Origin of the sequence: Micromonospora ureilytica, assembly GCF_015751765.1 — a bacterium.
In the GTDB taxonomy this organism is placed as follows: domain Bacteria; phylum Actinomycetota; class Actinomycetes; order Mycobacteriales; family Micromonosporaceae; genus Micromonospora; species Micromonospora ureilytica.
Genome location: NZ_JADOTX010000001.1, coordinates 2631208 through 2688298 on the forward strand (window position 1 = coordinate 2631208; position 57091 = coordinate 2688298).

52 protein-coding genes and 2 riboswitches (1 of these 54 cut by a window edge) are annotated in these 57091 nt (G+C 71.2%); of the genes, 28 read left to right on the forward strand and 24 right to left on the reverse strand.

Going from position 1 to position 57091, the window contains the following annotated elements; translation table 11 throughout:
• Positions 1 to 33: 33 nt before the first annotated feature.
• Complete coding sequence (locus tag IW248_RS11790; RefSeq protein WP_030336385.1) at positions 34 to 525, reverse strand: type II toxin-antitoxin system PemK/MazF family toxin; 492 nt, start codon at positions 523 to 525, stop codon at positions 34 to 36.
• Between the two features lie 50 nt (positions 526 to 575).
• Between IW248_RS11790 and IW248_RS11795 the strand changes: the two genes are divergently transcribed.
• Together IW248_RS11795 and IW248_RS11800 are read left to right on the forward strand one after the other, a co-directional pair.
• Complete coding sequence (locus IW248_RS11795; protein ID WP_196927006.1) at positions 576 to 1091, forward strand: NUDIX hydrolase; 516 nt, start codon at positions 576 to 578, stop codon at positions 1089 to 1091.
• Between the two features lie 26 nt (positions 1092 to 1117).
• A complete protein-coding gene (locus IW248_RS11800) occupies positions 1118 to 2356 on the forward strand; it encodes a hypothetical protein (RefSeq protein WP_196927007.1) in 1239 nt (412 codons plus the stop codon).
• A gap of 44 nt (positions 2357 to 2400) precedes the next feature.
• On the opposite strand, the gene IW248_RS11805 is transcribed toward IW248_RS11800, so the two are convergent.
• From IW248_RS11805 to IW248_RS11825, 5 genes are all read right to left on the reverse strand, one after another.
• The gene (locus IW248_RS11805) at positions 2401 to 2874 is read right to left on the reverse strand and encodes a DUF2267 domain-containing protein (protein WP_196927009.1); all 474 of its coding nucleotides are present in this window, start codon (positions 2872 to 2874) and stop codon (positions 2401 to 2403) included.
• Positions 2875 to 2914: 40 nt separating this feature from the next.
• Complete coding sequence (locus IW248_RS11810) at positions 2915 to 3313, reverse strand: NUDIX hydrolase (protein ID WP_124821991.1); 399 nt, start codon at positions 3311 to 3313, stop codon at positions 2915 to 2917.
• Positions 3314 to 3364: 51 nt separating this feature from the next.
• Positions 3365 to 4651 carry an MGH1-like glycoside hydrolase domain-containing protein gene (locus IW248_RS11815; RefSeq protein WP_196930146.1) on the reverse strand — a complete coding sequence of 429 codons (1287 nt, stop codon included), beginning with the start codon at positions 4649 to 4651 and terminating at the stop codon, positions 3365 to 3367.
• 116 nt (positions 4652 to 4767) lie between these two features.
• Complete coding sequence (locus tag IW248_RS11820; RefSeq protein WP_196927011.1) at positions 4768 to 5589, reverse strand: sugar phosphate isomerase/epimerase family protein; 822 nt, start codon at positions 5587 to 5589, stop codon at positions 4768 to 4770.
• Positions 5589 to 6626 (reverse strand): zinc-dependent alcohol dehydrogenase, encoded by a 1038-nt coding sequence (locus IW248_RS11825; RefSeq protein ID WP_196927012.1) that lies wholly within the window; start codon positions 6624 to 6626, stop codon positions 5589 to 5591. Before IW248_RS11825 ends, IW248_RS11820 begins: the two co-directional genes overlap by 1 nt.
• Before the next feature lie 115 nt (positions 6627 to 6741).
• Here IW248_RS11825 and IW248_RS11830 point away from each other — a divergent pair, with 115 nt between their 5' ends.
• From IW248_RS11830 to IW248_RS11845, 4 genes are read left to right on the forward strand one after another with little or no spacing between them, the layout of a single operon-like run.
• Positions 6742 to 8136, forward strand: coding sequence for an ABC transporter substrate-binding protein (locus tag IW248_RS11830; protein ID WP_196927014.1), 1395 nt, complete (start codon positions 6742 to 6744; stop codon positions 8134 to 8136).
• Positions 8133 to 9089: a carbohydrate ABC transporter permease gene (locus tag IW248_RS11835; RefSeq protein WP_091406737.1), complete on the forward strand. Its 957-nt coding sequence runs from the start codon at positions 8133 to 8135 to the stop codon at positions 9087 to 9089. The genes IW248_RS11830 and IW248_RS11835 overlap by 4 nt, the downstream gene beginning before the upstream one ends.
• Positions 9089 to 9955, forward strand: coding sequence for a carbohydrate ABC transporter permease (locus IW248_RS11840; RefSeq protein ID WP_196927015.1), 867 nt, complete (start codon positions 9089 to 9091; stop codon positions 9953 to 9955). The genes IW248_RS11835 and IW248_RS11840 overlap by 1 nt, the downstream gene beginning before the upstream one ends.
• 54 nt (positions 9956 to 10009) lie before the next feature.
• Positions 10010 to 10615 carry a class I SAM-dependent methyltransferase gene (locus IW248_RS11845; RefSeq protein ID WP_124821996.1) on the forward strand — a complete coding sequence of 202 codons (606 nt, stop codon included), beginning with the start codon at positions 10010 to 10012 and terminating at the stop codon, positions 10613 to 10615.
• A 22-nt stretch (positions 10616 to 10637) separates the two neighbouring features.
• On the opposite strand, the gene eccB is transcribed toward IW248_RS11845, so the two are convergent.
• Positions 10638 to 12023, reverse strand: a complete 1386-nt coding sequence (gene eccB, locus IW248_RS11850; protein WP_196927016.1) for a type VII secretion protein EccB — start codon at positions 12021 to 12023, stop codon at positions 10638 to 10640.
• Between the two features lie 129 nt (positions 12024 to 12152).
• Here eccB and IW248_RS11855 point away from each other — a divergent pair, with 129 nt between their 5' ends.
• Both IW248_RS11855 and IW248_RS11860 read left to right on the forward strand, forming a co-directional pair.
• Positions 12153 to 12872: a polyamine aminopropyltransferase gene (locus IW248_RS11855; protein ID WP_196927017.1), complete on the forward strand. Its 720-nt coding sequence runs from the start codon at positions 12153 to 12155 to the stop codon at positions 12870 to 12872.
• Positions 12873 to 12969: 97 nt separating this feature from the next.
• Positions 12970 to 13146, forward strand: a complete 177-nt coding sequence (locus IW248_RS11860; protein WP_167493133.1) for a hypothetical protein — start codon at positions 12970 to 12972, stop codon at positions 13144 to 13146.
• Positions 13147 to 13159: 13 nt separating this feature from the next.
• Here the strand turns inward: IW248_RS11860 and IW248_RS11865 are convergent, their stop codons facing one another.
• Positions 13160 to 14962 carry an acyl-CoA dehydrogenase gene (locus tag IW248_RS11865; RefSeq protein WP_196927018.1) on the reverse strand — a complete coding sequence of 601 codons (1803 nt, stop codon included), beginning with the start codon at positions 14960 to 14962 and terminating at the stop codon, positions 13160 to 13162.
• Positions 14963 to 15267: 305 nt separating this feature from the next.
• Here IW248_RS11865 and IW248_RS11870 point away from each other — a divergent pair, with 305 nt between their 5' ends.
• From IW248_RS11870 to IW248_RS11890, 5 genes are all read left to right on the forward strand, one after another.
• Positions 15268 to 16470, forward strand: a complete 1203-nt coding sequence (locus IW248_RS11870; RefSeq protein WP_196927019.1) for an RNA-guided endonuclease InsQ/TnpB family protein — start codon at positions 15268 to 15270, stop codon at positions 16468 to 16470.
• A gap of 258 nt (positions 16471 to 16728) precedes the next feature.
• Complete coding sequence (locus tag IW248_RS11875) at positions 16729 to 17766, forward strand: SMP-30/gluconolactonase/LRE family protein (protein WP_124822001.1); 1038 nt, start codon at positions 16729 to 16731, stop codon at positions 17764 to 17766.
• Between the two features lie 100 nt (positions 17767 to 17866).
• On the forward strand, positions 17867 to 18466 hold the full coding sequence (locus tag IW248_RS11880) for a DUF4291 domain-containing protein (protein WP_196927020.1): 600 nt from the start codon (positions 17867 to 17869) through the stop codon (positions 18464 to 18466).
• Positions 18467 to 18542: 76 nt separating this feature from the next.
• Complete coding sequence (locus tag IW248_RS11885; protein WP_196927021.1) at positions 18543 to 18923, forward strand: VOC family protein; 381 nt, start codon at positions 18543 to 18545, stop codon at positions 18921 to 18923.
• Between the two features lie 39 nt (positions 18924 to 18962).
• Positions 18963 to 19658, forward strand: a complete 696-nt coding sequence (locus IW248_RS11890) for an alpha/beta fold hydrolase (protein ID WP_196927022.1) — start codon at positions 18963 to 18965, stop codon at positions 19656 to 19658.
• Positions 19659 to 19708: 50 nt separating this feature from the next.
• On the opposite strand, the gene IW248_RS11895 is transcribed toward IW248_RS11890, so the two are convergent.
• From IW248_RS11895 to IW248_RS11905, 3 genes are all read right to left on the reverse strand, one after another.
• Positions 19709 to 20977: an MFS transporter gene (locus IW248_RS11895; RefSeq protein WP_196927023.1), complete on the reverse strand. Its 1269-nt coding sequence runs from the start codon at positions 20975 to 20977 to the stop codon at positions 19709 to 19711.
• Complete coding sequence (locus IW248_RS11900; RefSeq protein ID WP_196927024.1) at positions 20974 to 21570, reverse strand: ArsR/SmtB family transcription factor; 597 nt, start codon at positions 21568 to 21570, stop codon at positions 20974 to 20976. Before IW248_RS11900 ends, IW248_RS11895 begins: the two co-directional genes overlap by 4 nt.
• 62 nt (positions 21571 to 21632) lie before the next feature.
• Positions 21633 to 23234, reverse strand: coding sequence for an LLM class flavin-dependent oxidoreductase (locus IW248_RS11905; RefSeq protein WP_196927025.1), 1602 nt, complete (start codon positions 23232 to 23234; stop codon positions 21633 to 21635).
• A gap of 114 nt (positions 23235 to 23348) precedes the next feature.
• Between IW248_RS11905 and IW248_RS11910 the strand changes: the two genes are divergently transcribed.
• On the forward strand, positions 23349 to 23945 hold the full coding sequence (locus IW248_RS11910; protein WP_196927026.1) for a MarR family winged helix-turn-helix transcriptional regulator: 597 nt from the start codon (positions 23349 to 23351) through the stop codon (positions 23943 to 23945).
• Positions 23946 to 24026: 81 nt separating this feature from the next.
• On the opposite strand, the gene IW248_RS11915 is transcribed toward IW248_RS11910, so the two are convergent.
• On the reverse strand, positions 24027 to 25538 hold the full coding sequence (locus tag IW248_RS11915) for a CehA/McbA family metallohydrolase domain-containing protein (RefSeq protein ID WP_196927027.1): 1512 nt from the start codon (positions 25536 to 25538) through the stop codon (positions 24027 to 24029).
• A gap of 251 nt (positions 25539 to 25789) precedes the next feature.
• Positions 25790 to 26452: a hypothetical protein gene (locus IW248_RS33030; protein ID WP_231396284.1), complete on the reverse strand. Its 663-nt coding sequence runs from the start codon at positions 26450 to 26452 to the stop codon at positions 25790 to 25792.
• A gap of 422 nt (positions 26453 to 26874) precedes the next feature.
• On the opposite strand from IW248_RS33030, the gene IW248_RS11925 reads away from it, so the two are divergent.
• Positions 26875 to 27837 carry a helix-turn-helix transcriptional regulator gene (locus IW248_RS11925; RefSeq protein WP_196927028.1) on the forward strand — a complete coding sequence of 321 codons (963 nt, stop codon included), beginning with the start codon at positions 26875 to 26877 and terminating at the stop codon, positions 27835 to 27837.
• A 72-nt stretch (positions 27838 to 27909) separates the two neighbouring features.
• On the opposite strand, the gene IW248_RS11930 is transcribed toward IW248_RS11925, so the two are convergent.
• The gene (locus IW248_RS11930; protein WP_196930147.1) at positions 27910 to 28305 is read right to left on the reverse strand and encodes a winged helix-turn-helix transcriptional regulator; all 396 of its coding nucleotides are present in this window, start codon (positions 28303 to 28305) and stop codon (positions 27910 to 27912) included.
• A gap of 96 nt (positions 28306 to 28401) precedes the next feature.
• Between IW248_RS11930 and IW248_RS11935 the strand changes: the two genes are divergently transcribed.
• The 7 genes from IW248_RS11935 (at position 28402) to IW248_RS11965 (ending at position 34690) form a co-directional block, all read left to right on the forward strand.
• Positions 28402 to 29259, forward strand: a complete 858-nt coding sequence (locus IW248_RS11935) for an SDR family oxidoreductase (RefSeq protein WP_196927029.1) — start codon at positions 28402 to 28404, stop codon at positions 29257 to 29259.
• Between the two features lie 160 nt (positions 29260 to 29419).
• Positions 29420 to 29884, forward strand: a complete 465-nt coding sequence (locus tag IW248_RS11940; protein WP_196927030.1) for a GNAT family N-acetyltransferase — start codon at positions 29420 to 29422, stop codon at positions 29882 to 29884.
• A 182-nt stretch (positions 29885 to 30066) separates the two neighbouring features.
• On the forward strand, positions 30067 to 31014 hold the full coding sequence (locus IW248_RS11945) for an ion transporter (RefSeq protein WP_196927031.1): 948 nt from the start codon (positions 30067 to 30069) through the stop codon (positions 31012 to 31014).
• Positions 31015 to 31090: 76 nt separating this feature from the next.
• Positions 31091 to 32260 (forward strand): acyl-CoA dehydrogenase family protein, encoded by a 1170-nt coding sequence (locus tag IW248_RS11950; protein ID WP_196927032.1) that lies wholly within the window; start codon positions 31091 to 31093, stop codon positions 32258 to 32260.
• The gene (locus IW248_RS11955; RefSeq protein WP_196927033.1) at positions 32260 to 33105 is read left to right on the forward strand and encodes a phosphate/phosphite/phosphonate ABC transporter substrate-binding protein; all 846 of its coding nucleotides are present in this window, start codon (positions 32260 to 32262) and stop codon (positions 33103 to 33105) included. Before IW248_RS11950 ends, IW248_RS11955 begins: the two co-directional genes overlap by 1 nt.
• Positions 33102 to 34313, forward strand: a complete 1212-nt coding sequence (locus IW248_RS11960) for a ferritin-like domain-containing protein (RefSeq protein ID WP_196927034.1) — start codon at positions 33102 to 33104, stop codon at positions 34311 to 34313. Before IW248_RS11955 ends, IW248_RS11960 begins: the two co-directional genes overlap by 4 nt.
• A gap of 23 nt (positions 34314 to 34336) precedes the next feature.
• Positions 34337 to 34690 carry a TraR/DksA family transcriptional regulator gene (locus tag IW248_RS11965; RefSeq protein WP_196927035.1) on the forward strand — a complete coding sequence of 118 codons (354 nt, stop codon included), beginning with the start codon at positions 34337 to 34339 and terminating at the stop codon, positions 34688 to 34690.
• Between the two features lie 357 nt (positions 34691 to 35047).
• Here IW248_RS11965 and eno read toward each other — a convergent pair whose 3' ends face one another.
• Positions 35048 to 36313 carry a phosphopyruvate hydratase gene (eno, locus tag IW248_RS11970; protein WP_196927036.1) on the reverse strand — a complete coding sequence of 422 codons (1266 nt, stop codon included), beginning with the start codon at positions 36311 to 36313 and terminating at the stop codon, positions 35048 to 35050.
• A 118-nt stretch (positions 36314 to 36431) separates the two neighbouring features.
• Here eno and IW248_RS11975 point away from each other — a divergent pair, with 118 nt between their 5' ends.
• A complete protein-coding gene (locus tag IW248_RS11975) occupies positions 36432 to 37346 on the forward strand; it encodes a MerR family transcriptional regulator (protein ID WP_196927037.1) in 915 nt (304 codons plus the stop codon).
• On the opposite strand, the gene IW248_RS11980 is transcribed toward IW248_RS11975, so the two are convergent.
• Together IW248_RS11980 and IW248_RS11985 are read right to left on the reverse strand one after the other, a co-directional pair.
• Positions 37343 to 38338, reverse strand: a complete 996-nt coding sequence (locus IW248_RS11980) for a ribonucleotide-diphosphate reductase subunit beta (protein WP_196930148.1) — start codon at positions 38336 to 38338, stop codon at positions 37343 to 37345. The two genes, IW248_RS11975 and IW248_RS11980, sit on opposite strands and share 4 nt — an antisense overlap.
• A gap of 62 nt (positions 38339 to 38400) precedes the next feature.
• Entirely contained in the window at positions 38401 to 40719 is a 2319-nt protein-coding gene (locus IW248_RS11985) for a ribonucleoside-diphosphate reductase subunit alpha (RefSeq protein ID WP_231397107.1), read from the reverse strand.
• A gap of 192 nt (positions 40720 to 40911) precedes the next feature.
• A riboswitch (cobalamin riboswitch) is annotated at positions 40912 to 41128 on the reverse strand.
• 279 nt (positions 41129 to 41407) lie between these two features.
• Here IW248_RS11985 and IW248_RS11990 point away from each other — a divergent pair.
• Entirely contained in the window at positions 41408 to 42805 is a 1398-nt protein-coding gene (locus IW248_RS11990; protein ID WP_196927038.1) for an enolase C-terminal domain-like protein, read from the forward strand.
• Between the two features lie 7 nt (positions 42806 to 42812).
• Positions 42813 to 43535, forward strand: coding sequence for a FadR/GntR family transcriptional regulator (locus IW248_RS11995; RefSeq protein WP_196927039.1), 723 nt, complete (start codon positions 42813 to 42815; stop codon positions 43533 to 43535).
• Between the two features lie 10 nt (positions 43536 to 43545).
• Here the strand turns inward: IW248_RS11995 and IW248_RS12000 are convergent, their stop codons facing one another.
• The 5 genes from IW248_RS12000 to IW248_RS12020 form a co-directional block, all read right to left on the reverse strand.
• The gene (locus IW248_RS12000; protein WP_307787915.1) at positions 43546 to 44565 is read right to left on the reverse strand and encodes an aldo/keto reductase; all 1020 of its coding nucleotides are present in this window, start codon (positions 44563 to 44565) and stop codon (positions 43546 to 43548) included.
• Complete coding sequence (locus IW248_RS12005) at positions 44562 to 45380, reverse strand: ATP-binding cassette domain-containing protein (RefSeq protein WP_231396285.1); 819 nt, start codon at positions 45378 to 45380, stop codon at positions 44562 to 44564. Before IW248_RS12005 ends, IW248_RS12000 begins: the two co-directional genes overlap by 4 nt.
• Positions 45380 to 46432: an ABC transporter substrate-binding protein gene (locus IW248_RS12010; RefSeq protein WP_196927040.1), complete on the reverse strand. Its 1053-nt coding sequence runs from the start codon at positions 46430 to 46432 to the stop codon at positions 45380 to 45382. The genes IW248_RS12005 and IW248_RS12010 overlap by 1 nt, the downstream gene beginning before the upstream one ends.
• A gap of 40 nt (positions 46433 to 46472) precedes the next feature.
• A complete protein-coding gene (locus IW248_RS12015; RefSeq protein ID WP_124822024.1) occupies positions 46473 to 47480 on the reverse strand; it encodes an ABC transporter permease in 1008 nt (335 codons plus the stop codon).
• 319 nt (positions 47481 to 47799) lie between these two features.
• Positions 47800 to 48678, reverse strand: a complete 879-nt coding sequence (locus tag IW248_RS12020; RefSeq protein ID WP_196927041.1) for an amidohydrolase family protein — start codon at positions 48676 to 48678, stop codon at positions 47800 to 47802.
• A 275-nt stretch (positions 48679 to 48953) separates the two neighbouring features.
• A riboswitch (cobalamin riboswitch) is annotated at positions 48954 to 49099 on the forward strand.
• A gap of 35 nt (positions 49100 to 49134) precedes the next feature.
• Between IW248_RS12020 and IW248_RS12025 the strand changes: the two genes are divergently transcribed.
• From IW248_RS12025 to IW248_RS12035, 3 genes are read left to right on the forward strand one after another with little or no spacing between them, the layout of a single operon-like run.
• Complete coding sequence (locus tag IW248_RS12025; protein ID WP_124822026.1) at positions 49135 to 49338, forward strand: CbtB domain-containing protein; 204 nt, start codon at positions 49135 to 49137, stop codon at positions 49336 to 49338.
• Positions 49329 to 50102: a CbtA family protein gene (locus IW248_RS12030; RefSeq protein WP_196927042.1), complete on the forward strand. Its 774-nt coding sequence runs from the start codon at positions 49329 to 49331 to the stop codon at positions 50100 to 50102. Before IW248_RS12025 ends, IW248_RS12030 begins: the two co-directional genes overlap by 10 nt.
• The gene (locus IW248_RS12035; RefSeq protein ID WP_196927043.1) at positions 50099 to 50686 is read left to right on the forward strand and encodes a histidine phosphatase family protein; all 588 of its coding nucleotides are present in this window, start codon (positions 50099 to 50101) and stop codon (positions 50684 to 50686) included. Before IW248_RS12030 ends, IW248_RS12035 begins: the two co-directional genes overlap by 4 nt.
• A 109-nt stretch (positions 50687 to 50795) precedes the next feature.
• Here the strand turns inward: IW248_RS12035 and IW248_RS12040 are convergent, their stop codons facing one another.
• Together IW248_RS12040 and IW248_RS12045 are read right to left on the reverse strand one after the other, a co-directional pair.
• Positions 50796 to 56411: a GH92 family glycosyl hydrolase gene (locus IW248_RS12040; RefSeq protein ID WP_196927044.1), complete on the reverse strand. Its 5616-nt coding sequence runs from the start codon at positions 56409 to 56411 to the stop codon at positions 50796 to 50798.
• Positions 56412 to 56688: 277 nt separating this feature from the next.
• Positions 56689 to 57091, reverse strand: the 3' portion of a protein-coding gene (locus IW248_RS12045) for a glycoside hydrolase family 19 protein (protein WP_196927045.1). The gene runs 677 nt beyond the window's last position; only the last 403 of its 1080 coding nucleotides appear in the window; its start codon lies off the right edge, out of view; it ends in the stop codon at positions 56689 to 56691.

Here is a 57091-nt window from a genome sequence, read left to right on the forward strand (position 1 = left end):
CGGCCACCATGCCAGCGCCCGTGGCCGGCGCGGTCAGCGCCAGCCGTAGCCGGCGCGCAACGCCTGCCCGACCCGGTCGAACCGGGGCCGATCCAACACGGCGCCCTCCCGGCGGATGCTGTCCTCGCGCATGGTGAGCACCCGGTCCAGCCGGACCCAGCTCGGCCGGTTGTCGCGGTCCCACTCACCCGGCCCGAGCGCGAACCAGTGCCGCTGCCCGTCCCGCTCGCTCTGGCTGGACAGCATCAACCCGAACAGGGTCCGGCTGTGCCGCCCGACGACCAGCACCGGTCGGTCCTTGCCCTGGCGCGGGTCGTCCTCGTACGGCACCCACGTCCAGACGATCTCGCCCGGGTCGGCCTGACCGTCCCGCTCCGGAGCGTAGGTCAGCTCCCGACGCTGCAACGCGCTCACCTGACGGCGGCGGGCCACCTGCGCGGGCGCCGGCCCGGTACGCCGGGGCGACGGGATCACCGCACCGACCCGAGAGATACGCGCCGCGACATTCCTCAACAGACCAGCCACGGCGGGCAGCCTACCCGCCGCCGAAGCGGGCGGTGCGACAGACTGGCCCGATGAACGAGCTGCCCCACGACCTGCCGATCCTGGAGCGACGCGCGGTGCGGGTGGTGGTCACCGACGGCACCGACCGGGTGTTGTTGTTTCACACCCACGACCCGGACCACCCCCGGCTGGGCACCTGGTGGGAGCTGCCGGGCGGCGGCATGGACCCCGGTGAGACCTACCGCGACACGGCGGTGCGGGAGCTACGGGAGGAGACCGGCATCGTGGTCACCGCCGACCAGGTGGGCGCGCCGACCTGGCGACGGCGGGCGAGCTTCCTGCACCGCCAGCTGCGACACGTCCAGGACGAGGTTGTCGTCGCCGTACGACTGGCGGGGCCCGGACCGGACGTGGACGAGGCGCACCGGCTCGACTACGAGCGGGAGGACTACTTCGGCTTCCGCTGGTGGCCGTTGGCCGAGGTGGTGGCCAGTCGGGAGCGGTTCTACCCCGGGCAGCTCCCCCGACTGATCACCCCGCTTCTCGCCGGCACGGAAATCGACGAGCCGTTCGAGCTGTGGTCGTGAGCCGGGCCGGCGGGCAGAGTGGGGGCATGAGGACCGATCTGCACGGGCCGCTCTCCGCGTACGCCGCACGGCTGCACGCCACGGCCGGCGACGTCCACCACGTCGCCTCCCCGCTCGGCGCCTGGCTGCTGCTCGCTGTCACTGCCACGACGGCCGACAGCGATCCGGCGGTAGCCGACAGTGCCGCCGCGGAGCTTGCGCAGGCGCTGGGCACCGACCTGCCGAGCGCGGCCGAGATCGCCCGAACGCTGTTGGACGCGCCGCACCCGCTGGTCGGGGCCGCCACAGCTCTCTGGCACCGATCGGGGCAGGGCGACGACGGGCCCGCAACGTGGCGGGCCGCGCTGCCCGGCACGACCGAGGTCGGCGCACTGCCCGATCAGGCCGGGTTGGACGCCTGGGCGCGCGAGCACACCCTCGGCCTGATCGAGACGTTTCCCCTGACTGTCGAATCGGACGTGGTGTTCATCCTGGCCAGCGCGTTGGCCACCCGGGTGTCCTGGGCGACCCCGTTCGACGTCGCCGACGCACGCGCGCTCGGCGCCGACAGCCCGTGGGCCGGCCTACTACGGCGGGCACTGCGCAGCCCGAGCCGGGGCCACCGCTGCGCCATCGTGTCCACCGCGCGGGCCGGTGACGTGATCGTGCACACCGCACCCGCCCAGACGACCGACGGCGCGGGGCTGGTGGTCCTCTCGGTGGCCGCCGCGCCGCAGGTGCCACCGGCCGAGGCGCTGGCAATCGCGTACGACCTCAGCGCCGGCGCGGCCGACGGCGCGCAACCGACTGGCAACCGCTCGCTGTTCGACCTGCCGCTCGGTGAGGCTCCGCTGTGGACGCTGGCCGAGGAACGGGTACACACCTGGGCCCGCGACGGCCGCGAAGAGCGGCACACCGCCGTCCTCCCCTGCTGGTCCGCTCGCAACGACCATGACCTGACCGACCCGGCGCTCGGCTTCCCCGCCGCGGTGACCACGCTCGCGACGGCGCTGGCGCTGCCGGAGGACGGCTTCGAGGCACGGCAGACGGCGGTGGCCCGGTTCGACAGGTACGGCTTCGAGGCGGCGGCGGTGACCGGCATGGCCGGGATCACCAGCATGCCGCCGGAGGGCGTGGCCCGCACCGCCGAGCTGCGCTTCGGCCACCCGTACGCGGTGGTGGCCGTCGCCACCGACGCCGGGGCCGACGGCGTCACCGGCCCGTGGCACGGGGTGCCGGTCTTCTCCGCCTGGGTCGCCGAGCCCGAGGAGGTCTCTGAGGCATGAGCCACGACGTCACCAGGGCACTCCTGGGCTGACCCCGGGCCGGGTCAGAACCCGCCGTCGCGCGGCAGTCGCGCCACCATCTCCCGGAACTCCCGCACCGTCATCGCCGTCCGCAGCGTGGCGAAGACGGCGCCGGTCCCGGCCCGGGCGGTGGCCGGGTCCACCCCGGCACGCTGTTCCACGCGACGAAGGAACTCCGTCGGGCCGGCGTCCATCGGGGTCGCGGCGGAACCGCCGACCTCCAGGCCCACCCCGCTGGTCAACCCATCAGCGCCGGCACCCGAATCGGGGGCCGGGGCCGGGGCCGGACCGGAGGCCGGGTCCGGGGCCGGACCGGTCAGGTAGCCGCCGACCTCGTTGGGGAGGTGCCCGACGAGGTCGCCGGGCGCGTCGCCGGTCACCCGCTCGGCCAACGTCTGGAGCACGGCGCGGGCGAGCACGCCGGCCTCCTCGGCCGGCAGGCCGGACCGTTGGGACACCGCGTCGATGAAGTACGGGAACCCGTCGCCGTCGGTCACGCTCGGGCGGTTACCCCTGGCCCGCCGGGACAAACTGCCGCTAGCGAAGCAGACCCTCGGCCAGCAGGTGGTCGAAGATGATCTGGTCGACCGGTGAGGTGCGGTGCTGGTCCGCGTACCCGAGCCAGGCCATCTCGGCGATCTCGCTGGCCGGCCGCAGCTGGCCCTGATAGCCGGCCCGGTAGCAGGTCATCCGCACGGTGACGCCGGCCGCGTGGCTGTGCGCCTGAGCGGTGAAGGTGCCCAGGTGTACGGCATCGCGCACGTCGACCTCGACGCTCAACTCCTCGTCGATCTCCCGGCGCAGGGTCTCCAGGTCGGTCTCGCCCGGCTCGCGCTTTCCACCCGGCAGGTACCAGACGTCCTTGCCGGCCGACCGGGTGCTCAGCACCCGACCGTCCTCGATGAGGATCCAGGCCACCTTGTCGATCTCGCGCACGATGCTCCCTCCAGCCGCCGGGACCGGGGACGCTACCACCCGGCACCGCGCTCATTCGGCCAGCAGGTCGAGCAGCAACGCGGCGGTCCAGCTGAACGCCGGCGAGCCCAGCCCGACGCCGGTGTCCGGGTGGAAGTACTCGTGGCAGCCGGCCCCGGCGACCAGACCGATCATCGAGCGGCGCAGCCCGGCGGCCAGCTCCGGGTGCCCGTGCGCGAGCAGCCCGCGCCGGACCAGCCAGCCGATGTTGAGCCAGCTCGGCCCGCGCCAGTAGCGCAGCGGCTCGAAGTCGGGTGCGGTGCGGTCGTAGGTGGGTAGCGGCCGGTCCATCCGCCGGGCCACCCCGAAGCGCGCCGACCGGGCCTCGACGACCAGCGCGTCGGCCTGCCGGGTCGGCAGGTCGGGAAGGATCAGCGGGGTCAACCCGAGCACGGTACGGGCGCTCACCAGGCGGTCGGTTCGCAGGTCACGAGGCTGGAACGTGCCGGCGCCCCTGTCGTGCAGCCGCCGAAGGAGCGCTTCGGTGATCCGGGCCGCGCGGGCCCGGTGCGGCCCGGGGTCGGCGCCGACGAGCGCGGCGATCTCGGCGAGGGCGTGTTCGGCGGCCCCGAACGCCGCGTTGAACAGCGGGCACTCCACCAGGAACGGGTGACCGGCGGCCAGGTCCCGGTCGGAGTAACCCTGGTCGCGGTAGGCGGCGACGATCGCCAGGTAACGCGCGTAGTCCAGGTCCGTGGGGCGGTGCGCGGCGTCGGCGTGCGCGGTGTCGTGTCGACGGTACGCGGACATGACGGCCGCCTCGGCCGGCACCGCGGCCATCGGCTCGTCCCACGCCGGGCTGTTGTCCAACCCGGACTCCCACGGGTGCACGATGCAGACCAGCCCGTCGCCGGCCACGTCCCGCCGGTCGGCCAGGTAGCGCTGTTGGGCGACAAACGCGGGGTATAGCCGGCGCAGCGCCGCCAGGCCGGTGGGGTCGGGCGCCCGCCGGTACGCCAGCAACGCGGCGAGCGCGTGCACCGGCGGCTGGACCAGGCCGGAGGTGGCCACCGTCGGTGCTCCCGGCACGTCGGCCGAGCGCCACATCTCCGGCCCCGGGAAGTACGCGCCGACCCGCAGCGCCGGGTTGAACACGATGTGCGGCACCCGTCCGTCGGCCCACTGCGCCCGGAACAGGCTCGTCAGCTCCCGCCAGGCGCGGTCGGGGCGGACCTGGGCCAACCCGATGGCGATGAACGCGGAGTCCCAGCTCCACTGGTGCGGGTAGAGCGTGCGCGAGGGCACCGTGTGGTCGTGCTCCCAGTTGGCGTCGAGCGTGTCGACAGCGAGTCGACGCAGCCCGGTCGCGTCGGTCGGGCCACCCGTGCCGGCGACGTCGGCGCGCGTCGGTCCGGTGTCAGCGATCGCGTCGACACCGGCGGTCGCGTCGACACTTGTCGGCCCGGCGTCGGCGGTCACGCGGCGGCCCGCCGGGGCAACGCGTGCCGCAGCACCGTGGCGGCCTGTTGCAGGGCCCGGACCGGGTCGCCGCGGAGCCGGCACTCCAGGGCCAGCCAGCCCCGGTAGTCCAGCTCCAGCAGCGTACGCACCAGCGCCGGCCAGTCCAGGTGCCCGGCGCCGGGCTGGTACCGGTTGGAGTCGCTGACCTGCACGTGCCCGAGGTACGGCGCGGCGGCGCGCAGCGCGCGGTGCACGTCGTCCTCCTCGATGTTCATGTGGAAGGTATCGGCGACCACCCGGACCGACGGCAGCCCGAGTGCGGCGCAGAGCGCCACCGCCTCGTCGAGACGGTTGACCATGTGGTCCTCGTACCGGTTGAGGGGTTCCAGGAAGAGGCTGACCCCCTCGGCCCGGGCGTGCTCGCCCAGCTCGCCGAGGGCGTCGAGGAGCACCTGCCGGTCTCCGCCCGGCGGCCGGGGCGGCTCGAACGGCGGCAGTCGCCGGGAGAACATTCCCCAGGCGGCCGGGGTCATCGCCCCGACGCCGCCCAACTCGGCGATCACCGAGAGCTGGGAGCGCAGGTTACGGACGGCGTCGGCGGACCGGGCGGGGTCGAAGTCGCCGATGAAGTGGTCCATCTCGACGCAGACGGTGGGCATCACCACCCCGGCGGCGCGGGCCCGGCGCAGCTCGGGCAGCCGGCGGGCGAACGCGAGGTCGCCGCGGCCGCGTAGCTCGATGCCCTGGTAGCCGAGGGCGGCCGCGAGGGCGTACTTCTGGATCAGGTTGGTGCCCGGCAGGAGTTGTTCCTGACAGGCCAGCGCGATGGTGGTCATCAGAACCTCAGCACGACTTGGAGGACGTCACCGGCGCCGCGGTCGAGCAGCGCGAGGGCGTCGGCGACCGCGCTGGCGTCGACGATGTGGCTGACCAGCGGCAGCGGGTCGACGCTGCGGTCGGCCACCAGGTCCATGAAGGTCTGCGCGACCCGGTCACCGGTCCACCGTCCGGCCATGCTCGGCGCGGGGGTGGGCCCGGAGACCTGGGCGGCCACCAACTGGATGCGGTTGTGGTGGAACTCCTCGCCAAGGCCGAGCGCGTCGGCCTGGCCCTGGTAGAAGCCGGCGGCCACGACCCGGCCGGCGTGGGCGGTGGAGCGGATCGCCTCGTGCAGCGCCGGGTACGCGCCGGACAACTCCAGGCAGACGTCGGCCCCCCGGCCGTCGGTGGCCTGGCGCAGCACGGCGGCGGCGGACGTGACAGTGGCGTCCACGATGGATCGCGCGCCGTACCGGGCGGCGTGCTCCAGCCGGTCGGGCACCGGGTCGACGGCCACCACCCGGGCCCCGGAGAGCACGGCGAGCCGGGTGGCGAGCAGCCCGATGACGCCCTGCCCGAAGACACCGACCCAGTCGCCGAGGTGCAGGTCGCCGGCGAGCACGGCGGTCAGCGCGATGGCGCCGGGGCGGGCGAAGACCGCGACGAGCGGGTCCAGCCCGGAGGGGAGCGCACGGACCGCGTCGGCGGCGAGCACGGCCTCGGCCCGGTGCCCCCAGATGCCCCAGACGAGCTGCCCCGGATGCCGGTCGGTGACCTCCGGTGCGACCTCGATGACCTCGCCGACCTCTTCGTAGCCGAAGCCGATCAACGGGTAGGGCACCGGGGTCTGTCGGGGGACGAACATCCGGGCGACGTCGTCCCAGTCCTTGCTGAGCCGGGGATTGCTGCCCCGGTAGAGGGTCAGCTCGGTGCCGGCGGAGATGCCCGAGTAGCAGGTGCGGACTCGGACCTGGCCGGGGCCGAGCGGATCCGGTGGGCAGGGCTCGAGGCTGATGCGTCGAGGCCCGGCGAGAGAGACCACCCAGTTGCCCATGTGTCACATCCCGGTAGCACTGGGCTCCAGGATAGCAAAAAATCGCGATATGTCTTGCTATTGATCAATCGAAGGTGTTGGATCCGTCATGTACCCTTCGAGAGGAGTGCCACCGATGTCAGCACCTCCGAGGCGGATACTCGCCACCACCCTGATCCTGGCACTTACCACGTCCACCCTGCTGGCCTGCGGCGACGACGGATCGGACAGCAACAGCAAGAAGATCACCGTCTGGAGCCTGGAAGACGTGGCCGACCGGGTCACCGCCACCAAGGCGATCATCGCCGACTTCACCGCCAAGACCGGGATCCAGGTCGATCTCGTGACCGTCAACGAGGACCAGTTCCCCTCCCTGATCGCCGCCAACGCCGCCGCCGGTGACCTGCCCGACGTGGTCGGGTCGGTCTCCCTCGCCGGCATCCGTACGCTCGCCGGCAACGAGCTGCTGCACGCCTCGGCGAACGCCGAGGTCATCGACAAGCTCGGCAGGCAGACGTTCTCCCCCCGAGCGCTGGAGCTCACCTCCGACGACGGCAAACAGCTCTCCGTACCCAGCGACGGGTGGGGGCAGCTGCTCGTCTACCGCAAGGACCTGTTCGCCGCGGCCAGCCTGCCCGCCCCCGACACGTACGAGCGGATAACCGCCGCCGCGGCGCGGCTGAACACCGGCGGCGTCGCCGGGATCACCGCGGCGACCGCCCCCAGCGACGTGTTCACCCAGCAGACCTTCGAGCACCTGGCGCTTGCCAACGGCTGTCAGCTCACCGACGACTCGGGCAAGGTCACACTGGATTCGCCCCAGTGCGTCGAGGCGTTCCGCTTCTACGGTGACCTGATCCGCACCAGCTCCGTGAAGGGCGCGCAGGACGTGGACACCACCCGGGCCACCTACTTCGCGGGCAAAGCGGCCATGGTGGTCTGGTCACCGTTCATCCTCGACGAGCTGGCCGGGCTGCGCAACGACGCCAAGCCGACCTGCCCCCAGTGCCAGGCCGACCCGGCGTTCCTCGCCAAGAACAGCGGGTTCGTCACCGCGATCAAGGGCCCGAACGGCAGCGAGCCGGCCCAGTACGGCGAGATCAGCTCCTGGGCCGTGCTGGACGGCGCGGCGGCCGACCCGGCGAAGTCCTTCGTGGAGTACATGCTCGGCGACGGCTACCCGCGCTGGTTCGGCATGTCCCCGGAGGGCCGCTTCCCGGTGCGCAAGGGCACCCCGGCCGAGCCGGAGGCGTACCTCACCGCCTGGAACACCAGCCAGGCGGGCGTGGACGCGAAGAAGCCCCTCGCCGACGTGTACGGCGACGAGGTGCTGGCCACGCTGCGCCGCAGCCCGGACACCTTCGGGCGGTGGGGTCTCAGCCAGGGGCAGGGCAAGCTCGTCGGTGCCATGCTCGGTGAGTTGCCGGTGCCCAAGGTGTTGGGCGACCTCATCGCGGGCAAGTCCGACGCCGCGGCCACCGCCAACCGCGCCAAGAAGGACGTCGACGCCATCAAGGCCGGCGTCAATTGACCACCACCGCGCCCGGCCCCGGCCGCTCCCCCACCCGGGAGCGGCCGGCGCCACCCCGGCGCCGACCACTGACCCTGCGCCGCCGCGAATCCCGGGCCGGGCTGGCGCTTGTCGCACCGACCCTGCTCGTCACCATCGCGGTCATCGGAATCCCGATCGTGTGGACCGTGGTGCTCGCCTTTCAGCGGGTCCGCCTCGCCACCCTGCGCAAGACCGGGCTGTTCGGCGAGTTCACCATGGACAACATCGACCGGGTCCTGCACACCCCGGGCTTCGCCGAGACGCTGTGGGTCACGCTGATCTACAGCATCGGTGGCACCGTCGGGTCGATCCTGCTCGGTCTGGTGGCCGCCCTGGTCGTCCGCCGGCCGTTCCGGGGCCGCACCCTGGTCCGGGCGTCCATGCTGCTGCCGTACGTGGCGCCGGTGGTCGCTGTGACGTTCGTCTGGCAGGTGATGCTCGACCCGCAGCTCGGCATCGTCAACGCGTGGGGCCAACGCCTGCTCGGTTGGGATGCCCCGGTGCCGTTCCTGACCCAGGAGTCGACGGCGCTGGCCACGGTGATCGTCTTCGAGGCGTGGCGGTACTTCCCGTTCGCGTTCCTGTTCCTGCTGGCCCGGCTCCAGGCGGTGCCCGGTGAGTTGGAGGAGGCCGCCCGTGTCGACGGCGCCACGCCCACCCAGCGGTTCCGACACATCCTGCTACCGCAACTGCTGCCGGTGATCGCCCTGCTGGGCGTGCTGCGCTTCATCATGACGTTCAACAAGTTCGACGACGTCTACCTGCTCACCGGCGGTGCGGCCGGCACCGAGGTGGTCAGCGTGCGGGTGTACGAGTTCCTCACCGCCCGGACCGACATCGGGGCCGCGGCCGCGCAGGCGGTCGTGTTGGCAGTGGTGCTGATCGTGTTCGTGCTGATCTATCTGCGCTTCTTCGGACGGAGGGTGAGCTGATGGACCGGGACGTCGTCGAGACGGTGAGCCTGCGTTGGCTGCGCCGCCTGGTGATCGCCGTGTTCCTGGTGATCACCGTCTTCCCCTTCTACTACATGCTGGTGCTCTCGGTGCGTCCCATCGAGCGGTTGCTGCTCGACCCCGGCGCGCTGGTGGTCGGCTTCGGTGAGCTGACCGTCGCCACGTACGCCGAGGTGCTCAAGGCCACCGACGACGGCGGCCAGGGTTTTCTCACCTTCATCCGCAACAGCGGAATGGTCGCCGTCGCGGCGACAGTGCTCACCCTCCTGGTCGCGATCCCCGGCGCGTACGCGGTGGCCCGGCTGCGGTTCTTCGGCCGGCGGCAGGTGGACTTCCTGTTCCTGGCGGTCTACCTGTTCCCGTCGATCGTCATCGCGATCCCGCTGTTCGTGGTGTTCACGCGGGCCGGGCTGCGCGGCTCGCTGTTCGGTCTGGTGCTGGTCTACATCTCGCAGACGTTGCCGGTGTCGGTCTACATGCTGAAGAACTACTTCGAGACCATCCCGGTCAGTCTGGAGGAGTCCGCCGCCATCGACGGCGCCGGTCGGCTCGGCATCATCCGGCGCGTCAGCCTGCCCCTCGCCATGCCGTCGATCATGGCGGTCGCGCTCTACGACTTCATGATCGCCTGGAACGAGTTCCTCTTCGCCCTGCTGTTCCTGGTCGACAAACCCAACAGGTGGACGGTGTCGCTGGGGTTGTCCCTGCTCGCCGACGGGGTGGAGGTGCCCAAGACAGTGCTGATGGCCGGGTCGGTCGTCCTCACCCTGCCCATCGTGATCCTCTTCTTCGCCAGCGAGCGGCTGCTCACCGAAGGGCTGACCAGCGGCGCGGAGAAGGGATGATCGTCTCGTCCGGGTCGCCCGCCCGGCCCCCACCGGCCCGGATACGGTGGCCTCATGGCCAATCCGACCCGCTGGGCGACCGACACCGGTCCCGAGCACTCACAGTGGTATATCGACCGGTTCCGCAAGCTCGTGGCCGAGGGTGCGGACCTGGCCGGCGAGGCCCGGCTGGTGGACGCCCTCGTCGCGCCCGGCTCCCGGATTCTCGACGCCGGCAGCGGCACCGGCCGCGTCGGTGCCGCGCTGGCCGAGCGGGGGCACACGGTGGTCGGGGTGGACGCCGACCCCACGCTTGTGGATGCCGCCCGCGCCGACTATCCCGGCCCGACGTGGCTGGTCGCCGACCTCGCCGAACTGGATCTGCCGGCGCTGGGTGAGGCAGAGCCGTTCGACGCGGCAGTGCTGGCCGGCAACGTGCTCGCCTTCGTCGCCGTCGGCACCGAACCGGAGGTACTGCGCCGGGTGGCCGCACACCTGCGACCCGATGGCGTGCTGACAGTGGGCTTCGGCACCGAGCGCGGCTACCCGCTGACCGCGTTCGACGCCGACGCGGTGGCCGCCGGGCTGCGGGTGGAGCAGCGCTTCGCCACCTGGGACCTGCGCCCCTGGCGCGACGACGCCCCGTTCGCGGTCACCGTCCTGCGCCGCCCGGCCGACTGACACCGACGGGGCCACCTCACCCTCAGTCCGGGGCGGCGACGGCGCGGGCGGCGGCCGGGTCGAGGGTGGCACCGGCGGGCACCAGGCTGACCAGCCCGGCCGGCAGCCGCACCGGTCGCACGTCGCGGTAGCCGAGCATCGGGAGCACCTCCCGGTCGGCCAGCACGTACCGTCGGCCCAGGTCGGTGACCACAGAGACCGCGCCACCGGTCGCGCCGGGCGCCGCCGCGGCCTCGACCACCGCGCCGCGGCCCGGCTCGACCACCACGTGGTCGGCCAGCACCGCGCCACCGGTCGGCGCAGTGCGGGGCACGGCCATCAGGTCCCGCAGCGGTACGCCAGAGCGCACCGCACCAACCCCGCCGTCGTCGCCGATGCGGGTGCAGAGCGCGCCGCCCTCGTTGGCCGCGAGCCGGGGCGGAACCGGTGGCGGGGCATTCGGGCCGGTCGGGGCGAGATCGGGCACCGTGGGCAACGCGGCGAACCGGCCCAACGTCATCGACGCCGGCGCGACCTGCCCGGTGCGGGCCAGCAACAGCCCCGCCTGCAACTCGGTGATGCCGGCCAGGCCGCCGTCGAGCGCCACCGCGTACTGCCGGCCGCCGCCGGAGTTGCTCACCAGGTAGACCGTGCCGACCGTGGCACCCGCCACCCGGGTGGCGGGCCGACCCAGCGCGGGCAGGTCGAGCGGGGCGAGGTCGGCACCGGCGGGCAGCGAGTTGAGCAGGGCCGGCGCCACCGGGACCGCCTGGGCCCGGGTGGTGGCGAGCGCCGCCAGCACCCGGCTGGGATCACGGACGAGATAGCGCCGCTGGTGCCAGACCAGGTGCAGCCCACCGTCGGGATGGCGCAGCAACAGCGCGTCGTCGCCCAACGGCCGACCGCCGTCGGGCTCGGTGCCGATCAGCACCGCGGAGCGGGGCGCCTCGACGCCCGCGCCGGCCGGGCCCGTCGAGCAGACCGTCCACGCCGTGGCGGCCAGCCGGCCCGGGGCGGGCAGCGAGTCGGGTGCGTCGGCGATGCCCAACGGCAGCCCGCGCGGGACACCATCGATCGTGCGGCGGGACACCAGGACGGTCTTCGACCGGTCCGCGCCGACGATGAGCAGCGCCGAGGCGTAGTTGAGCACCGGGTGCAACTTCTGCTCGCGATAGACGAACCGGGCGCCGGACTCCTTCTCCACGATCACCGCGCCCGGGTCGCGCCACCCCTTGCCGCCGCCGGCGAACAGGCCGTAGAGGGCGAAACCACCGAGCAGGATCGCCGCGACCAGGACGCTTGCCAGGCCGGCGCCGGCCAGCCGCCGAAACGGCGACTGCACGGGGTCGGTCTCCCGCATGACCAGGGCGGCGACTGCCCGCTGGACGCTGAACTGGTAGGAGTGCAGCTGGTCCTGCCGCGACGGCATGGGTCCCCTCCGGTGGATCGGCCGGGCACAGGATATGCGCTGCGTCGACGTCCCGTGGACCCTGCGTGGCCGCCCGTCGCGGGGCAACCGCTACCATCCGTGGACGAATCCGGCGGCGAGAGGGCACCCGTGGGCGCGCGTTTCGAAGAGCTGGCCTGGCGGGAGACTCCGATCGGCGCGATCAGTCTGCGCCGACGGCGGGACCCGGCACTCCAGGTCGAGGTGTACGAGGTCAAGCTCGACGACGAGTACCTGATGTCCAGCCTCTTCCCGGTCGCGGAGATCGAGCTGGCCCGGTTGGGTCTCGCCGAGGTGGCCGGTGACTCCCTCGACGTGGTGGTGGGCGGTCTCGGGCTGGGCTACACCGCCTGCGCGGCGCTGGGCGACCCCCGGGTGCGCTCCCTGTTCGTGGTGGAGGCGATCGAGGACGTGATCGACTGGCACCAACGAGGGTTGCTGCCGTTCGCGGCGGGGCTCGCCGAGGACCCTCGGACCCGCTTCGTGCAGGCCGACTTCTTCGCGGCGGTGGCCGGTGACACCGGTTTCGACACCGAGGTGCCCGGACGGCGGTTCGACGCCGTGCTGCTCGACGTCGACCACTCCCCGCGCAACGTCCTGCACCCGAGCCACGCGGCGTTCTACCCGCCGGCCGGGTTGCGCCGCCTGGCCGCCCTGCTACGCCCCGAGGGCGTCTTCGCGCTCTGGTCGGACGACCCGCCGGACGCCGAGTTCACCGCCGCGCTCACCGAGGTGTTCGCGAGCGTACGCGCGCACGTCGTGCCGTTCGCCAATCCGCTGACCGGCGGGGAGTCGGCCAACACCGTCTACGTGGCGCGCACCGGCAGCTGATCGACTTCGGTACGCCGCTCGCGCATGGTGTCGACCGGACGGGGAACGAGAAGCCGGGGCCGGCCGCACCAGGCGCGGCCGGTTACGGGAGGTCGACATGCGTGCACTGCTCTGGGTTGTCGGCGTGGTCGCCGGTGTGCTGATCCTGCTCGGGTTGCTCCTCGAGGCGGTCCGCTGGCTGATCATCATCGGTGTGATCGCGCTGGTGATCGTGATCGTCTGGGGTGTCGTGAAGGGGCGGCAGGCCATGAGCCACCCGTCCCGCCGACGGTGACGGGCGGCGCCGGTCAGAACCAGTCCGGGCGCATGTCGAGGGTCGTCCGATCCCGGCTGGCCAGCAGGTCGAACTGCGGGCCGGTCCGGGGCAACTCGACGGTGAAGAAGTAGCGGGCGGCCTGCCGCTTGCCGGCGTGGAACGCGTCGCCGGCCCCCTCCGGCGGCAGCGCCAGCACCTGCTCCAACCACATCCAGGCGATCACCACGTGCCCGACGGCCTCCAGGTAGGCGCTGGCGTTGGCCAGCGCGAGCACCGGGTCACCGTCGGTCCACAGTCGACGGGTGACCGCGGTGACCCGGTCCACCGCGGCGGCCAACCGGTCGGCCAGCTCGGCCGCCTCTCCCCCGGCCTTGCGGGCCCGCTCGACCGTGTCACCGATCGTCGTGGTCAGCAGGGCGAGACCAGCGCCGCCCTGCATGGTCATCTTGCGCCCCAGCAGGTCCAGTGCCTGGATGCCGTGGGTGCCCTCGTGGATCGGGTTGAGCCGGTTGTCGCGGTAGTGCTGCTCCACGTCGTGGTCGCGGGTGTAGCCGGCGCCGCCGAGCACCTGGATCGCCAGGTCGTTGGCGGCGAGGCACCACTGCGACGGCCAACTCTTGGTGATCGGGGTGAGCACGTCCAGCAACAGGTGCGCGCGCTCGCGGTCGGCCTCGGCCGGGGCGGTCTTCTGCTCGTCGAGCAACCGCGCGCAGTAGAGCACCAGCGCCAGCGACCCCTCCACGTAGCTCTTCTGCGCCAGCAGCATCCGTCGTACGTCCGGGTGGTCGATGATCGGCACCTGCGCGGCGGCCGGGTCCTTCGCGCCGACCGGGCGGCCCTGCGGCCTCTCCTTCGCGTACGCCAGGCTCTTGAGGTAGCCGGTGTAGCCCAGCGCGGTGGCACCCGCCCCGACCCCGATGCGGGCCTCGTTCATCATGTGGAACATCTGTGCCAGACCCTGGTGCGGCGCGCCGACCAGGTGTCCGACCGCTCCGGCGCGGCCCGCGGGGGTGTGCGCCCCGTCGCCGAAGCTGAGCAGGGCGTTGGTGGTGCCCCGGAACCCCATCTTGTGGTTGAGCCCGGCCAACACCACGTCGTTGCGCTCGCCGAGCGACCCGTCCGGGCCGACCAGCACCTTGGGCACGATGAACAGCGAGATGCCCTTGACCCCGGGCGGGGCGCCGGGGATGCGGGCCAGCACCAGGTGGACGATGTTCTCGGCCAACTCGTGGTCGCCGCCGGAGATCCACATTTTGGTGCCGAAGAGCCGGTACGTGCCGTCCGCCTGGGGTTCGGCGCGCGTGGTGATGTCGGCAAGTGAGCTGCCGGCGTGCGGCTCAGACAGACACATGGTGCCGAAGAACCGACCGTCCAGCATGGGCCGGACGTACGTGTCCACCTGATCGGGGCTGCCGTGCGCCAGCAACAGGTTGGCGTTGCCCAGGGTGAGGAACGGGTACGCCGAGGTGGCCACGTTGGCGGCCTGGAACCAGGTGAAGCAGGCCGCCGCAACCGCGTGCGGCAGTTGCAGGCCACCGACCGTGGCGTCCAGCCCGGCGGTGAGCAGGCCCGTCTCGGCGAAGCTGTCCAACGCCGCGCGGACCTGCGGGATCAGCCGCACCCGCTGCCCGTCGAAGGTGGGCTCGGCGAGGTCGGCGGCGCGGTTGTGCGGGGCGAACTGCTCGGTTGCCACCCGCTCGGCGAGGTCCAGGGCGTCGTCGAAGGTCTCCCGGGAGTGCTCCGCGTAGCGGGGACGCTCGACGAGTTCGGACACCCGCAGCCACTCGTGCAGCAGGAAGTCGAGGTCACGGCGGGAGAGCAGGGTGGATGGCACGGCACTCCTCAGCGGGCACAGGGGCGGGGCGGGCCGGGGCGACGGCCCACGGTCGCCCCGGCCCATCCTGGCCGATCGACCGGGCGCACACCACCGGCCGGGGTCGGGTTCGACGAGCGGAACTTGTCACACCGACCGACTAACGTCGTTGCCCGTGATCGCGCCCGGAGACGTCCCGCCCGAGGTCCTCGACCGGCTGCGGCCGATCTATCTCCTGAAGGCGCGTGAGGTACAGGACGAAAATGCGGTGTCTGCCAGTGCGAGTGTCACCTGAGTCGGCCATGAACCCATGGCAGGCTGTGGTCGTGCTGCTTCGGTACAACTACCGCGTCTATCCGACGTCTGGTCAGCAGGATGCGTTGGCGCGGGCGTTCGGGTGTGCGCGGGTGGTGTTCAACGATGGGCTGCGCGCTCGTCAGCAGGCGCGGGAGGCTGGCCTGCTGTACGTGACGGACGCCGAGCTGTCCCGGCAGGTCAAGGCGGCGAAACTCACTCCGGAGCGTGCGTGGTTGGGTGAGGTGTCGTCGGTGGTGTTGCAGCAGGCTCTCGCGGACCTGAACACCGCGTACCGCAACTTCTTCACCTCGATCAACGGTAAGCGCAAGGGCCGTAAAGTGGCTCCGCCTCGGTTCCGGTCGCTTAAGGACAACCGGCAGGCCATCCGGTTCACGGCCAACGCCCGGTTCAAGGTGCTGGACAACGGGCGGCTCAGGCTGCCGAAGGTCGGCGACGTGCAGGTGCGTTGGTCGCGGACGCTGCCCGCTGTGCCGACGTCGGTGACGGTTATCCGGGACGCGGCGGGTCGGTACTTCGCGTCGTTTGTCGTGCAGACCACGGATCAGCCGCTGCCGTCGGCCGCGTCCGAGGTGGGTATCGACCTGGGCCTGACGCATTTCGCGGTCATGTCCGACGGTACGAAGGTGACCGCGCCGAAGTTCCTGCGTCGCGCGGCACGCAAGCTGAAGCGGTTGCAGCAGGACCTGTCCCGCAAGACCAAGGGCAGCAACCGGCGTAAGAAGGCCGTGGTGAAGGTTGCCCGCGCCCATGCGCGGGTGGCCGACACCCGGCGGGACTGGCAGCACAAGCTGTCCACGGCGATCATCCGCGACAACCAAGCGGTGTACGTCGAGGACCTGTGCGTGAGCGGGCTTGGCCGCACGCGGCTGGCGAAGTCGGTGCACGACGCCGGGTGGACACAGTTCACGACCATGCTGGAATACAAGGCTGCCCGGTACGGGCGCACCTTCGCTCGGGTGGACCGGTTCTTCCCGTCCACCCGGATGTGCTCGGACTGCGGCCGGATCACCGACAAGATGACGCTGAACGTTCGTGCGTGGGTCTGCCCGTGTGGCAGTCACCACGACCGGGACGTGAACGCCGCCAGGAACATCAGGGCCGCCGGACGGGCGGACCTCAACGACCGTGGAGCGCAGGTAAGACCGGCATCCGTGCCGGCACCGCGCAGCGAAGCGGTAACCCACCGGGAGCCTGCCCCTTCGGGGGCATAGCAGACCGGAATCTCCGCCCTACAGGGCGCAGAGGACGTCAATGCGTGATGGCCCCGAAGCGGCTCGCCGCCCGGGTCGGCCCCCCGGCACCGCCGACCGGCTGAGCACCGAGGGCGCCCTTGCATCGGCTGAGCGCCGGCGGCGTCCCGCGACCGGCGGTTTCGGCCGGCACGCTCCGGGAATACCGCGCGGGATGGCCGCAGCCGCCGGTTATCCGGCTGAAGCCGAGGCGCCGCCGGGCGGGTGAGGAGCAGGTCGATGTCGTCGCTGCCCACCGAGGAGGATCACCGGTTGACGCCGGTGCTCCAGGAAGACCGGGTGTTCACGGGCGTGACCACGGTGCGCGGGCGGGTGTTCCTGAGCTACCCGTCGGCGGATCGGCCCGGCGTGCAGGTGGTGGAGGCGCTGCCGGACGGCCGTCGTCTCCCGTACCCCGACGGCGCGTGGAACCGCGCTGACCATCCGCCGAGCGGGGCGTTCGTGCACGTCAACGGGTTGCGCGTCGGCCCGGACGGCCGGTTGTGGATCGTCGACTCGGGTTCGCCGCAAGTCGGCGGCGCGCAGGTGCCGGGCGGCGCTCGGCTGATCGTTGTCGACCCGGACGACGACCACGTGAAGCGGGTCTACCACCTCGACGAGGCCGTGCACCCGGGCAGCTACATCGACGACGTCCGCTTTAACGGCCGGGTGGCGTACCTCAGTGACGCTGGAGCGGCCGGCCTCATCGTGCTCGATCTCGACTCGGGTCGGTCCCGGCGCGTGCTGGACGGGCATCCGAGCACGGCGGGCGGCCCGGTCATCGCCGACGGGCGAGCGCTATGTGACCCGGACGGCGCCGAGGTGCGCCTGCACGTCGACCAGCTGGAGGTGTCGCCGGACGGTCGCTGGCTCTACTACCAGCCGGCCTCCGGCGGGATGTCCCGGATCGCCACCCGTTGGTTGGACGACGCGTCGGTGTCCGCCGACGAGATGGCCCGGAGGGTCGAACGGTGGTGCGACACGCCCAGCACCGGCGGCACGGCCATCGACGCCACCGGCACCATCTACCTCAGCGACCTGGAACGGCGGCGCGTCCTCGTCCTCGCACCCGACCGCAGCGTGCGTACGCTCGTCGGCGACCCCCGGCTGGCCTGGGTGGACGCGATGTGGCTCGACGCCGAGGCCCGGCTGTGGATGCCGGCGGCCCAGCTGCACCTGACCGCCGGGCTCAACGGCGGGCACGCCGCTGTCGACTACCCGGTCCAGATCTTCCGGATGCCGGTCGACGTCGGGCCTCCCCCACTGGACCACGCCTGAGCGGGCACTCCCGCGCCCGCGGCTTCGCGGCGGTGATCTCCAGGCCCAGGGTCCGGAATCCCGGTGGAACGGGTGCGGTCCGATGGTTGAAGATCGCAGGGTGTCCATTCCCGCCCGTCAGATCCGTGCTCGTTACTCGGCCGACACGATCACCGTGTACCAGGCGTACCCGCCGGAGATCGCGCTTCCGGCGGTGGCCGCCGGTCGCTTCGTGGCCCCCTTCAAGCGGGAGCGGATGACCTGGATCAAGCCGTCCTTTCTGTGGATGATGTACCGCTGCGGCTGGGCCACCAAGCCCGGGCAGGAGCGCGTGCTCGCCATCGACATCACCCGGGAGGGCTTCGAGTGGGCGCTGGCGCGAGCCTGCCTGAGTCACTACGACCGGGGCCTGCACGGCGATCGGGCGACGTGGTCGCGACAACTCAGGGCCAGCCCGGTACGGGTGCAGTGGGATCCGGAAAGGACACTGCACCTGAACGCGTTGCCGCACCGGTCGTTGCAGGTCGGGCTGTCCGGCGAAGCCGTCGCCAGGTACGTCGACGACTGGCTGGTCAGCATCACCGACGTCACCTCCACCGTCCACCGGGTACGGGACCTGGTGCGGGCAGATGACGTGCCGGCGGCGACAGCTCACCTGCCGGTCGAACGAAGCTATCCACTGCCGACCGAGATCGCGGCTCACCTCGACGCCAACAGGTGACGCTTCGCCATCAACGGCCTCGGGTGTCACGCGCCGCACCGAGCGGCATGTTGCCGTCCTCGATATCCTGCCGTGCATGCACCGGAGCCGCGTGTTCGCGCTGCTGATCGACGCCCCGGAGGCCGAGGCCGCCCGGTCGGCGGAGTTCTGGTCGGCGGCGCTCGGCGTCGGCACCCGGTCCGATCCGGCCGAGCCGCAGTTCGTCGGCCTGCACGAGGCACTGCCGGGGCTGGTCACCGCGGTCCAGGCGGTCGATGACGCGCCGCGCTTCCACCTGGACATCGAGACCGACGACGTGCCAGCCGAGACCGCGCGGTTGACGGCCCTGGGCGCCACCGAGGTGTCACAGTGGCTGGAGTGCCGGGTCCTGCGGGCCCCCGGCGGCCACCTGCTCTGTGTGCTTCCGGTGGCGAGTCCACCTGAGGTGTTCGCCGCCGAGGCCCGCACCTGGTCGTGACCCGCCGACCTGTCGCAGGTCGGCGTTAGGCTCCCGGCCATGGCTGAATTCGTGTTGGTGGCGGGGGCGTGGCTGGGGTCGTCGGCATGGGACGAGGTGCTGCCGCCACTGCGGGCGGCCGGGCACGGCACCCACCCGCTGACCCTCTCCGGCCTCGCCGACAAGCGGGATGCGCCCGCCGGGCAGCAGACCCACGTGCAGGACATCGTCGACGAGATCGAGCGTCGCGACCTGCGCGACGTGGTGCTGGTCGGGCACAGCTACGCGGGCATCCCGGTGGGTCAGGCCGCCGAGCGGATCGGTGACCGGTTGACCCGGGTGGTCTTCGTCGATTCGGAGGTGCCGGTCGACGGTGAGTCGTTCGCGTCCGGATGGTGGCAGGGCCAGGCGGCCTTCGAGGCGCAGATCGCCGACAACAACGGCTACTGGGCTCCGCTCGGTGCTGCCGACTTCGACGGTCAGGGTCTCACCGATGAGCAGATCGCGCGCCTGGTCGACAGTTCCACTCCGCACCCGGGTGCCACGTTGACCGAGCCGGCCGTGTTGAGCCGGCCACTGGGTGAGCTGCCGACCACGTACGTCAAGTGCCTGCTCGACGGGCCGGAGCCCAACGACACGGTGGCCAAGCTGCTGACCAGCGAGCACTGGCGACTGGTCACGATGGCCACCGGCCACTGGCCGATGTTCTCCCAGCCCACCGAGCTGGCCCGGATGCTGTTGGCGGAGGCTGCCTGACCGGCGGTGGCCTGGGTCGCAGGCCCAGGCCAGCCGCACGCCCGTAGCCTTCAGGCCGCGTCGAGGGTTCTGATGTGGCGCACCGGCGACGCGACCAACCACAGCACGGCGAGCACGCCACCCAGGCCGGCGATGACCAAAGTGGGCCGCAGGCCGATGGTGGTGCCCAACGCACCGCCGACCAACGCGCCGAGCGGTCGGATGCCGTAGTTGACGGCGCTGTACGCGCCGGCCCGGCGTCCTCGCGCGTCGTCAGGTGTCACGGCGGTGAGGAGGGCGTTGAGGTTCACGTCCATCAGCATCACCCCGACGCTGGAGACCAGCTCGATGGCCGCCAGCATGGCCACCTTCGTCCAGGTGGGTCCGGACACCAGCGCGGTCAGCGCCAGCGGCGCGGGGAAGAGCACCACGCCGATCATGGCGGTGCGGCCCAGACCGATCGCGCGCGAGATCCGCGGAGCGAGCGCCGCGCCCGCGAACCCGCCGAGTGCTCCGAACCCGAAGGCGATGCCGATCGCGCCGGCCGACAGGTCGAGTTCGCGGCTGGCGTAGAGCACCAGCAGCGCGCTGGCGATGAAGGTGAAGAAGTTGACAGTGCTGGTGCAGCCGAGGGCGGCCCGCAAGACCGGGTGCCGCAGCACCAGCACGAGCCCTTCGCGGACCAGCCCGAGCGTGGACGTCCGACGCGGCGGGGGCGGCGGCTCGGTCACCGGGATGCGACTGAGTAGTAGCGCGGAGCCGAGGAAGCTGACCGCGTCGACGACTATCGCGACCGGCGCGCTGAGCGCCTGGACCAGCCCACCGCCGACGGCCGGGCCGGCGATGAAGGACAGCGACCGGCTCATGCTCAGCTTGCTGGTGGCGTCCACGTACGCCGATCGTGGCACCAGGGCGACGAAGAACGCCTGACGCGCCATGGCGAAGAGCACCGCTCCGAAGCCGGTGAGCAGTGCCACCAGGTAGAGCTGGGTGAGGGTGATCGCGTCGAACAGGTAGGCCACCGGCAGGCTGAGCAGCACCGCGGCGCGGATCAGGTCCGCGATGATCAGGAGTCGCCGCTTGTGGGTGCGCTGGTCCACCCAGGCGCCCAGGAACAGGCCCAGCAGGTTGGGCAGCCAGATCAAGGCGGTGAGGACGCTGACCTGCACGGGTGTGGCGGTGAGCAGGGTGACGGCGATCAGCGGCAGGGCCAGTTCGCTGATCCGATCGCCGAACTGGGAGATCGTCTCGCTGATCCAGAAAGTGCGGAAGCGCCGGTCGCGGTGCAGGGCCGGCGGGAGCCCGGTGTCGGTCTCGGTGGGGACGTCGGTGGCGGTCATGACGCGGCCGGGTCGTCGTCGCCGGGTTCGGGCAGCAGGTACCGCAGCATCCGGATGATCCGCGCGTCGGCCGGGGCCGACTCCTCCTTGCGCCGCACGTACGGGGCGATCAGCTCCTCAATGGACTCCTCCAGTTGCCGCAGTTCGTCAGCGGTGGCCACGAACCGGGTGTCGGCCATGCCGGCCAGCGCGCGCCACTCGGGGTCCAGCCGGGGCTCCTCATGCAGCAGCCACTGCTGGGGTGCGTCGGCGTTGCGGGCGAACATCTCGCCGCGCAGCTGCTGGCTGGCGGACTGCCCCTCGGTGCCCTCGGGCATCGTGAAGCGGAAGCCTCGGGCTACCGCCTGCCACCAGCGTTCCCGCTTGCTGGTGGCGCCATCCCAGTCGGTGACCAGGCCGAACGTCGCGAGGTGCCGCAGGTGCCAGCTGACCACCGACGGTGTGGCGCCCACGTGCGGTGAGAGCCCGGTGGCCGTGGCCGGACCGTGCCGCTGAAGGTGCTCCAGGATCGCCAGCCGGACCGGGTGGGCCAGCGCCCGCAGCGCCTGCGGCTCGGTGATCTCGAAATCCCCGTACGGATTCTTGAGAGACATGTTTCGAGAGTAGTCTCTCAGATCGGATCGGGGCAACCCCGAGCCGCCGCCGGGGGCTTTGATCAGGCGATGCCCAACCGCGCCAACGGCTCGACCAGTTCCCGCTCCTCGTAGCTGAGGTGCGACAGCAGGGCGTCGGTGAGCAGGTCCACCGCGGCCCGCAGCTCGGCGAGACCGTCCGGAGACCCGACGTACGCGACCAGGGCCCGGTCGACACCCTCCAACACGTCGTGGATGACGTGATGCTCCTGCTCCAGCCTGTCGACCACCGGGCCGAGTCGGGGGTCCCGCGCCCGCAACCGGGGAAAGAACGACTGGTCCTCGATCGTGTGGTGGGTGGTGACGATGCGGCAGTACGACTCGCAGTAGACACCGAGCGTCCACCGGTTCTGTCGCATGGTCATCGTGTTGATGTGGGACCGGGCCGCGCCGGCGTCGATCTCGCCGGCCGCCACCTGCTCGATGAGGTCGTGAATCTGGGCCAACTCGGCGCGCAGGCCGTCGTGGATCTGCACGAGGTGCGCGCCGGTGGCCTGCTCCTGCGGGGTGTACGTGCGCTCCGGGTCGGGCACGGGCCCGGTCGGCCGGGTCGACTCGTCCCACACTTCCTGCTCGCTTCGCCGTACACCGTCGTCGGGGGTCGGCACCACGGCGAACGCGCCGCCGGTGGCGGTGGCGCGGCTCGCCCGGACCGGCGGCGCAGCGACCGGCTCCGGCTGTGCCGGCATACGTTCCGGCTCCGGCTGTGCCGGCGTACCGGCCGCAGCCGCGCCCCGGTCACGTTCGGCCGCGACCAGCTCGCGGACGGCGGGGGCCACCTCGCCGGCGAACCGGCGCAGGTCGTCGGGGTCGTCGCTGCCGAGGATGAAAGTGCCGACGCCCTCCTCCAGAGCCAGCTCGGCCAGCTCCTCGGCCCACTGTTCGGCCGGCCCGTCCAGCGGGCCGCGGCCGACGGCCGAGAACTGGCCGCTGATGTTGAGCAGCCGACGCACGTCCTGCGGGGACCTGCCGGCCTGCTGCGCGGCATCGTCGATGATCGCGTTGCCCCTGGCCAGGTCACCGGGCTGGAGGTAGCCGAGCGAGGGCAGCCAGCCGTCGGCCCGACGACCGGTGAGCTGGAGCATCCGGGGTTTGTACGCACCCAGCCAGATCGGCGCCGCGTGGGCCGGAGCGGGCCCACGCTTGGCGCCCACCACCCGGTAGAACTCGCCGTCGACCCGCACTCCGCCGCGCGTCTCGACGTCCCAGAACTGACGGATGACCGCGATGGCCTCCTCCAGCGCTCGCACACCCTGGGCGGGGGTCAACCGCCGGCCGCCCATCGCCTCGATGGCATCCCAGAACGCTCCCGCCCCGAGGCCGAGGCCGACCCGGCCGCCGCTGAGCAGGTCCAGGCTGGCCACGCTGCGGGCGAGCACCGCCGGCGGACGCAGTGGCAGGTTCGTCACGTTCGCCGCCAGGTGCACCCGGCTGGTGCGGGCCGCCACGAAGCTCAGCAGCGTCCAGGTGTCGAGGAACGCAGGCTGGTACGGGTGATCCTGAAAGGTGACCAGATCCAGCCCGACCTGCTCGGCCAGGACGGCGACGCCGACCGTACGGTCTGGATTGCCAGCGCTTGGCGTGACGAAGGATCCGAAGACCAGGTCGTGGCCGTAGTCGCTCATCTGCGAGCCTCCCGCTTCCCCCGACGCGTCGGACGATGCGTCGTGACCTTAACCTTATGCCACACAGAACATCTGCTGCCAACAAGGTCTGGCCCACTGCGGTATTGTCGGGGGATGACGGGTGCCACTCACCGGCCGGACCGGCCCGATCCGCTCGACGACGACCTGGGCTGGATGCTCGGGATCGTCTTCCGCGGCTACGTCCGGGCGGCCGAGCACGCCCTCACCGACTTCCCCGGCGGCCCGCGCGGCTACCAGTTGCTCACCGCGGCGGCCAACGGGCCGGCTCGAAACCAGGGCGCGATCGCCGAGGAGATCGGCATCGACCGCACCGTCCTCACGTACCTGATCGATGACCTGGAGCGGCCCGGGTTCGTCGCCCGGCGCGCGGACCCGGGCGACCGACGCAACCGGCTGATCGAGGTCACCGACACCGGTCGTGCCGCCTGGGAGCAGCGGCGGTTGGCGCTGCGGCAGGTCGAATCGCATCTGCTGGGGGCGCTCACGCCGACCGAGTCGGCGACGCTGCGGTCACTGCTCCAGAAGGTCGCCTGTTCGACCCAGGCGGTGGACCCGCTGCGCGACCTCTGTGAGGTGGTGACGCAGGTGCAGGCCGACCCGGCGGCACCCGTTGCGCGCCCGACCGGCGCCGCGGCGGCGCGAAGCGGCCGAACCGCCACCCCCCGAGCCCGCCGCCGCAGCGCCGACTGACCTGCCGATACGGCAGGACGGGCCCGCCCCGCACCACCCGACGTCGTCCGTCGAGCGGTGCCGGACCGGCCCGCGACATCCCTACCGCACGTGCACGAACACCGGGTTCGAGTAGAACCACAGGTCGTCCCACGGGCTCTCCAGCCCGTCGGCGAGCGGCTCGGCCTCGTCGGTGCTGGTGCCCCGCACCCGCGCGTAGGTGTCCGCCTCGACATTGCGCAGGGTGTGCCGGATGACGTAACTGTCGCCCTGCCGCCGCCAGTCCCGCGGGCCGAACCGGGCCGCCACCTTTGTGGTGGGGTTGGTGTCGGCGTCCAGGTTGGCGCTCGGGCCGGTGATCTGGCCGACGATCAGGTCGACCCGACGGACCTCGGGCCGGTCGCCGTTCGCGTTCACCCCACCCAACGGGCGGAACGTGATCTCGATCTCGACATCGGTACGGTTCCGACGGCTCACCGTGATCGTCTCGCCCACCTCGGCGGTCCGGCCCTGGGAGGTGGCGGTGACGTCGAGGCTGCGGATCAGGTCACCGGTGGTGACCCAGATCCGGCCGTTGCGCAGGCCGTCCATGATGTCGCCGTAGTCCTGGCGGGCGTGCACGTACGTCTTGCTGTACTCGCCCGGCCAGAAGTCGGAGCCACCACGGGTCCAGTGCACGTGCGAGTCCGAGGTCGCGGTGATCCACCAGCGCCGACCCTCGCCGAGCAGCGAGTCCCACATTCCGCCGACCCGGGCGGTCATCTGGTCGAAGCCGCCGTAGGTGGGGTGGTTGCCGTAGCCGCCCCGCTTGCCACCGTTGAGCGGGCCGGCCTGGTGGCCGGGCGCGCCCTCGAAGCCGATGTAGACGTCCGGCGCGGCGTTGTTGCCGTTGCGGAACTCGCGCGGGGTGTCCTGACCGTAGACGCCGAGACCGGGCGCCGAACGGGACGTGTGGTGGGCGATCACCAGCGGCTTGTGCGGCATGCCCCGGGCGACCTTGAGGAACTCCACCATCCTGGCCTCGGTGTCGCGGGCCGGATCGGTGGGGAACGCGTCGTACTTGGCGAACCGGCTCTCCAGCTCGAAGAGCTGCTTCGCCTCGTCGTCGTGGCGCGGGATCATCAGCGTGTGGTGGTCCAGCGAGGGCGCATCGAACTCCATGCCCCAGAACTGGAGCACCTCGGGGACCAGCTTGCGCGACCGCAGCAGGTCGGGGTACGCCTGCTCGATGTTCACCTTCGAGTGGGTCGGCCCACCATGGTCGGTGCACATGGCCCAGGTCAGTCCGAAGTTCTTCGCCATGATGGCGTTGGTGACGATCGGGTAGACCGCGTCCGCGCCCTTGTGGAAGACGATCGGGGACTTCGTGGTGTCGAACTCGCCGCTGTACTCGGAGTGGATGTGGTGGTCACCCGCACGCCACGCCCGGTTCTTGGAGTTACCCCGGTCGGTCTTGTCGTCGTCACCCGGGCGGCGGTCCTCGTCGGCCCACGCCGCTCCGGCGCCGACCAGCGGGCTGGCAGCGGCCAGCGTCGCGCCGACGCCCGCGTACTTGACCAGCTTGCGCCGGGACAGCTGCGCGTGCTCGGTCTCTTCGGGATGCTTGTCTCTCACGTGAGAGCCTCTCCTCGATCAAGCGAATGCTCTTTCGATCAAGGAGCCTCGGAGAGGGCGGTGAACAGCCGCCGTACGCAGCGGGTGCCCCCGATGAACACCCTGCTCCGACCCGTAGGGAGCGCGGCCGGGGCAGCAGCGGGTCACCCCGCGACCGCGCGCAGTGCCCGATCAGGACCGAGGCCGGCCGGGTCAGGGCACCTGCCGGGTGTCCCGGGCCGTGCGGCCGGCCGACCGGGCGGCCGGCCCGGTCAGATCCGGGCACGTGGCAGCCAGCCCAGGAATCGGAGCCGGACCCGAGGCAGCGGCAGTGCCGGCAGGTCCTGGGCGGCGGCGACGAGGCAGGAGCCGAGATAGACCGCGAGGGAGGCGCGCGCTCCACCGAACTCGGCGAGCAGTTGGCTCTGCTTGGTGGCGCAGGGCCACTCGCGGCCGCACCCGGTGCAGGTCCAGCTCGGCGGGTTGGGGAGGTGCTCTGGCAGCTTGGCGCGGCGGTACCGACCGACGACGCTGTTGTCCGAGCGCACGTCGCGTCGCCGTGGCGCGGGGCCCTCGTTGCGGTGGGCCACCGGACGGGCACCGGGCAGGTAGCGCCCGACGGTGCCGAAGAGCACCCCGACGCGGATCAGGGCGTCCGGTCCGACGTGCTGGGTCAGCAACGCGGTCATCAGGTAGTGCCCCAGCAGGTCGAAGGCGTCACGGTGCAGACCCAGGTCGCGGCAGAGGTCGACGAACTCCGGCGTGGTCAGCGGCACCCGGTCGGCGAGTGCGCGGCGCAGCACCGCACGCAGCCCACCGCCGAGCCTCGCCAGCGCATCACCCTCACCCAGACCCAGGCTGTCCTCGTCGGCCACCCGGGCCAGTGCCTCGGCCACGGCCAGCCGAACGACGCGGTCAGGATCAGTAGCGTCCAACGTTTCCCCCTTCCGTGGGCCGGTCTCCCGGCAGTGACCCGGTCGCCCCCAGACGAATCATGAACAAGATTTCGCTGTCGGCCACGAGGGTGGCTAGGACAGCAGACGTAGAACCATTCGGCGCGCTAGCCGGAAAACGAAGTCGAGCTGCCGACACACCGCATTGATTCGCGGGACGGCACGTCGGTGATTGTCGTATGGTGACATTCCCATCTACAGATATTGCGCCTCAGCGTCACCGAATGGTCAGACCAGATCCGACGCCCGCACCCGGTCGCTGCCGTCCCGCTCGCGACGTTCCACTTCACCGCACCGCCGGCAACCACGTGCCGGGTCACCGCCGAGCACCCCGGCACGGCCCGACCCTGCCGCCGGCACCCGTTCCACGACCCGGCGGCACCTCCACCGGACGGAGACAGCGGATGACGTCATCGCCAGTGCAGACCCACCAGTTCGACAGCCGTGACCCGGCGGCCATCCAGGAATTCCTGTCCGCCACGTACGACCCGAAGCTGCGCATTCAGAGCAGGAACGGATACCGGCTCACCCATCAGCGCATGGACACCGGCCCCTTCGCCATCGCGACCACCCGTCAGACCGGACACCTGCAGATCGATGCCAGTACCCTCGGCGGGCTGGTCATCGGTAGTACCCGCACCGCCCGCGTCGATCGCTCCTGTGCCGGATCGGCTCACCGGTTCGGCCCCGGCGACGTCTTCCTCGTCACCAGGCCGGAGGAGCCCTGCGCCGTCCGCTGGCATCCCGGCGAGGTGGAGCTCTGCATACTGGACCTGTCGGTGCTGGCGCAGGTGGCCACCACCGCGCCGGCCCGCCGGCCCGGTCGGATCCAGTTCACCGAGCTCGGTGCCACCAGTACGGCCCTCGCCCGGCAGTGGCGCAACACCACGAGTTTCGTCCGCGACGTCGTGTTGAACAGCCCGACCGCCGGGGCGCAGTCGCTGGTGATCGGCAACGCCGCCCGGATGCTGGCCGCGGCGGCGCTCGCGGTATTCCCCAACACCGCGTTCACCGAACCGACCGCCGCGGACCGGAACGACGCCACCACCGCCACGCTGCGCCGGGCGATAGCGTTCCTGGAGGAGCACGCCGACCGGGACATCAGCGCGGTCGACATCGCCAGCGCGGCCGGCGTCTCCCTCCGGGCGGTGCAACTCGCCTTCCGCCGTCATCTCGGCACCACTCCCATGGCCCACCTGCGTCGGATCCGGCTCGTTCGGGCACACCACGACCTGGTACGCGCCGACCCACGCCAGGAGACGGTCTCGGCGATCGCCAGTCGGTGGGGGTTCGCCAGCCACAGCAGGTTCACCGCGCGATACCACGCCAGCTACGGTGTGCCGCCACGCGAGACGCTGCACACCTGAGGCACGGATGGCCCGCCTCCGCTGACCGGGCGGGTGCAGGACGCCGATCAGCGTTGACCGACGTTCGCCGGTCTAGCCCTGGTCGCGCTCGCGGCTGTCGCGGGCGGTCTGCAACTCGGGCACCGAGGCCTCCAGCAGATCGGCGAGGCCACGCAGTTGCTCGGCGACCCGGGCGCCGAGGGGGGTCAGCGAGTATTCGACGCGCGGCGGGATCGCGGTGAGCACCTCGCGGGTGAGCATTCCGTCCCGTTCGAGGGTCTGCAGGGTCTGGGAGAGCATCCGCTCGCTGACGCCGTCGATGCGGCGGCGCAGCGCGTTGAACCGGTAGCGGCCCTCGCCGAGCGCCAACAGGGCCAGCGAGGCCCACTTCGAGGTGACATCCTCGAAGGCCGCACGGGAGGTGCACCCCCGCGCGAAGACATCGCTGACGAATTCCTGGGTAGGCCCCGCCGGGTCCTGGGCCGGCATGTCGCTCACCTCACCAGCCTATCCCACGCCACTTCTTGGTTAGTACTATAGATTCGTAAGTGCTTACTGGTTTGCCACTACCCTCCGGAGGTTTCCATGCCCACCTATGCCATCACCGGCGCCACCGGCCGGCTGGGCCGCCTGGTGATCGAGCAGCTGCTCGACAGCGGCGTACCCGCCGTCGAGATCGCCGCCATCGTGCGCAGCCCGGAGAAGGCCGCCGACCTGGCCGCACGCGGGATCGAGATCCGCAAGGCCAACTACGACGACCCGTCGACGCTGCCCGGCGCCGTGGCCGGCGTACGCCGCCTGCTGCTCATCTCCGGCGACACTCCCGGTCAGCGCGTCGCGCAGCACACCGCGGTCATCGACGCCGCCAAGCTCGCCGGGGTGGAGCGCCTCGTCTACACCAGCATCCTGAAGGCCGACACCACCGCGAACCCGCTCGCTCCGGAGCACAAGGCCACCGAGGAGGTTCTCGCCGCGTCCGGTCTGGCCCACACGGTGCTGCGCAACAGCTGGTACATCGAGAACTACACCGACCAGCTGCCGCAGTACCTGGGGTCCGGCACGATCCTCGGCGCCACCGGCGGCAGCAAGATCTCCGCCGCGACCCGGGTCGACTACGCCGGGGCGGCCGTGGCCGCGCTGACCCGCGCGGAGGACGGCAACGCCGTCTACGAACTGGGCGGCACCGCGTTCACCTTCGACGAGCTGGCCGAGGCCGTCACCGAGGTGACCGGCACCACAGTCGTCCACCAGGACATGTCCGCCGCCGAGCTGGCCTCGGCCCTGGAGAACGTCGGCCTGGACGCGGGCACGGCCGGTTTCGTCGCCGCGCTCGACCACTCGATCGCCAACGGCGAGCTGGCGACCGACAGCGACGACCTCAGCCGGCTGCTCGGCCGGCCGAGCATTCCGCTGCGCGACGCCATCCGGGCCGCGCGGGCCTGACCCGGGGTCATCGCCGGAGCGGGCGACGGGGGCCCCGGTCGCCGTCGCCCGCCACGCGGTGCAGCTGGACACGTATCCTCGACGGCATGCTCAGGCACGTCGATGAACAGCTCTGCCGGCACCCCGCGCGGTCCGACCTGGACACTCCGGCGTCGGCCCGGTGAGCGACGGCGACTTCGTCGTCCGCGCCGCCGTGCCGGAGGACGACCCCGAGCGGGTCTTCGACGTGCTGTGGCAGCTCGCTCCCGACGACGCACGGCCGGACGCCACCCGGCTGGCCACCGCCTGGCCCGCCCTGCACGCGCAGGCTGGCCGGCGCCTCCTGCTGGCCGTCGCCGGGGACACCTTCGTGGGCACCGTGGACACCCTCGTCGCCCCGAACCTCACCCACGGCGCGCGACCGTACATGCTGGTGGAGAACGTGGTGGTCGCACCCGGATGGCGCCGTCGTGGGGTCGCCCGGGCCCTCATGCTCGCGGCGCTCGACGACGCGGCGGCGGCCGGCTGCTACAAGGTCCAACTGGTGTCGAACGCCGCGCGCACCGAGGCCCATCGGTTCTACGCGTCAATCGGCTTCGCGCAGTCCGCTGTCGGTTACCGCCGATATCTCACCGCCGTGCCGTGACACCGGGCGCGGGCACGCTCCAGCGCCCGGCCGACCGCTCCGCCCGGGGCGCCGGTCCGGAGGGCTGACTGAACGCCGATCTTGGCTAGGCTGATGGGCATGCCCGCACACCATCCGCACCGCCACCACGACGGCCGGAGGTGGGCCCCCGCCGCCGTGCGCCCGATCGAGCCGGCCGGCTGGTGAGTGACGCACCCGTGCCCGCCCCGCGGGGTGGGCCGTCCACACCACCGCGGCACCGCTCGGGTTGGACCGACCGTTGCGACCGACTCGCCCGGTCCCGCCCCTTCGAGATCGCCATCGTCGTGGTCATCCTCGCCAACGGCATCGTTCTCGGCCTGGAGACGTACGACGACCTGAGCCCGGCGGGCACCGCGCTGCACGGGCTGGAGCTGTTCTTCCGGGCCGTCTTCGTCGTGGAGATCGCCGTCCGGCTGGCCGCCTACGGCAGGCGCCCACAGGACTTCTTCCGACACGGCTGGAACGTCTTCGACTTCGTGGTGATCGCGGCGATCTTCATTCCGGGCCTGCACGGCGACCCGGCGCTGCTGCGGGTCGTGCGGGTCGCCCGGATGGTTCGCCTGGTGCGGTTCTCGCCGGGTCTGCGGACCATCGTCTCCGCGCTGTGGCGCAGTCTGCCGGGCGTCACCGGGTTCCTCGCTCTGGCCGTGGTGACGCTCTACGTGTACGGCATGGCCGGCTGGCTGATCTTCGGCAACAGGTATCCGGAGGAGTACGGCGACATCGGCCGATCGCTGCTGACGTTGTTCGTGCTGTTGTCGCTGGAGACGCTGCCGGACCTCATCGAGCAGGGCATGGCGATCTCGCCGTGGACGCTGCTCTACTACGTCAGCTACGTGGTCATCACCGTCAACCTGCTGCTCAACATCCTCATCGCGGTCATCGTGAACTCCATGGAGGAGGCCCGCCGGTTGGAGATGACCGAGCGACTGGCCCCCGGGTACGACGAGGACGGCGACGGCGTACCGGACGAGGTGGACCGCATCGCGCTCACCCAACGGCTGGACGACCTGCGGGCGGTCATCACCGAGCTGGAACGGGAGCTGCGCATCGACCGGGACGACGGGCACGGCCGCCCCCTCCGGGACAACGCCCGCGTCAGACGGTAATCCGACGCTCGCGCTGAGTCTTCGGATTCGGATAGTGTCGGCGGCGGTCCCATCGGCCTTCGGAAGAGGTACCGGCGTGACGACACGTGTCGACAATGCCCAGACCGCCACCGATCCCACGGACACGCTCGGCACGGTGATCGACGACGTGATCCGCCCGAGGGCGCCGATCGTCGACCGGGACGGGGCCTTCCCCCGTCCGGGTGTCGACGCTCTCGCCGCGGCCGGCCTGCTCGGCCTGGCCTCCTCGACCGAGGTCGGTGGCGGCGGCCACGGCATGCGGGCGGTCGCCGAGGTCATCGAGCGGTTGGCCGCCGAGTGCGGGTCCACCGCGATGGTGGTTCTCATGCACTACGCGGCGACCGCCGTCATCGAGGCGCACGGCCCGCGCGACGTCCGCGCGGCCATCGCCGCCGGCGATCACCTCACCACCCTGGCGTTCTCCGAGTACGGCTCGCGCAGCCACTTCTGGTCGCCGACCGGCACCGCGACTGCCGCCGACGACGAAACGGTCCGCCTCGACGCCCGTAAGAGCTGGGTCACCTCGGCCGGCGAGGCCAACAGTTACGTCTGGTCGAGCCTTCCGCTGACCCCCGATGTCGGCCCGATGACGCTGTGGCTCGTGCCGGCCGACAGCGCCGGACTGAGCGTGACCGGAGACTTCGACGGGCTGGGCCTGCGCGGCAACGGCTCTCGCCCGATGACCGCCGACGGGCTCCGGGTTCCGTCGACGGCGCGGATGGCGGCCGACGGGGCCGGGCTCGACGCCGCGCTCGGCGCGGTCCTACCCTGGTTCCTGGTGCTCAACGCCGCCTTCTGCCTCGGTCTCGCCGACAGCGCGGTGGCCGAGGCCAGCCGACATCTCACCAGGACCACGCTCACGCACACCGGCGCCGCCCTGCGCGACTCGCCCGTCACCCGACGCGACCTGGCCCGGCTGATGATCCGCACCGACGCGCTGCGCACCTTCCTGGGCGACACGCTCACCGCGCTGGAGACCGGCCGCGCCGACGCGATGCTGCGGGTGCTGCAGGTCAAGGCGCTCGCCGGCGGGACCGTCGCCGACGTGACCGATGGCGCGATGCAGCTCTGCGGCGGCAGCGCCTTCCGCAAGGAGTTGGGCCTCGATCGTCGTTTCCGGGACGCACGCGCGGCGCGGGTGATGGCACCGACCACCGACGCGCTGCACGATTTCGTCGGCCGTGTCGCCACCGGGCTGCCGCTGTTCGACGAGGCCAACCGCTGATGCCCGCGCCAACCGTTCTGCTGGGCGCGGTCGCGTACGACCCGAAGGTGGTGACCATCTGGGAGGGCTTCCGCGCCTGGCTGCGCGGGCGGGGCCTGGACTTCGACTTCGTCCTGTACTCGCACTACGAACGACAGGTCGAGGATCTCGTCGCCGGGCGGATCGACGCGGCCTGGAACTCTCCCCTGGCCTGGCTACGGGCCGAGCGTTTGGCGGCCGCCAACGGCACGGCCGTCCGCGCGCTCACCATGCGCGACACCGACCAGGACCTCACCTCGGTCGTGGTGGTTCGCGCGGACTCGCCGGTACGCCAGATCGCCGACCTCACCGGACGGGTGGTCGCCGTCGGGGCGATCGACAGTCCACAGGCGACGCTGATTCCGCTGGGCCACCTCGCGGCTGCCGGGGCCGCTGTCGACGTACGCCGCTTCGACGTGGGTGTCGGCCTGCACGGCGACCACATCGGCGGCGAGCGCGACGCGGCCCGCGCCCTGGCGGCCGGGGAGGTCGACGCCGCCTGCATGATCGACGCCAACCATCTGGCGTTCGTTCAGGAGGGCACGTTGCCGCCCGAGGGCACCCGGATCGTGGCGCAGACCGCGCGCTACGACCACTGCAACATGACGGTCCGCGCGCCGGAGTCGGACGGCGTCCGCCTCTTCGGCACGCTGCTGCTCGGCATGTCGTACGCCGATCCGCAGGTGCGTCCGCTGCTCGATCTGGAGGGGCTGACAGCCTGGCGCGAGGGTCGCACCTCGGGGTATGGCGCTCTGGCCGAGGCGGTCGACGCCAGCGGCTTCTACTCCCCCGACGGGCGGGTGACGGCCACGGACTACCGGCCGTGACCGCGGCGCCGGTCGCCGAGGTCGACCTCGGTGACCTGGGTTTCGGCCGGGGTGCGCACCTACTCGTGCAACGCGCCCTGGCCGGGCTGCCGCCCGGCGGCCGGTTGGCGGTCTCCGGCCGCGACCCGGCGCTGCGCGTACACCTTCCTGCCTGGTGTCGTCGGCGGGGTCATCGGGTCGAATGGCCGGATCGAGGCGAGGCGAGCGACCTCGTCGCGGTGGTGGTCCGGGGGTCGGCGGACGACGACCGCTGGTTCGGCGCGGAGCGGGCCGGGCCGGCTCTGCCGTCGGCGCTCAGCAGCCGTCCGCCGGCGCGGTGGGGGCTCGGCGCCCGGGGCGCGCTCCTCGAAGCCGGTGGTCCCGAAGCCCGGTTCGACCTGGACGAGCGCGACCTGGTCTGGGCCGACATCGCCCCCCACCTGTACGCGCAGGCGGCCGCGCGACAGTGGGACCCGCAGACCGCGGTGCCGTGGGACGACAAGTTCGCGCTGCCGGCCGACGTCGAGGCCGCGGTGGTACAGGTGATGACCTACCTGGTCGAGAACGAGCAGGCCGCCCTCGTCGTACCGGCCCGGTTCGTGGGGCGCATCCATCCCCACTTTCGGGAGGTGGTGCAGCTCCTCGCCGTACAGATGGCCGACGAGGCGCGGCACATGGAGGTCTTCAGCCGGCGGGCGCTGCTGCGGGGCGCCGAGATGGGAACGTCATCCGCCGGCGGCCGGCAGTCGCTGTTCACGCTCGTCGCTGAGTCGGACTTCGCATTGGCGTCGTTCCTGCTCTCCGTGCTCGGCGAGGGCAGCTTCGTCGATCTGCTCTCGTTTCTGCACGAGTTCGCCCCGGACCCGGTGACGCGGCGGATCTGTTGGCTCGCCATGCAGGACGAGCGCAGGCACGTGGTGTTCGGCATGGCACACCTGGAGCATCAGGCGCAGCTGGATCCGCTGCTGCGGGACCGACTGCGGGCCGCCATCCACCGCCGCCACGACGCGCTCGTCGACACCGCAGGACTCAACGCGGACGTCTTCGACGCGCTGGTGGTGCTCGCGGCGGGTGGTTGGCATCCGAACGACGTGTCCGCCGGCTACGACCGGGTGCAGGCTCTGCAACACGCCATGGATCAGGGCCGTCAGCGCCGACTCGTCCGCCTGGGATTCCGCCCCGACGAGGCGGCGGCGCTCTCCGCCCTGCACACCCGCAACTTCATGTAGGCGAGCAGTAAAGTAGAGCGGACATGACCAGCGACTCCAACGCGGTCCGCGAGGAACTGCTGCGGCTGCGCGAGCAGACCGAGGCTCAGGCCACCGCCCTGGAGGGCGACCTGCGGAGCCTCTTCGAGGCGTCCCGGTCGTCCAACGCCGATGACGAACACGACCCCGAGGGCAGCACGATCGCCTTCGAACGCGCACAGCTCAGCGCCGTGCTGGACGCCGCCCGCCGACGCCTGGCCGAGCTGGACGTCGCGCTGCGACGGGTCGACGACGGCAGCTACGGCGTGTGCGAACGGTGCCTGCTCCCCATTCCCGCCGAGCGGCTCGTCGCCCGCCCGTCAGCACGCACGTGTGTCGCCTGTGCCAGCCGACGGTGACGGTGCCTGCCCGGCCTTCGCGGTGGTCCGGCCGACCGCGCCCCCGGTGATAGGAAGTCCCACTTCGGGGGGACCGTCCGACTGCGCGCGCTGCCCGGCATCTCGCACTGACGAGCGGTATACCTCTGGGTCGTAAACCCCCGCGCCGATCTTGCAGTTCCGGTCGCCGAAAAGCACGGAATGCCCCTTACGTCGGGACACTAAGTGCAAGATCGCGAGTCCGCACGGTCGACCATGGAGTTATGGTGCCCGACTTGGTTTTATACGAGCGCTTTGTCGCCCACCACAACTCCATGATCGACGAGGCAGGGGTTGGTCGGCGGTGGGCACCGGGGGCACCCGACCGGAGCACAGCTCTCAGCGGACGCCGGCGTAGATGGCGCGGTCGCCGAGCTCTTCTTCGATGCGGATGAGCTGGTTGTACTTGGCCGTCCGGTCCGAGCGCGACAACGAGCCGGTCTTGATCTGCCCGCAGCCGACGCCCACGGCCAGGTCGGCGATGGTGGTGTCCTCGGTCTCCCCGGATCGGTGCGACATCACCACCCGGTAACCCGCCTTGTGGGCGGCGTCCACCGTCGCCAGGGTCTCGGTGAGCGTGCCGATCTGGTTGACCTTGACCAGGATCGCGTTGGCGTAACCACCGTCGATCCCGTCGCGCAGCCGGTCGACGTCGGTGCAGAAGACGTCGTCGCCGACCAACTGCACGCGCTCCCCCGCCACCGCCGTCAGCCGCTTCCAGCCGGCGATGTCGTCCTCGGCCATCGGGTCCTCGATCGAGCTGATCGGGTACCGGGAGACGAGATCGAGCAGGTAGTCGATGTGCTCCTCGACGGTGCGCCGACGTCCCTCACCTACGTAGTCGTAGACGCCGGCGCGGAAGAACTCCGAGCTGGCCGGGTCGAGGCAGATCAGCACGTCGGCCCCGGGCTCGTAACCGGTGTCCTCGATGGCGCGCAGCACGAACCGCAACGCCTCGTCGGCATCCGCGACGGTGGGCGCGAATCCGCCCTCGTCACCGACGTTGGTGCTGTGCCCGGCCGCGGCCAGGGACGCCTTCAGGGTGTGGAAGACCTCCGAGCCCATCCGGACCGCCTCGGCGAAGGTCTGCGCGCCGACCGGGGCGATCATGAACTCCTGGAAGTCGAGCGGATTGTCGGCGTGCGCGCCGCCGTTGATGATGTTCATCATCGGCACCGGCAGCAGGCGGGCGCCGACGCCACCGACGTAGCGGTAGAGCGGCTGCCGGTGGGCCAACGCCGCCGCCTTCGCCGCCGCCAGGGACACCGCCAGAATGGCGTTGGCACCCAGTCGACCCTTGTCCTTCGAACCGTCGAGGTCGATCATCGTCTCGTCGATCCGGGCCTGGTCCTCCGCGTCGAACCCGAGCACCGCGTCGGCGATCTCGCCGTTGACCGCGGCGACGGCCGCGCTGACCCCCTTGCCGTGAAAACGCGTCCGGTCCCCGTCGCGCAACTCGACCGCCTCGTTCGCCCCCGTCGACGCGCCCGACGGCACAGCCGCCCGGCCGGTCGACCCGTCGGCGAGGACCACGTCGGCCTCCACGGTCGGGTTGCCCCTGCTGTCGAGGATCTGCCGACCCCGCACCCGACTGATTGCCGTCATCACACACTCCCTGCTCAGGCTTCCTTTTCGCAGCCAGACTGGCAGGAAACGGCGGCCCTGACACCGCGACGATGGACACGTTGACCCGTACCCCGGGGTGCGGGTTTAGGGTCGCGGGATGCGGGTGGGTGAGTTGGCACGACGGACCGGGACCACGGTCCGGGCCTTGCGGTACTACGAGTCGGCCGGGCTGGTCGTGCCCCGACGGTTGAGCAACGGCTACCGAGAGTACGACCCGATCGCGGAGCGGCTGGTGGCCCAGATCCGCGAGCTGATGGCGCTCGGCCTCACCGTCGAGGAGACCCGCCCGTTCGTCGAGTCGATCGCCGGTGGTTCCGACGACACCGACGTGTGCGCGGCGGCGGTGGCCACGTACCGCAGCACCATCACCAATCTCCAGGAACGGATCGGCAAGTTGACGGCCCAGCGGGAGGCGCTGGACGCGCGCCTCGACGCGGCCGCGACCCAGGTCGTACCCGGCAGTCCCGCCGAAGGCGCCGACCCCGCCGCGCTGGTCGGCGTCAGGTTGCCGTCGCTGTCCTTCTACGGCACCGACGGCCGTCCGGTCGATCTCGGCGCGCTCGGCGCCGGGCGCAGCGTCATCTTCGTCTACCCACTGACCGGCCGGCCGGGCGTCGACCTGCCCAACGGGCTGCTGGAGATCCACGGCGCCCGCGGCAGCACCGAGCAGGCCGCCTGGTTCCGCGACCATCACGCGGAACTCCGCGCGGCCGGCGCGGCACGGGTGTACGGCCTGTCCGCGCAGTCGACCGGGTACCAGCGTGAGCTCGTGCACCGGCTGCGGCTGCCGTACCCGCTGATCCCCGACCCGAGGCTGACCCTGGCCGACGCGCTGCGCCTGCCGACCCGCGCCGCGGGCGACATGACGCTCTACGAGCGGTTGACGCTGATCATCGCCAACGGCGCTGTCGAACACGTCTTCCACCCGATCCCGGACCCGGCGTCGCACCCCCTGCACGTGATGCGGTGGCTCACCAAGCGACGCCAGGCTCCGGGATCGGTCGCCGCCTAGAAGTCGTCGTCGAAGGCGACGGTGCCGCTCACCCCGACCTGGTACGCCGACACCCGCCGCTCGAAGAAGTTGGACAGCTCCTGCACGTCCTGCAACTCCATGAAGCCGAACGGGTTGCTCGACCCGTAGTGCGGGGCGATGCCGAGCTGGGCGAGGCGGCGGTCGGCGACGTGCTGGAGGTACTCCCGCATGTCGGTCAACGTCAGACCGGGCACGCCGTGACCCAACAGGTCCTCGGCGAACTGCACCTCACACTCGACAGCCTCGGCGAGCATCTGGCGGACCTGGTCGGCGAGGTCGTCGTCGAAGAGGTCCGGCTCCTCGGCGCGGACGGTGTCGACGACGTCGAACGCGAACGCCATGTGCATGGACTCGTCGCGGAACACCCAGTTGGTGCCGGAGGCGAGGCCGTGCAGCAGGCCGCGGGAGCGCAGGAAGTACACGTACGCGAACGCGCCGTAGAAGAACAACCCCTCGATGCAGGCGGCGAAGCAGATCAGGTTGAGCAGGAACGTCCGCCGGTCCTCCCGGGACCGCAGCTCCCGCAGGTCGTTGAGCGAGTCGATCCAGCGGAAGCAGAACTCGGCCTTGCGACGGATCGAGGGGATGTTCTCGATGGCCGCGAAGGCCCCGAAGCGCTCGGTCTCGTCGGGCACGTACGTGTCGAGCAGGTTGAGATAGAACTGGACGTGCACGGCCTCCTCGAACAGCTGCCGGGACAGGTAGAGGCGGCCCTCGGGGCTGTTGACGTGCTGGTAGAGGTTGAGCACCAGGTTGTTCGCGACGATCGTGTCGCCGGTGGCGAAGAACGCCACCAGCCGGCTGACCAGGTGCCGTTCGGCCGGTGACAGCTTGTCCAGGTCGGCGAGGTCGGCGTGCAGGTCGACCTCCTCGACGGTCCAGGTGTTGCGGATGGCGTCGCGGAACCGGTCGAAGAAGTGCGGGTAGCGCATCGGGCGGAGAGTGAGGTCCATCCCGGGGTCGAGCAGCATGTGCGTGGTCCTCGTGTCGGTGGTGCGGGTGTCGGCGGCGGTGGCGGCGTCGGCGGTGGGGGTCACTGGCAGGCCTCGCACGACTCGGGGTTCTCCAGCGAGCAGGCCAGCGCCTCCGCGTCGACGGCGACGGGTGCCACGGCGCTGACGGTGGCCTGCTGGATCCGCGTCGCGGGGCGCGAGCGCAGGTAGTAGGTGGTCTTCAGCCCGGCCTTCCAGGCGTAGAGGTACATCGAGGAGAGCTTGCCGATGGTCGGCGCGGCCAGGAACAGGTTCAGCGACTGGGACTGGTCGATGAACGGGGCGCGGGCGGCGGCCAGGTCGATCAGCGCCCGCTGCGGCAGCTCCCACGCGGTGCGGAACAGCTCCCGTACGCCGGCCGGCAGTTCGGCGATGTCCTGCACCGACCCCTCCGCCCGCTTGATCGCCGAACGGATCCGCTCGGTCCACAGACCGCGGGCCTTCAGCTCGCGTACCAGAGCGGTGTTGACCTGGAGGAACTCCCCCGACAGGGTTTCGCGCTTGAACAGGTTGGACACCTGCGGCTCGATGCACTCGTAGCACCCCGCGATCGAGGCGATGGTCGCGGTCGGCGCGACCGCCACCAGCAGCGAGTTGCGCAGCCCGTACGCCTCGACCCGCTTGCGCAGCGCGTCCCACCGCGCGGCCTGCGTGCCCTCGACACCCCACAGGTCGGGCTGCAGCTGACCCCGGGCGGCCCGGGTCTGCGGGTACGCCGGGTGCGCTCCGAAGTCGCGTGCCAGGTCGGCGGACGTCTCCAGTGCGGTCAGGTACAGCTCCTCGCTGATCCGGGTGGACAGTTCCCGCGCCGCCGGCGAGTCGAACGGCAGCCGCAGCGCGAAGAACACGTCCTGCAGGCCCATCAGCCCGAGCCCGACCGGCCGCCAGCGGGGGTTGCTCGCCGCCGCCTGCGCGGTCGGGTAGTAGTTGATGTCGATGACCCGGTCGAGGAACGTCACAGCGGTCCGCACCGTGGCGCGCAGCCGCTCCCAGTCGATGTCGCCGTCGCTGAGGTGGGCGGCGAGGTTCACCGAGCCCAGGTTGCACACGGCGGTCTCGGCGTCACTGGACACCTCGACGATCTCGGTGCACAGGTTGGACAGGTGCACCACGTTGCCCGGCTCGGCGGTCTGGTTGCAGAGTCGGTTGGCGGCGTCCTTGAAGGTCATCCACCCGTTGCCGGTCTGGGCGAGGGTGCGCATCATCTTCCCGTACAGCTCCCGCGCCGGGACCTGCCGCACGTAGCGGCCCTGCGCCTCGGCCTCCCGGTACGCGGCGTCGAACCGCTCCCCCCACAGGTCGGGCAGTTCGGGCACCTCGTGCGGGTCGAACAGCGACCACAGCTCGTCGGCCTCGACCCGGCGCATGAACTCGTCGGGGATCCAGTTGGCCAGGTTGAGGTTGTGGGCGCGCCGGGCGTCCTCGCCGGTGTTGTCCCGCAGTTGCAGGAACTCCTCGATGTCCGGGTGCCACGGCTCCAGGTAGACGCAGGCCGCGCCCTTGCGCCGGCCGCCCTGGTTGACCGCGGCGACGCTCGCGTCCAGCGTGCGCAGCCACGGCACGATCCCGTTGGACTGTCCGTTCGTGCCCCGGATCAGCGCACCCCGGGAACGGACCCGGGAGTACGCGATGCCGATGCCACCGGCGAACTTGGACAGGTTGGCGACCTGGGCGTACCGCTGGTAGATCGAGTCCAACTCGTCGAGCGGGGAGTCGACCAGGTAGCAGGAGGACATCTGGGTGTGCCGGGTCCCGGAGTTGAACAGGGTCGGTGAGCTAGGCAGGTAGGCCAGGCTGGACATCAGTCGGTAGAAGCCGACCGCCTCGTCCGCCGTCCGGGACAGGCCGCAGGCCACCCGCAGCAGCCAGTACTGCGGGGTCTCCAGCACCAGTCGGCTGGTGGGGTGGCGCAGCAGGTAGCGGTCGTACACCGTGCGCAGGCCGAAGTACTCGAACCGGCGGTCGCCGTCCAGGTCGATGGCGTGGTCGAGCGTCGTGGCGTGCGCGGCGACGAACGCGGCGGTGTCGTCACCGATCAGGCCCTCGGCGTGGCCGACCCGGATCGCCGCGCTGAACGAGGTGATGCCCTGCCGACGCACCTCCTTGTCGACGTAGCCGGCCAGCAGCCGCGCGGCGAGGCGCGAGTACTGCGGCTCCTCGCCGATCATCTCGGCTGCGGTCTGGATCGACAGCCGGTCCAGTTCGGCAGTGGTCGCGCCGTCGTAGAGGCCGCTGATGGTGCGGGTGGCCACCCGCATCGGGTCGACGTCGGTCAGGTCGTCGGCCCACCGCTCGACCGCCCGGACGATCTTGTTCACGTCCACGGGTTCGGTGGCGCCGTCGCGCTTGCGGACCTGCATCGGCGTCCGCCGCACTGTCGCGTCGCCGCTGACCGGGACTACCTCGGTGACTGTCACCACTCGCTCCTCGGAGTTCGAGACCTGGTGGCCCGGACGCGAGGAGACAGACACCGACGGACGCCACGCCAGCCCGGCGTGGGTCAGGTGGCGTCAGCCGTCCCACGCGGCCTCGGACCGCCGCCCACCCGGGTGCGGGTACGCGGCGCGCTGGCAGGTCTTCGGACTCGCGGGCACGACCGGACTCGCCGGTCTCCTACTGGCCGTCGCTTCCCAGGCCGTTTGGTGGCCCAGTGCTGATGACGGCTGTCGTTCCCACTCACCGCTGCGGGACAGTCCCGGATTTCCACCGGGTTCCCTGTTGCCTCGACCGCACCGGATGAGCGGCCGAACCAGCTGCGTTCGACACCATATATAGGGACGCAGCCGTTGTCACACCCCACATGTCGGTCTCGGGCGTGTCGGGGACCGGCTCGGTGATCACCGTCACCACTGTGGCCGACCACGCACGCCAGGCATCTGGGACGGGCCTCCGCGCGCGTGTCGACAAGCGACATAGATTTGACCTATCGGAGCAGCAAACATCATACGTATGCGGGCCTGCGGCGATCGATATCGTTGACGTGCCGGAGCCGTCCTCCGTATACTCCCAGTGATCATCTGATCTTTAGCCTAGCTGGGCGAGGAGCGCATGCCGCAGATCACCGCCGTCACCGTCGAAGACGTCCGCTTCCCCACCTCCCTGACCGCTGACGGGTCAGACGCCATGAACAAGGACGGCGACTACTCGGCGGCCTACGTCGTCCTGCACACCGACGGCGTCGACGGAGTGGGTGCGCCACTCGCGGGGCACGGCCTGACCTTCACCATCGGTCGAGGCAACGACATCGTCGCGGCGGCGGCGGTCCACCAGGCACAACTCCTCGTGGGCCTGGACGTGGCGACGATGGCAGCGGACATGGGCGCGGTCTACCGCCTGCTGACCTCCGACTCACAGCTGCGGTGGCTCGGCCCGGAGAAGGGTGTCGTCCACCTGTCCCTCGCCGCCGTGTTGAACGCGTCGTGGGACCTGGTCGCCCGGGTCGCCGACAAGCCGCTGTGGCGGCTGCTCGTCGACATGTCCCCCGAGCAACTCGTCGACATCGCGGACCTGCGCTACCTGTCCGACGCGCTGACCCGGGACGAGGCACTGGCCATCCTGCGGGCCAAGGAGGGCACGAAGGCCGCCCGCCTCGCCGAGCTCGACCGGACCGGCTACCCCGCCTACACCACCTCGGCGGGCTGGCTCGGCTACGGCGACGACAAGCTTCGCCGACTGTGCCAGGAGGCGGTCGACACCGGCTACGGCTACGTCAAGCTCAAGGTGGGCGCCAACCTCGATGACGACATCCGCCGATGCGCGATCGCGCGGGAGATCCTCGGACCGGACCGCAACCTGATGATCGACGCCAACCAGGTGTGGGACGTCGGTCAGGCCATCGAGTGGGTCACGGCCCTCGCCCAGTTCAAGCCACTGTGGATCGAGGAGCCGACCAGCCCCGACGACATCCTGGGCCACGCGGCCGTCCGCCGTGCCGTCGCACCGATCGGCGTCGCCACCGGCGAGCACTGCCACAACCGGGTCATGTTCAAGCAGCTGTTCCAAGCCGAGGCCATCGACTTCTGCCAGCTGGACACCGGCCGGTTGGCCAGCATCAACGAGATCGTCGCCGTGCTGCTGCTCGCCGCGAAGTTCGACGTACCGGTGTGCCCACACGCCGGTGGTGTCGGCCTGTGCGAGATGGTCCAACACGTGTCGGTGCTCGACTACGTCGCGATCTCGGGGGATCTCACCAACCGTGTCACCGAGTTCGTCGATCACCTGCACGAGCACTTCACCGATCCGTGCATCATCCAGGACACCGGCTCAGGCAGCGGTTACGTCCTGCCCAGCCAGCCCGGCTACTCCACCCGGATGCGTCAGGAGTCGGTCGCGCTGTACCGCTTTCCGGACGGCCGCTACTGGGCGTCGACAGACCCGACTACCGTGTCATCTCCGGAGGCGGCGTACGTGATCGCGGGTGGGAAGGCCACCCCCGCCGGCCGCTAGGGGAGTCATGTCTCGCACTGACGAAGTGGTCAACGGCATCAAGCGGATGATCCTCGAAGGGCAGTTCAGGCCCGGGGACCGGCTGCCCATCGAGAAGGACCTCGCCGAGTCGCTCGGCGTCTCGCGAGGCTCGCTGCGCGAGGGGATGTCGGCCCTGTCGATCCTCGGCATCGTCAACATCCGCCAGGGCGACGGCACCTACGTCACCAACCTCGACGCGCCACAACTGCTGGCCCCGATGGGTTTCGTGGTGGACTTCCAGGGTCAGGGCGACCCACGGCACATCCACACCGTTCGGCGACTGCTGGAGTGCGAGGCCGCCTGCCTGGCGGCGACCAGGATCACCGACGAGGCCCTGGCCCAGGCCGGTGACCTGCTCGCCGAGGCGGCCCGGCTGGTCGGCCAGTCACCGCCGGATCACGAGCGGATCATGGAGATCGACATCGCCTTCCACCGGATCATCGCCGCGCACGCCGGAAATCCGGTGCTCGTCGGCCTGATCGAAGCCTTCGCCGGGCGGACCATCCGCGGCCGGCTCTGGCGGAGTCTGCACGAGGAGGGCGCGGACGTGCGTACCCATGACGAACACGTGGCGATCCTGAAGGCCCTCGTGGCGCGCGACCCGGAGCGGTCCCGCACCCGGATGGCCAACCACCTGATCGGCGTGGAGGAGTCGTTGCAGGGGTTACCCGACGACGCGGACGCGGGCATCGAGACGGCCCGGTCGTGACCGCCGGCCCTCACGACTGCACGTCGAGCAGCCCCTCGTCGTACAACGCCGCCCAGAGCTGATCCGGGACGTCGACGTCGGATCGGCGCAGGGTCTCGGTCACCTGGGCCCCGTCCCGCATGCCGACCACCGTCGAGACCACGGCCGGGTGCCGACGGACGAACGCCAACGCCGCCTGGGGCAACGTGACGCCGTACGTCTGACAGACCCGCGCCATCCGGCGGGCGTGGTCGATCACCTCTGCCGGCGCCTGCTGATAGTCGTAGACGGCGTCGGTCGCCGGCATGTCCCGGGCCAGCAGCCCGGAGTTGTAGACCCCGGCGACCACCACACCGACGCGGCGGGCCTGCGCGACGGGCAGCAGGTCGGTCAACGCGCCCTGCTCCAGCAGGGTGTACCGGCCGGCGCACATCACCACGTCCACGTCGGTCTCCGCCACGAAGCGGGCCAGCATCGCGGACTGGTTCATCCCGGCCCCGACCGCACCGATCACGCCCTGCTCCCGCAACTCCACCAACGCCGGGATCGCCTCGCGCGCGGCCTGCTCCCAATGCTCGTCCGGATCATGCAGATACACCACGTCGATCCGGTCCAGGCCGGTGCGCCGAAGGCTCGCCTCCAACGAACGGCGCACGCCGTCGCGGCTGAAGTCCCAGACCCGGCGATGATCGGCGGGAACGTCGTACCCCTCCGGATCCCGCCGGTGCGCCGTCTCCGGTGACGGCACGAGCAGCCGGCCGACCTTCGTCGACACCACGTACTCCTCGCGCGGGCGGGAGCGGAGGGCCGCGCCCAGGCGCGTTTCGGACAGGCCCAGCCCGTAGTGCGGTGCAGTGTCGAAGTATCGGATGCCGCCCGCCCACGCGGTGTCCACCGCGGCGGCGAACTGCTCGTCCGAAGTCGCCCGGTAGAGATTGCCACCCTGTGAGGCGCCGAAGCCCAGTGGGCCCAGCCGCAGCGGCGACCCGGCGGCGCGCCGGGTCGCCTGACGGGCGAGATCGTGCGCGACCCGGTGGGCGGCCACCGTCACCTCTCGTCCCGATCCGCGCTGGTGCTGCCGGTCATCGCTGCGACCAGGTCATCGGTGGTGACCTCGTCAGCGCGTAGTTGGGCCGCGCGTCGGCCGAGGCGCAGCACCTCGACCCGGTCGGCGATCTCGAGCACCTGCGGCATGTTGTGGCTCACCAACACCACCGACATGCCGGCGTCGCGGGCACGCCGGACGACGTCGAGCACCCGTCCGGTCTGGACCACGCCCAACGCCGCCGTGGGCTCGTCGAGGATGACCACGTTTGTCGCCCAGATGATGGCGCGGGCCACCGCGACACACTGCCGCTGCCCACCGGACAGCATCGCGATCGGGGTGGTGACCCGGGGGATGCGTACGCCCAGTTCGTCGAGGGCCGTGGCAGCGCCCTGTCGCATGGCGCGCTTGTCCAACAGCCCGAGCCGGCCGAGTGGTCCGGAGCGGAGGATCTCCCGGCCGAGATACAGGTTGGCGGCCACGCTGAGGTCGTCGGCGACGGCGAGATCCTGGTAGACGGTCTCCACCCCCGCACGCCGGGCATCGACCGGAGTGGAGAACTGGACCGGACGGCCGCCGATCCGGATCTCGCCCTCGTCCGGCGGATGCACGCCGGACAGGGTCTTGATCAGCGTGCTCTTTCCTGCACCGTTGTCACCGATCAGCGCGACGACCTCACCCCGGCGGACCATGAAGTCGGCGCCACGCAACGCCTCGACGTGCCCGAACCGCTTGACGATGCCGCGGGCTTCGAGGGCCGGCGGTTCCGCGTCGGTGGGTTGCTGATCGCTGTCGGCGGTGGCCGTTGGGATGCCGCCCATCACTGCACCGGCGGGTTGGCGCAGCTGGGCTCGAGCACCGCCTTGATCTCCGCCGAGTCGATGTTCTCCTTGGTGACGAACGTGACGCCGGTGTCGGCCGACGCCAGGGGCGCCTTGTCCCGAAGGTGCTTGACCATCTTGTCGACGCCGAAGTAGCCCATCTTGAACGGGTTCTGCACGACCAGCGCCGAGATCTGGCCGTTGCGCACTCCGGCGATCTCGTCCGGGGCCGCGTCCCAGCCGATGATGACCACCTTGCCGGACTTGCCGGCCGCCTGGATGGCCTGCGCGGCACCGAGCACGCTCGGCTCGTTGGCCGCGAAGATGCCGGCGAGCTTGGGGTTGGCGGTGAGGATGTTCTCGGTGACCCGTCGGGCCTCGTTCACATCACTGCGGCTCGGCTGCTGGCCGACCAGCTTCAGGTTGGGGTACTGGGCGAGGCCGGCCTTGAAGCCGTCGACCCGCTCGGTGTTGGTCTGCGATCCGGGCTGGAACTCGACGAGTGCCACCTCGTGGTTTCCGGGGCCGAGTTCGGTGGCGAGCAGCTTCGCCGCCTCGGTCGCCGACGCGCGGTTGTCGGTGGCGAAGAGGGGCACGGTCGACGGCTGCGGGCTGGTGCCAGAGTCGATCATGGCGACCGGGATGTTGGCGCTGAGCGCCTTGTCGGTCGCCGGTGCCAGCGCGCTGGAGTCGGTCGCCGCGTAGACGATGCCGTCGACCTTCTTGGTGACGAAGTTCTGGATCAGGTTGACCTGCCCCTCGACGTCGGTCTCGGCGGTCACCCCGTCCCACTGGACGGTGACGTCCCCCGCGCGCTGCGCGGCGCACTCCGCGCCCGCCTTGACCGTGTTCCAGTAGTCCGCCCCGACCGCCTTGGGTACGACGGCGAGCTTCAACGGGCCGCTCGCGTCCTTTGTCGCGCCGTCGCCGCCGTCCCGGACCTCGACCCCGCCGCAGGCGCTGAGCAGGGCGGTCGCGGCGGCCGCGGCCAGGATCGCCTGCGCACGCAGGAGTCGTCCTCGCGTCCGCCGGCTGGTGGTGGTGTGTGCCATGGTTTGTGTCCTTCCTCGTTCGGACTCTCGGAATGGCATGTCAACCCCGTGATTCCAGCCGCCGGCGGCGGTACTGGTCGAAGTAGACGGCGGCCCAGATGATCACGCCGACGATCACCTGCTGGTAGTGGATGCTGATGTCGAGCAGGACGGCGCCGTTGCGAACCAGGGCGATGAGGAACGCGCCGATGATGGTCCCGACGATCCGGCCCTGCCCGCCGAACAGGCTGGCCCCGCCGATGACCGCGGCGGCGATGACGTCGAGCTCCAGCGAGATCCCATAGTTGGGCTGGCCGGAGTTGACCCGGGAGGCGGCGATCATGCCGCCCAGCCCGACCAGGACGCCGGCCAGCACGTACACCCCGGTCAGGTGGCGCCCCACCCGGATGCCGGAGCGGCGGGCCGCCTCCAGGTTGGAACCCATCGCGTAGGTGTGCTGACCGAAGCGGGTCTGGGAGAGCAGGAAGGCGACCCCGACGGCGACCAGGACGGTGATCACCACGGCGAACGGAATGCCGAGGATCTCCCCGTTGCCGAGCAGTTGGAAGGACCGGGGCAGGCCGTAGACGCCGACCGCGCCGGTGATGATGAAGACGAGGCCGCGGCCCACGGACATCGTCCCCAACGTCGCGATGAACGGTGGGATCCGGGCCACCGTCACCAGCAGCCCGTTCAACAGCCCGGCCAGCGCGCCGACGCCGATCGCCACGGCCGTGGCCGCCCACAGCGAGAAGCCGAGGTCGCGCACGACCATCGCGCCCAACACGCCGGCGAGCGCGGCGACCGACCCCACTGACAGGTCGATGCCCTTCGTGATGATGACCATCGTCTGGGCCGTGGCGATGATGGCGATCACCGCCGTCTGCGCCCCGATGTTGAAGAGGTTGTCCGCGGTCAGGAAGTACGGACTCGCGAAGGTCAAGGCGATGAACAGGACGACCAACGCGGTCGCGGCCGTGAACTCGGAGACGGCGTGGGAGATCCGTTCCCGGAACCAGTCGCTGAGTTCGCCGCGCTGCGTGCCGGCGGTTGCCTCGGCGCTACTCATCGTCGGACCTGACCTCCCCAAGCGTGGCGCTGGCACCCGACGGGGACCCGCCGACGAGCCGAACGCCTGTGCGCGACCGACCCTGCTCGGATGGCAGTGCGGCAACGCGCCCGCACGACCCTCGAGATAGGTCGGATGTTTGCCCCGATCAGGCGTTACCTTCCCACGCATTCACGTATGTTGCCAAGGTCTTACGGGCGTGTTTTGCCATCGTTACCTGCACCGCCGAAGGCATACATCTGACCAAACGCCATCGGCCGCCGTCGCTAGCATGTTATCGATAACATCCTATGTCCCCAGTTCGGAACCCGCTGCCGGGTCAGAAGGGGGCCAGTTGGTACACCCGGCCGGCGGTCTCACGCCAGATCGCCGCCCGCTCGCCCTCCGACAGCGGGTCCAGCAGGTCGCCGAGGACCGTGACCCAGCGGGTGTACGAGGTGGCGAGCAGGCACACCGGCCAGTCCGAGCCGAACATCAGCCGATCCGGCCCGAACACGTCGAGGGCGTGCTCGACAGCGGGCCGCAGGTCGGCCGCCGTCCAGGACGCGCCGTCCACCTCGGTCACCAGGCCGGAGAGCTTCGCCGTCGTGTTGGGCTCGGCCGCGAACGCGCGGAGGTCGCGGCGCCAGTCAGCGAGATCGCCGCGCCCGAGCGGGGGCTTGCCGAGGTGGTCGAGGACGAACCGCACCTGGGGCAGGTCGCGGACGAGCCGGGTCGCCGCCGGCAGCTGACCGTGGCGCACCAGGAGGTCGAAGGCGAGGCCGGCGGCGCCGACCGCGGCGATGCCCCGCCGCACCTCGGGGCGGTCGAGATAGGCCGGGTCGGGCTCGGACTGGACCAGGTGGCGGATCCCGACCAGCCGTTCGCCGCCCCGCCCCTTCCGCAGTCGATTTAGACGACGGCCGACCTCCGCGGCGGTGAGGTCGACCCAGCCGACCACCCCGGCGACGAGAGGATCGTCGGCCGCGACACCGAGCAGCTCGGGCGTCTCCGACCGGACGGCGACGGACTGCACGACCACGGTCTGGGTGACCCCGGCGGCCCGGGTCGCCGGGGCGAGTTCGACAGGGGTGAAGTCGTCGTCGATCGCGGCCATGGTGTGCGGATCAATCCAGGGCTGCGGGTGCCGCGCCCGGACCCAGAGGTGATGATGCGCGTCGACGATTCCCGGCCGTCGCGCGACCTCGCCGGTCGTCATCGGACCCGTCCTGGCGTGTTCACGTTCACCCCACACCCCGCCCCGCCACCGACCGAACCCCTCCGGGTAGACCCGGAGCCACAGAGTCGATCTGGCAGGTTGACCATGTTAGCGGTAACAGGCTGTTCCCGGGCCGCGGAACGCGCGCCGGACCGGATTCCCACCGAGTCGCCTTTTGGTCAGACGAATCCGCCGGCACCGACCGCTGGTCCGGCTCGTAAGAAGCTCCGGTGCGCGGGCGCCCTGCGGGCGCGGGGCCCGGGTTGACCGCCTGAGGTGGCCCCGATACCGTCGACCCACTATCTGCGGCGACGCGAGGGAAGCCGGTGTGAATCCGGCGCGGTCGCGCCACTGTGAGCGGTTCCCCCACCTCAACTGGGGGCCGCGAGCCAGGACGCTCGGTCGTCCGCAGCCTTGCGATGGGGACGCGTCATCCCTGGGGAGGTTCGTGTATTCATGTCTAGTTCCGCTTCCAGCCAACCGGTGGTGCACCCCGCCGGCAGCGCACGTCTCCTGTGGACGGCTCTCGCGACCGTTGCCGTGCTCACCCTGCTGGCCTACCTCGTCGCCTTCGACCAGGGGGCGGTGTCGCGCAGCGGGATGTACCTGCACGAGCTGATGCACGACGGCAGGCACCTGCTGGGTGTCCCGTGCCACTGAACACCACCACCGCTCCCCCGTTCGTCGCCGTCCTCGTCCGCGGGCTGCTCGCCGGTCTGATCGCCGGCCTGCTCGCCGGGGCGTTCGCGTACGTCGCCGGCGAACCCCACGTCGAGGCGGCCATCGCCATCGAGGAGGCGGCGGCGGCACACGCCGAGCCCGCCGCCGGTGCGCACGACCACGAGGACGCCCTGGTCAGCCGGACGGGTCAGCGTGGCGGCCTGTTCCTGGCCACCGGCCTGTTCGGCGCCGCGATGGGTGGTCTGCTGGCCACGGCGTACGTCCTGCTGTCCCGTCGGCGGCGCAGCGACGACGGCGGGCGGTCGGGCCTGCTGCTGGCCGGCGCGGCGCTGCTCGGCGCGGTGATCGTGCCGTTCCTCAAGTACCCGGCGAACCCGCCGGCGGTCGGCGACCCGGCCACCATCAACCAGCGGACCGTCACCTACCTGTTGATGGTGGTGCTCGGGCTGGTGGCCGTGTGGGCCGGCTCGCTGGGCTACCGGTCGGTGGGCGGCCAGGCGCCGACGTGGCAGCGCGCCGCCGCGGCCGTGGGCGGGTTCCTGCTGGTCACGGCAGTGTCGTACGTGGTGATGCCGTCCTTCCAGGAGGTACCGGCGGACTTCCCCGCGACCCTGCTGTGGAACTTCCGGCTGGCCTCGCTCGGCACCCAGGTAGTGCTCTGGACCGGCATCGGCCTGCTGTTCGCGGCCCTGATGCACCACGAGCGGCGTCGCCGGGCCGGCACCGCACTGCCGAGCACGTGACCGGCACCAGCCTCCGGCTGGTCGCCCACGGTCACACCGCCGCTCTGCGTCGGGCCCGCTTCGGCGGCACCGACGACGGCCTGGACGAGGGTGGCCTTCGTGCCGTCCTCGCCCAGGCCCACGCGGGTTCGGACCGGCGTGGGCCCCTCGGCGTGCACGACACCTGCCTGTCCAGCCCGACGGCGGCGGCCCGACAGACCGCCGACGCCCTGGGCCTGCTGCCGACCATCGAGGCGGCGTTGGCCGACTGTGACTACGGCGACTGGTCCGGACTGTCGCTTGAGGAGATCGCCGGTACACACCCGCAGGCGCTGCACGACTGGCTGTCCGACGCGGACTCCGCGCCGCACGGCGGTGAATCGGTCACGGCCGTACGGGATCGGGTCGGTCGCTGGCTGGACGAGCACCGCGGCGCCGGTCGACGCGTCGTCGCGGTCACCCACCCGCTGGTGATCCGGGTCGCGGTCGTGCACGCCCTCGGCCTGCCGACGGCGACCTACCGGCAGGTGGACGTGGAGCCGTTGGCGATCGTCCGGCTCACCAGCCAGGGCACGCGCTGGCAGCTCCGACTGAGCGCGGCGTGAGCACGTAGCTGATGTCTCCGGGCGAGATGCCCCGGCCGGCAACGTCCCGGAGTGGGGCGGGCCGTGAACACGGCCCGCCCCACGCGGCTGCACTATCCCTGGCTTGGCGCTAGCCGGTGACGGTGAACGGCCGGGACACCTTCGTCGCCGACGTGGCGCCGTTCAGCGTGACACTTGTCGCGCCCGCCTTCGCCGCACCCGGAACGCTTACCGTCGCGCCGGAGATGACGCCGTCACCGTTCGCGCGCACGGTGCTGACCGCCAGTCCGGTCCCGAAGGCGATCGTGACCACCTCGTTCGGAGCGAACCCGGAACCGTCGAACATGATCGACGTACCGCGCGGTCCCGAGGTGGTCAACAGCGCCACCCGCGGCTGGTAGGTCCGCGCCTCCGGCTCCCCGGTCACCTGGACGGTGGCCGTGGCCGGCGTACGCGAGGACGCCCCAGTCGCGGTGACGGCGTACCGGCCGGGTTGCGCGTCACCGGAGGTCGGCACCGAGGCGCGGACCGTTCCCGTCGCGGAGGCCGCGACCTTCACGGTCCGGGCCGGGTCGGTGCCGACGCTGACGGTCACCTGCTCGCCGGCGGCGAAGCCGCTGCCGTCGACGGTGATCGCGCCACCGGTGGTGACGGTGCCGGACGCGGACAGCGCGATCGCCGGCTGCGATCCGCCCCGAGCCACGGTCACCGTGAAGGACCCGGTGCTGCTCGACAACGTGTCCCACGCGGTGACGCGCACCGTGTAGGTGCCCTCCCGTGCGTAGGCGTGCCGGCCACTCATCGCACCGGACGCGCCGATCGTCACGTCGTCCGGAACCGTGCCGTCACCCCACTGGACGCGGGCACGGTAGCCCGTCGTACCGGGAACGCCGCCGGTCACCGCTCCGAGGTTCGCCGCGAGGGCCTGCCCGGCGGTGGCCGTCTGGTCCTTCGGGGCGGCGGTCGTCAGCGCCGGGGCGGGCGTGCCGTCGTTGGCCACGGCGAACACGTGGATCCGGCCCGCCGAGCGAGGGTCACCGGTCTGCGTCGGCAGGGTCACCGACACCAGTGTCTTGCCCGCCGGGATCTGGTACGGCGCGGTGGCGAACAGGAACGGCTGGGCGCCGTCGCGGCTCGTGCCCTGCAACCGGTACGCCGTCCGCGCGACGATGATGTTGCCGTAGGACGGGGTGCCGTTGGCGTTGCCGCCCAGCGTCCAGTCGCTCAACTGGATCGGAATGCTGGCCGTGCTGCCGTCGCTGAACGTCGCCGTGCCGGTGGTGCTCTGGTTGCCCTGCGTTCCGGCGCCGATGAACGAGATGCTCTTCGCGTCCTCCGGGAGGTCGAGGACGACAGTCGCCCCGTTGCCGGTGGCGTTGTCCGGCTGCCCGGCCGGGATCACCGGCACTGTGAACCGCAGCTCGGTTCCGGGAACCTGCCGCTGCTGACCCTGGGTCACACCGCCCGCAGCGAGGGCCGCCCGCGAGTACGCCCACGACTTGGCGTCGCAGTCTGCCGCGAGTGTCCCTTCGTCACCGACGCAGACGCTGTCGAACGCGGCGGTGAGACCGGAGGCCGGGGCGTACGCCACCTCGACGCCGACCGTCGCGGAGCTCTGGCTGTCGCCGTCGGTGACCGTGACGTTCGCCTGGTGGTAGCCCGGCGTGGCGTAGGTGTGGGACCCACCGATGCGGTAGACGGCCCGCGAACTCAACGTCACGGTGCCCGCGGTGACCGGCGTGCCGTCACCCCAGTCGATGGTGGCCTGGTAGCCGCTGGCGTCGCCGCCGGTGACGGTGGCCAACGGCACCGAGACGGGTACGCCTGTCGTCGCGTGCACGCCGTCCGCGGCGGTGACCGCGATGTCGCCGCCGCCGAGGTCGAGGTCACCCCCGGCGAGCAGCTCGACCTCGGCGAGGTTGGTCTGCGCGGCGCCGACCGTCTTCGTGACGGCGAGGCGGAACTGCGCGAACCGCCCCGGCTTGTCGATCGAGTACGGGCGGGTCTGGTTGCGCCACGGGAACACCTGGCCGGTGCGGGAGTCCACTGTGGTCCAGGTGAGACCGTCGTTGGAGCCCTGCAGGCGCCAGTCCGCCGGATCGCCCACACCGGCGCCGGACGTGACCGTGTAGTACTTCGGCTTCTGCTTGCCACCACGGAAGGCCCAGGTGATCTGGGGGGTCGCCGAGGTGAAGGTCAGCTGGGTGGTCGACGAGTCGTCGAACAGCTTCGACGCGTCCTGACCGCCGGTCGCGGTCGCGGTGCCGAGACCGGGACCGGTGACGTCCTGCAACGGCTTCGGCGCCTCGTCACCCTTGGTGAGCGACGGCGGCGCGTCATTCTTGCCGGTGCCCCACGACGACGGCTTGGAGCCCATCTGGAAGTCGATGGTGCCGCCCTTGGCGAGCGCCGCCACATCCACTGACAGGCCGCGCTGCTTCTTACCGTTGACCTTGACGTCCTGCACGTAGACGTTCGCCGCGCTGTTGTTCGGCGCGTTGACGACGATGTCGCCGCTGCTGCGGTGCACTGTCATCCTGGTGAACTGCGGCGAGCCGATCGCCCACTCGGACGACCCTGCCTGCAACGGGTAGATGCCCAGCGAGCTGAGGATGTACCAGGACGACATCTCGCCGTTGTCCTCGTCGCCCAGGTAGCCCTGGCCGATCTCACTGCCGACGTAGAGGCGGCGCAGGATCTCCCGTACCTTCTCCTGGGTCTTCGCCGGCGCGCCGGCGACGTTGTACATGTACGGGATGTGGTGCGACGGCTGGTTGCTCATGCCGAGCTGTCCCATCCGCACCGCGCGCGCTTCGAGCATCTCGTGGATGACACCGCCGTACCCACCGGGGCGGTCGGCGTTCTCCGGGGTGGTGAAGAACGCGTCGAGCTTGTCCCGCAGCGCCTTCTGCCCGCCGTACAGGTTGGTCAGGCCTTGGCCGTCCTGCTGGGCGGTGAACGCGAAGTTCCACCCGTTGGTCTCGGTGTAGACGCCGCCCCAGTCCAGCGGGTCACCGGCGAGGAAGTTGCCGGCGGCGTCGCGGCCCTGGAAGAGCTTCGTCTTCGGGTCGAAGAGGTGGACGTAGTTGCGGGCCCGCTCCAGGAAGTACCGCGACTCCTCCTTGAGCCGGGCACGCTCCGACTTCGGCGTGGCCGGGTCCTTGGCGAGCGCCGCACCCATGTTGCCGATGCCGTAGTCGTTGATGTAGCCCTCCAGCGCCCAGGACACCGACTCCCCGGTGGACGTCGGCGTGTAGCCGAGGAACAGGGAGCTCTCGATGCCCTTGCGTCCGACCGCGCTGCGCCCGGACGCGACGGTCGCGTCCTTCACCGCCGCGTCGTACGCCGCGAGCGGGTCGGGCAGCTTGACCCCGGTGAGGTACGCCTGGGCCAGGGCCACGTTCGCGCTGGTGCCGGTCATCAGGTCGGCGTAGCCGGGGGACGACCAGCGGGCGATCCAGCCGCCGTCACGGTAGTGCTGGACGAACCCGTCGGAGATCTTGGCGGCGACGTCCGGGTACAGCAGCGCGTAGGCGGGCCACACGGTGCGGTAGGTGTCCCAGAAGCCGTTGTTGACATAGATCTGGCCGTCGACGACCTTCGCGCCGGTCTGGGTGGCTGTCGACGCGCCGGTCGCCGCCGCGACCGGGCTTGCGTACTGCCAGCGCGGCGCGGCGGCGGTGCCGGTGTTCTCCGACTGCGAGTTCGGGTAGAGGTTCAACCGGTACAGGTTCGAGTACATCGTGACCAGCTGCGCCTCGGTGGCGCCCCGCACCTCGACCCGGCCGAGCCGGTCCTTCCACGAGGCCGTCGCGGCGGCGTGGATCTGGGCGAAGCTCTTTCCGGTGACCTCCAGGTCGAGGTTCCGGCGCGCCTGGTCGACGGAGAGGAACGACGTGGCGAGACGCATCGTCACCTCCCGCGATCCGGAGAGGTCGAAGGTGGCCGAGGTCGCGGCGGACGCCGTCGGCGCCCGGTCGAAGGTGCCGGAGACGAACATCCGGCTACGACCGGCCGACAGGCCGCTTCCGTTGTCGACCCAACCGGTGAACGTGCCGTCCGTGCCGATGGTGAACGTGCCGTTGTGGAAGACGAGACTTCCGGTCGCCTGCCCGGTGGGGAAGGTGAACCGCATGATCCCGGCGTGGTCGGTGGGCGACACCTCCGCGACCAGGCCGTTCTGGAGCGTGACCCGGTAGAGGTCCGGCTGCGCCGTCTCGTCGTCGTGGCGGAAGGCGACCGCACGGCTGGCCGGCTGACCGGTGAGGGGCCCGCCACCGACGACGGGCATCACCGACATCTGGTTGCGGTCACCCATCCAGGGGCTCGGCTCGTGGGAGATCGCCAGGCCCTGGAGCATCGGCAGGTTGGCCTCGTTGTTGACCCGGTGGTACTCGTACTCCCAGGAGTCGGAGGTCGCGTCGGTCACCGGGGTGAAGAAGTTGAACCCGTTCGGCACGGCGGTGATCGGCAGGTTGTTGCCGCGCGAGAAACCGCCGGTCGAGTTGGTGCCCCGTCGGGTGTCGACGTAGTTGGTCAGCTTCGAGCCGTCGATCGACGCCGGCGCGGCCGTCACCTCGACGTCGTCGAGCCAACCCTGGAACCGGGTCTCCCCGGTGGCCTGCGGATTGTCGTACGCCAGCAGGATGCGGTCGATCGTCTTGCCGCGCGCGACGGTGCCGAGGTCGGCCTGCACCAGGTTCCACTGGTCGGCGAAGAGCACCTTCGAGGTCCCCTGCCCGGCGCCGGTGAGCGGGTAGCCGTGCTGGTCGGCGGGCGAGCGTCCACTCAGGTAGCTGCCGTCGGTGAAGTGCAGGTCGACGGCGGTGTAGGTGGACGGGTACCGACCGTCCCCGCCTGTGAACTCGGGGAAGATCTTGTACGACAGTCGGGTCTTCGGCCCCACCGGGATGGTGACGTCGAACAGCTTGTTCGTCGCGTACGACCGGCCGTTGCCCTCGGCGCCGCCGGAGTAGCGCAGCGCGGCCAGTCCGGTGAACCCGACGTCCGGCTTCGTGGTGTAGCCACCGTTCGGCCCGGCGGTCGCCTCGCTGACCATGGGGGTGGCCGGCGGGCGGACGTCCGAGCCGTCGCTGATGTTCCAGTCGGCGAGCTGCACGAGCGAGTCACCGGAGTTCGCTGTGACGTTGAGCCGGTAGAAGCCGTACGCGTTCGTGTTGGTGAAGCTGTACGTCCTGGTGGCGAAGCGCCCGCTGAACTTCTCGCCGGCGCGCTTGTCCAGGTCGGTCCAGGTGCTGCCGTCGTTCGACCCCTGGATGACGAAGTCCCGGGGGTCTCGGCTCGGTGCGTCGTCGGCCGCGGTCAGCGAGTAACGCACCACAGTCGCCGGCTTGGCGAGCTGGTAGGTCACCCAGCCGGTGGACGCGAACACGAGCCACTTGGTCGACGGATCGTCGTCCTTGAGGTTCGCGGCGACCTCCCGCGGCGGGTTCTCGTCGCTCGCGGTCACGGCGCTGACCTGGCCGAGCAGGCTGCCGGGCAGGGAGGCGACAGTGCCGCTCAGGTTGGCCTGGACCGGCTTTCCGTTCGCGCCGACCTCCACGGTGCTGGTGGCGGGCTGCGGGTCGGCGGACTCGAACGAGGAGGTGAAGTTGCCGGGCGTCGCGGGGGTGGGGGCGGCGTTCGCCAGGGGCGCGGCGACGAGCAGGCCCAGCGGTAGCAGGACGGCTGTCGTGGCCGCGATCAGGCGGGGAGAGAGGGGATGCGCAAGGGGGGTGTGCGACATGAGGGACGGAGCCTTTCGACTCGAACCGGGTCGAGTACGTCGAACGTGTGGGCAGTGTGGAGCGGGTGGCGGGTCGGAGCCCTGACATCGTTGTCATTGGAGATCGTGAGCAACGGGAGCCGGGGCCTGTGGACTGCCGCTGATAGTTCCGGGCGCAGCACGGCCGTGTCAACGGGTTGGTCGCGCCGAAACGGCCGCCGCCCCCTCCCGGGCCCCGGCGGCCGAGGTGCCGGGCCTCGACGCCGTCCGACGACGGACGCCGAGGCCCGGCCACGGATCAGCAGTAGAGGTTGGCTCCGGCGGACACGCCGAGGATGCCGACGAACTGCTGGTACCTGGTGACGCGACTCTGCACCTGGGCGGGATTTCCGCCGTTGCACTCGATCGAGCCGTTGATGCTGCGGATCGTCTGACCGAACCCGGCGCCGTTGACCATCGCGTTGTGGGCGGTCATGGTGCCTGGACCGTTCTGGGTCATCCAGTACCAGATACCTGTCTTCCAGGCCACCGACGCGTCGGTCTGCACCAGCCACGGGTTCGTCAACAGCGGCAGGTTGAGCGCGTTACCCGCCGCGTTGTAGTTGAAGTTCCAACTGAGCTGGATCGGGCCCCGCCCGTAGTAGGCGGCCTGCCCGGCAGGGCACCCGTACGGCTGCCCGTAGTCGCAGTAGTGCGGGTAG

Bases quoted from the DNA above. Each gene is read 5' to 3' on its own strand.
- IW248_RS11895 (WP_196927023.1), bottom strand. From the start codon at position 20,977: ATGACCGCCACCGACGTCCCCACCGAGACCGACACCGGGCTCCCGCCG.
- IW248_RS11995 (WP_196927039.1), top strand. From the start codon at position 42,813: ATGTCTCGCACTGACGAAGTGGTCAACGGCATCAAGCGGATGATCCTC.
- IW248_RS11840 (WP_196927015.1), top strand. From the start codon at position 9,089: ATGGACCGGGACGTCGTCGAGACGGTGAGCCTGCGTTGGCTGCGCCGC.
- IW248_RS11795 (WP_196927006.1), top strand. From the start codon at position 576: ATGAACGAGCTGCCCCACGACCTGCCGATCCTGGAGCGACGCGCGGTG.
- IW248_RS12005 (WP_231396285.1), bottom strand. From the start codon at position 45,380: ATGGGCGGCATCCCAACGGCCACCGCCGACAGCGATCAGCAACCCACC.
- IW248_RS11820 (WP_196927011.1), bottom strand. From the start codon at position 5,589: ATGACCACCATCGCGCTGGCCTGTCAGGAACAACTCCTGCCGGGCACC.
- IW248_RS12025 (WP_124822026.1), top strand. From the start codon at position 49,135: ATGTCTAGTTCCGCTTCCAGCCAACCGGTGGTGCACCCCGCCGGCAGC.
- IW248_RS11885 (WP_196927021.1), top strand. From the start codon at position 18,543: ATGCACCGGAGCCGCGTGTTCGCGCTGCTGATCGACGCCCCGGAGGCC.
- IW248_RS12040 (WP_196927044.1), bottom strand. From the start codon at position 56,411: ATGTCGCACACCCCCCTTGCGCATCCCCTCTCTCCCCGCCTGATCGCG.
- IW248_RS11800 (WP_196927007.1), top strand. From the start codon at position 1,118: ATGAGGACCGATCTGCACGGGCCGCTCTCCGCGTACGCCGCACGGCTG.
- eno (WP_196927036.1), bottom strand. From the start codon at position 36,313: ATGACGGCAATCAGTCGGGTGCGGGGTCGGCAGATCCTCGACAGCAGG.
- IW248_RS11965 (WP_196927035.1), top strand. From the start codon at position 34,337: ATGACCAGCGACTCCAACGCGGTCCGCGAGGAACTGCTGCGGCTGCGC.
- IW248_RS11925 (WP_196927028.1), top strand. From the start codon at position 26,875: ATGACGTCATCGCCAGTGCAGACCCACCAGTTCGACAGCCGTGACCCG.
- IW248_RS11860 (WP_167493133.1), top strand. From the start codon at position 12,970: ATGCGTGCACTGCTCTGGGTTGTCGGCGTGGTCGCCGGTGTGCTGATC.
- IW248_RS11930 (WP_196930147.1), bottom strand. From the start codon at position 28,305: ATGCCGGCCCAGGACCCGGCGGGGCCTACCCAGGAATTCGTCAGCGAT.
- IW248_RS12015 (WP_124822024.1), bottom strand. From the start codon at position 47,480: ATGAGTAGCGCCGAGGCAACCGCCGGCACGCAGCGCGGCGAACTCAGC.
- IW248_RS11975 (WP_196927037.1), top strand. From the start codon at position 36,432: ATGCGGGTGGGTGAGTTGGCACGACGGACCGGGACCACGGTCCGGGCC.
- IW248_RS11875 (WP_124822001.1), top strand. From the start codon at position 16,729: ATGTCGTCGCTGCCCACCGAGGAGGATCACCGGTTGACGCCGGTGCTC.
- IW248_RS11935 (WP_196927029.1), top strand. From the start codon at position 28,402: ATGCCCACCTATGCCATCACCGGCGCCACCGGCCGGCTGGGCCGCCTG.
- IW248_RS12020 (WP_196927041.1), bottom strand. From the start codon at position 48,678: ATGACGACCGGCGAGGTCGCGCGACGGCCGGGAATCGTCGACGCGCAT.
- IW248_RS12010 (WP_196927040.1), bottom strand. From the start codon at position 46,432: ATGGCACACACCACCACCAGCCGGCGGACGCGAGGACGACTCCTGCGT.
- IW248_RS11830 (WP_196927014.1), top strand. From the start codon at position 6,742: ATGTCAGCACCTCCGAGGCGGATACTCGCCACCACCCTGATCCTGGCA.
- IW248_RS11955 (WP_196927033.1), top strand. From the start codon at position 32,260: ATGCCCGCGCCAACCGTTCTGCTGGGCGCGGTCGCGTACGACCCGAAG.
- IW248_RS11985 (WP_231397107.1), bottom strand. From the start codon at position 40,719: ATGCAGGTCCGCAAGCGCGACGGCGCCACCGAACCCGTGGACGTGAAC.
- IW248_RS11825 (WP_196927012.1), bottom strand. From the start codon at position 6,626: ATGGGCAACTGGGTGGTCTCTCTCGCCGGGCCTCGACGCATCAGCCTC.
- IW248_RS11900 (WP_196927024.1), bottom strand. From the start codon at position 21,570: ATGTCTCTCAAGAATCCGTACGGGGATTTCGAGATCACCGAGCCGCAG.
- IW248_RS11845 (WP_124821996.1), top strand. From the start codon at position 10,010: ATGGCCAATCCGACCCGCTGGGCGACCGACACCGGTCCCGAGCACTCA.
- IW248_RS11910 (WP_196927026.1), top strand. From the start codon at position 23,349: ATGACGGGTGCCACTCACCGGCCGGACCGGCCCGATCCGCTCGACGAC.
- IW248_RS11905 (WP_196927025.1), bottom strand. From the start codon at position 23,234: ATGAGCGACTACGGCCACGACCTGGTCTTCGGATCCTTCGTCACGCCA.
- eccB (WP_196927016.1), bottom strand. From the start codon at position 12,023: ATGCCGTCGCGGCAGGACCAGCTGCACTCCTACCAGTTCAGCGTCCAG.
- IW248_RS11990 (WP_196927038.1), top strand. From the start codon at position 41,408: ATGCCGCAGATCACCGCCGTCACCGTCGAAGACGTCCGCTTCCCCACC.
- IW248_RS11980 (WP_196930148.1), bottom strand. From the start codon at position 38,338: ATGCTGCTCGACCCCGGGATGGACCTCACTCTCCGCCCGATGCGCTAC.
- IW248_RS11890 (WP_196927022.1), top strand. From the start codon at position 18,963: ATGGCTGAATTCGTGTTGGTGGCGGGGGCGTGGCTGGGGTCGTCGGCA.